Genomic DNA, 57,671 nt, shown 5'->3' with positions numbered 1-57,671 from the left:
AACATAAAGATACATAAGGCGATAAGATAAACTGTTTGTGTTTGATGGTTGGGCACAAGCTTTGCTCAATGTCTGAACAGGAGGATTGTGTTTAATGTCGCTTTTGCAGTTAAGTGCGCTCGAATTTGAAAAGCTTTTGTTGGTAATGTTGAGGGTTGGCGGAATTATGTCAGTAGCTCCGGTTTTTGGCCATCGAAATGTACCTAAAATGGCGAAAATCGGTTTTATTATTATCTTCAGTTTGATTTTACTGCCAACAATCCCAACCCGTCCTATTAATCTACCCGCTGAATTATTTGGCATGACAGCAGTTCTCGTAAAAGAGGTTGCCGCTGGTTTGGCTATTGGTTTTATCTCATTAATGATATTTTTAGCCGTTCAGTTTGCCGGCAATATCATAGGCCTTCAGATGGGATTTGGCATCGTTAATGTTATAGATCCCAATTCATCGGAGCAGGTTCCTATAATAGGACAGTTCCAGTTTATTATCGTGATGCTGATATTTTTAGCTCTTAATGGCCATCACATGGTGATTTCGGCTATTTCCGGAAGTTTCCAGGTGATACCATTAGGACAAATAAACTTTTCCAATGCTTCAGCGGAGCTTATGATTAAAGCCTCGGTTAACACTATCGCCTTGGCTATAAAACTTGGCGCTCCATGTATTGTTACCATGTTTTTATTGAGTATTTCTCTGGGTATTATTGCGCGTACTGTTCCCCAGATGAATATTTTTATTATCGGTTTCCCTCTTAAAATAGGTCTTGGTCTGTTAATGCTGGGAATATCACTGCCTATATTCGGGTATGTGTTTTCCAAGCTTTTACAGGGATTGGACAATAACCTTAGTAACCTTATCTGGGCTTTAAGGCCGGCGTAGTTATGGCTGAAGAAAAAAGCAAAGACGAAAAAACTGAACAGGCGACTCCCCGAAAGAAAGAGGAGTCGCGAAAAAAAGGCCAGGTTGCCAAATCGCAGGAGCTTAACTCCATATTTATAATATTTATGGGAATGCTTGGTTTAGTTATCTTTTCCAGTTACATCTATTCAAACTTAGTCAATGCTTTCTATTTCAATATTGATATGATCGGCATTGATATTACCGTTAACAAATTCCAAGAAATCTTTATGGCAAATGGCTCAATTTTAGTAAAAGTGCTCGCCCCCTTGCTTATTCTTTTAACGGTAACCGGTCTTCTTATAAATATAGCTCAAGTTGGCGTACGCATTACCCCCGAGTCACTCTCACCCAAATTTGATAAATTGGATGTGATTAAAGGGTTTAAAAGGATGTTTTCGACCAAGACATTATTTAGTCTTATTCGCGATACATTAAAAGTGTCGCTAATAGCGTATGTTGTTTACATAACCTATAAAGGCGAAATGGCCAACTATATCCCCTTAGCCGACCAGGAAATTGTCCAAATTCTTATATTTGCCATGAAGATTGCCGTAAAAATCGTATTAAGGGCTGCCGGAGTATTGCTGATTTTAGCAATTTTGGATTACGCTTATCAAAAATATGACTTTGAAAAAAATCTCCGGATGACAAAACAGGAAATTAAAGATGAGCATAAACAATACGAAGGCGACCCTCTTATCAAAATGAGAATAAGACGCATTCAGCGCGAAATGGCTCATGCCCGCATGCTCAAAGATGTGGAAGAGGCGGATGTCGTGGTTACCAACCCGACCCATATTGCTGTGGGTTTAAAATATGATGCTCAGGCTATGTCGGCGCCAAAAGTAATAGCCAAGGGCGAACGGCTTATGGCGGAGAGAATTAAAGATATAGCCAAAAAGTTTAAAATCCCGGTTGTTGAAAATAAACCATTAGCCAGAGCGCTGTTTGAGGCTGTTGACATTGGCATGTATGTTCCCGCCAGGCTGTATAAGGCGGTTGCCGAGGTACTGGCGTATGTTTACAAATTAAAAGGTAAAGCCTAATGGCTGATTTGACTAAAACCGAAAAACCGATGCTGGCAAAATTCACCGAGCATTCGGATATCGTTCTGGCGGTTTTGGTAGTAGCCATACTGGGCATACTTATATTACCGGTGCCCCCAGAGTTTTTAGATTTCATGCTGGCTCTCAATATCACCATTTCGTTAGTGATTTTGCTGGTAACAATGTATATCACCAAGCCGCTTGACCTCTCGGTATTCCCTGGCATGCTTCTGATTATAACACTGTTCAGGCTGTCATTAAATGTCGCCTCAACCAGGTTGATTCTCGGTCAGGCTTATGCCGGCGAAGTTATCTCCTCGTTTGGTAATTTCGTAGTTGGCGGCAATTATATCGTTGGCTTTATCATCTTCTGTATTTTAGTGATTATTCAATTTGTTGTAATTACCAAAGGCGCCGGTAGAATTGCCGAAGTTGGCGCGCGTTTTACCTTAGATGCTATGCCCGGCAAACAGATGGCAATCGATGCAGACTTAAATGCCGGCCTGATTAGCGAGGATGAAGCCAGAAAACGTCGGCTTGATATCAGTAAAGAGGCGGATTTCTACGGCGCAATGGATGGCGCCTCAAAATTCGTTCGCGGTGATGCTATTGCCGGTATATTAATCACGCTAATTAATATTATCGCCGGTATCATTATCGGCGTTGTCCAAAACTCAATGGCCATCGGCGAAGCCCTGACAACATATACCCTCCTGACAGTAGGCGACGGTCTCGTTACTCAGATACCTGCGCTTATCGTTTCTACCTCAGCCGGTATTATTGTTACGCGTGCCGCCTCAGAATCAAACCTTGGCAAAGATTTAGCTCACCAGTTAACCACGCAGCCCAGGGCGATTATGGTAGCGGCGTTTATCTTAACATTCTTTGGAATTATCCCCGGTATGCCGACCATTCCATTCATGCTTTTAGGCGGAGTAACCGGCTTTTTGGCTTATACATCTATTCAGGCTAAGAAGAAAAAAGAGAAAACCGCTGAGGCTGGCGAGGAAACAAGGGAACTGCCGCCCCCTGAAAAGATGGAAGAATATTTAAAAGTGGATGCTATGGAAGTTGAGATTGGTTATGCTCTTATCCCTTTGGTTGATATTTCCCAAGGCAATGATCTACTCGATCGTATCAGCATGATTCGACGGCAGATTGCCGCCGATATGGGGTTTTTAGTGCCGCCGATTAGAATCAGGGATAATATTCAGCTTCAGCCAAATGAGTATCAAATTAAAATCCGCGGCCATAAAGTAGCCTCGTCAGAACTTTACCCCGGTCAGTATCTGGCAATAAATCCCGGTTTTATTACCGAGCCGGTAGAGGGACAGGATGTTAAAGAACCCGCCTTTGGTTTAGAGGCAAGATGGGTTAGCGAAAGTTCCAAAGCATTGGCTGAAAAGAGTGGTTATACCGTTGTCGAACCGGTCTCAGTGCTGGCTACTCATTTAACCGAGATTGTAAAATCAAACGCCGCAGAATTCATAACTCGGCAGGAAACATCAAACTTGATAGAAAATATAAAAACCGATAATAGCGCCTTAGTCGATGAGTTGGTGCCGGGGCAGGTCAATCATGGCGTTATCCAAAAAGTCTTGCAAAACCTGCTTGAGGAAAGAGTGCCTATTAAAGACCTGCCAACAATATTGGAAACAATCAGCGATTTTGTCGCCTCAACAAAAGAACCCGACATCCTTACGGAATATGTAAGACACGGCTTAAGCCGCACTATCACAGAATTATATCTTAATTCTGTCGGTGGTATGACAGTAATGAGTCTCGATCCTGACATAGAACAGAAAGTGGCGTCATCAATCCAATCGACTAAGCATGGTTTAATGTTAACATTGCCGCCGGATATAGCCAAGCAAATTCACGATGCTATTATTCAGGCAACCGAGGAGATGCAGGCTCAGGGATATACTCCTGTGCTTTTGGTATCGCCCAATATAAGGCTTGTGTTCAAGCGTTTCATCAAGCCTATAGCGTCTTCGCTGGCGGTAATATCATATAATGAGTTGCTCCCGGAAATAGAAGTTGAAAGCATAAAAACAGTGAGGTTAGCAGATGGTAATTAAAAAATTTGTCGCGCCCAGTATGCCTGAGGCGTTAGCCAAAGTTAAAAGCGAACTTGGCGACCAGGCCGTTATCCTGAAAACCAGGATGAACAGAAAAGCAGGCGGCCCCGGCAATCTTAAGGGTGTGGAGGTAACTGCTGCAGTCGAAGTGGAGAAAAAATCCAGATTCGAACCGTCTCCGGATATTGAATCTGAAAACGCTAATAGTATAGCGAACGAGATGGAATCTATGCAGTCCGAATCAATAACTGTAGAGAGGCTAAACAGCTTGTCTGAACAGCTTGCCGAGTTGAAAAATACGATGGCGGAGAAAAAAGAGGAAAAACCGGAAAGTAAGCGCGCTTTAACTTTCTTTGGCAATCTATCAGGCAATATGCTCGAAGCGGGCAGAGAGCTTGTTAATAGAAATATCTCAGAGGAGCTGGCTCTATCTATTGTATCCCGTCTCGCCCAAACAGAAAATCCGCTAAGCCTTGAAATGCCCGAGATAAAAGCGCAAATCAGACAGACGCTGTGTTCAATTATACCTATGGGCGAGCCGATAAAGATAAACAAAGACGGCAAAACTGTAGTGATGTTTGTCGGTCCCACCGGGTCAGGTAAAACATCCGCCATAGCCCGGCTGGCTATGAATTATAAAATCGAAAGCAATGACAGAATCGCTATTATCACATCCGATAATTTCAGAGCCGATTCAAGTCAACAGGTAAAATCATACTGTAGAATAATCGGCTGTCCGTTTGGGGTCGTTTATTCCCCGGAAGAGCTGTCGATGGCTATAAAATCACAGGAACAAGGATTGATATTAATCGATACTCCCGGAGTTAGCCCAAACAACGATGAGGAAATCAGCGAACTGTTGTCGCTAATCAGAGCCTCGAAACCGCATGAAATTCATTTGGTAATACCTGCATCCACGCCAGCCAAAGATGTTGCTAATATGCTTGATTCTTTCAATGAGTTCGGAATCAATAAAATCCTTGTCAGCAAACTGGATGAGACAAAGGCTTGCGGCGGAGTAGTTACTGCAGTTGTTAATTCGGGCAAGAAACTTTCCTATCTGTGCCGCTCGCGTGAAATTCCCGGCCAGTTTGGTCCGGCGCTTCCCGAATCTTTAGCAGGCGCTCTCGTTGTTGATGATTCCAGCGACAATAGTGAACCAAAGTATGAAATGGAAGCTGTGGGGATATGGCAATAGAAGAAGTAACAGGCATTGCCTTGCTTTCCGGCAAGGGCGGAGTAGGCAAGTCGGTAATCGCTTTAAATCTGGCGCTAAGCCTTGGTTCGCTGGGTATGAAAACTATTCTGCTTGACGTTGGCAGCGGAGACTTGGTTAACCTGACTAATTCGGGAAATCTAAATTGTGAAAGCGATGGCTCGAATAATTTCAACCTTACCGATAATGTTAATTTATATTGCTCCTCAATTGCGCATTGTTCGACAATACTTGGCGAAAAGGATGTGGAGGACTTTCTGGCAGAGATAGTCAGCGTGGTTCAGGGAAACGATTTCGCGATTTTTGACTGTCCTACCGGAGTCGGGCCTATTCCATATACGCTGGCGGGCTTGTCTGAAATACCAGTGATTGTGAGCACGCCAGAACCCACCTCAATTGCCGGCGCTTATATCTTAGCGAGATCGCTTTATCGTGAAGAGCTTGCCCAAAGATGCGGAATTCTGTTTAACCGAGTCGACTCAGCTGACATGGCGGCTTCGTTGGAAACCAGGTTTGATATTCTGACCAGTCAATTCCTGCATTTTAAATTCAATCATGCCGGCTTCATTCATGATGACCGCCATCTCGCGCTATCGGTTTTAGAGCAGCAGCCGTTCTTCTTAAGTCAACATGATTGCCCGGCCCGGTCTGATTTCTTAAATCTCGCCCGGATTTGTCGTTTAAAGGGCAAGTTGCAAAATGAAACGGAGAGAATTAATTGTTATTGAAGTTAACAAAGCATCCAGTCAAATGACGATAAAATATATTGGATAATAACGTTTAGATTTATAAGGGATATTATTATGGCAACTCAAGTAGTATGGGAAAATTACAAGAAAACGTTAGATCCCTATACCCGCGACAAATTATTGAGGGAGTATCTTCCACTTGTAAGAAATGTAGCCAGTCGAATGGCATTGGGATTTCCCAAATCGGTGGAATTTAATGACCTTGTCAATACCGGTGTAATAGGGCTAATCGAGGCGTTTAATAACTATGACCCGGCAAGAGGTGTAAAATTTGAAACCTATGCAGTGCCTAGAATTCGCGGTGCAATTTTGGATGAATTGAGAGCCTTGGATTGGGTGCCGCGGTCAACTCGGGCTAAATCAAGAAATATCGAAAAAGCAATGACTGCGCTCGAAAATGAATTAGGCAGGTCGCCCTCCGAAAAAGAACTGGCCAAACAGATGAATCTCCCAATGAAAGACTTGTTGTCGGCTCTCGGAGATGTATCATGTACCTCCCTGCTTTCACTTGATGAACTAATTTGCCGCGAGGACGACAATCGGCAGGTTCCTCGAATTGAAACAATCCAAAACGAAGCTGTAAATAATGTTCTAAATGACCTCGAACGTTCGGAGTTAAGAGCGTTTTTGATTAATTCTATTAGTTCCCTCTCAGAACAGGAACGTTTGGTTGTTGCGCTTTACTACTATGAAGAATTAACCCTCAAGGAAATTGGAGAAGTTATGCTGATTTCAGAATCCAGAGTATCCCAAATCCATACCAAATCGGTTTTGCGTTTAAGACAGATGATTCGAGATAAATTCGCTCTTTAAAGACTAAATTTACCAATGTATCTAAGATGACCGGAGGTTGTTATGGTTAGGCCGGTCGATTTGCAAGACAACCTTTCCAAAACGCAGCTCTTAGAAAAAATACAGCATCTTCAGAAGTCAAGTCCCGAAGAAGCGCAGAAACAGTTTGCGCAGGAGATGCAAAAAAAAGTTGCCAACAGCAAGAGCAAAGTGAACGATTTGCCTAAATCTGATGAAATCGCCATTCATCGTGATGAAAAGCAAAAAAAGAACAATCAAGAAAATGATAAAAAACGAAAACAAGAAAAAGAAGACAAACAAAATAAATCGTATGACGACCAAGAAAAACATTCTAAAAATGTCGATTACTTGGCTTAAGGAGGAATAATGTATATGATTGTTTCCTGGCTTGCCGCAGCGCTGATGCTTTTTAACGTAATTATTTCAATATTGATAATAATTAAAATTAGCAAACAGGAAAAATTCCAAACCAGCGAAGCGCATGCTAATCTTGAACTAATTAATCAATCGCTAAATCGCCTTTCCGAAATTGCGGAAAAGCTGGAGCAGAAAAAAAATGTGAAAAAACATAATGGCGAAGCAGTACGCAAAGTCTCTGAGGAATCTTCAAACGCGAATAAAGAAAACCAGGCGCTTACTCTAATCAGACGCGGAGAAAATCCTCATATGATTAGCAAAAAACTGGGGATTTCGCGTTCGGAAGTTGACTTGCTGATTGCCTCTGAAAAACTCGGAAAAGGCAAGAGAATGATTGGAGTCGAAGCTTAATGGTAAGTTTGCATATTCAGGAAAAACAGCTTATGCCGATAGAAATTAATGAAATAACAAAGGTGAATCATTATGAGCAAAGATCAGGAACCGTTTTTTTATAGCACTATTGAATGCCCTGTGTGCAAAACAAAAAATAAGTTTGAAAATATTCGAGCCGGTTCCTATACAGAAAGCGGCAAAGACACGGATTTTTGTCCAACAGGAAGAGTTTGGCAAGACCCGTTATATCAAGCCCATGACCCCTTGATGTATTTTATGGCAACTTGCAAAGAATGCTTTTACACAAGGGAATTTAATAACAGCTTTAAAAAATGGCAAAATGATACGTCATTTAAAACATATCGTTTACAGACAATCAAAGAAAAACATCTGAAAAATTATTCCGTTGCCGGAGGCGTTATTCAACTGTTGGGATTGCATATCGATACCGCAAAATATCCCTTTGAATCTTCCGTAAATAAATTCTTGCTTGGCATCTATGATGAATTACTCGTGTCCAGGCCGTCCTATCTTGATATAGGAAGATTCTTTCTAAGAATTGCCTGGCTGTTCCGCGGCAATAAAGACAAAGCCGGCAGTCAGACGAATGCTGCTGTTGGCCTGTTTGCAAAACTGCGCGGTTCTGCCGGCCAAGCCAGTAAGACGCTGCCGGATTTTGCTGATAAAGTGCAGGGCTTAAAAGAACTGCTTGATAATGATTTCACTATGAAGTTTGAAGATGTTCCCGAAGCTGATGAGTATAAAAAACGAATTGAAAAGATTATAAGTGAAATAACCGATTCGTTAAATCCCCTTAAACAGGCTGGCGACAAGCTTATGGATATTTTCAATGATGCCGAGAAAGCTCTCATGAAAGGTCAGGTCTCAACATCTGAACAGTCTTTCTTTGAATATCCGGGCTATTTTGATTTTTTATCGGAAGTTAAGAAAGGCTGGGATGAAGTGCCTTTTTCAGAAAACGATGCTCTGATTAAAGCTAATGAGTACTACCAGAAATCTTACGAGTCGGGCGGCCAGATTAGCAATGGACTTCAACAGATTCAAGCGGCCTATTTAATAGGCGAGCTTTCACGCAGAACAAAAAACCATAAAAACGCCGCTCAATATTTTAATCAAATGGTTCGTATGGGACGCGAATTGGTTATGGGGAAAAAGGGTGATGCCTCAACTTTAAACTTCGCTAAAAAACTCCTCGAAATGGGTATGGATCAGGCGAGATTAAATAAAAAAGAGCATGAAGGATCTTTAAAATGAAAAAGGATAAAAATAATAAACCCATAGATATGCTAGACCTTTGGGAAAGGCTGGAGTTAAAACTGGATATTGACGACAGTGCTGCCTGTTACATTACACGTATTGAAGATATAGATAAGGATGCGTTAACTGTCGAATGCCCTATAAGAATATCAGGAGACCTTGAATTGAGTCCCGGACAGAATATCGAGGTTGTTTTTAACAGGCCTGATGCCTCCTACGGTTTTACGGCCATAGTTGCCGCTATTGATTCTGACAGGGAAAACATGACCACATTAAAGCCTGTATCGGAAGTTAAAAGGTCTCAAAAACGAAGGTTCGTCCGAATCGACATAGCCGGCGATATAGTTTTCAGAATCCTTGATTCCAGCGCGGATAATAAAGGCGCTTTTAGCGGCGACAGAAAAGGCGAACTGCTTAATATCTCTGCCGGCGGCATCCTGATAACTGTCGACGAACCTGTCAAGCAGAATGATATCCTGCTTTTAAACTTTTGGATGAAAGACAATCAACGTTTAAGCAATATTCTCGGAGTTGTTAAAAGAGCGGAACAATCAGCGAACTCTGATAATCTGGAAAGCGAGCACTTAGTCGGAGTAGAATTCCTGTCGAAAGAAAGTGTGCCCAAATATATCCCCTGGAATTTAGCTGAGATTTTACCGCCTGATACTAATTTTTTCAATGATGCGCTTCAAGAACTTATTGTGGCATTTGTTTATAAACAGCAAGTTGATTTAAGAACAAAGCAGAAAGCCAATTTATGAAATCAATAACATGGTTAATATTATTAGTTTTGCTTGCCGGCACATGTCAGGTTGATTCACAAACACCGGCGCCGGATATTGATATTATCGCCTATATTAATCAGGATAAATACGAGCCTGACTTCTTATCAAGAATCAGTCGACTTTTTTCCCGACATCTTCAAAAATATTTTCAAAATGAACAGGTTCAGATTAATACTATTGCAGGTTCCCACGATGATTTTGATCATTGGGATGTTTCCCTTGATAATAGCTTTGTTGTATTGATTGATGTAACGGAACGCCATTGGGTTGTAGAACAGCCGTTTCTTAAAATACCGCTTGTTTTTAATATCTATAAAAATAACTTCAAGCTGGGAGCTTTGGTTAAGCTTTATCATAAGAATAAAAACAATCCGATTATGATAAAAAACCTTCAGGTTAAAATTGACGGTTCTACATCTTATCAAATATTAAGAAACAACCCGCATGACGGCGCTTTATACCTGTCGCAGGGACGCCGCATTCTTTGTGAAAACAAGGCGGAAGAAAAATTGATTCAATTAGTGTCTGACGAAATGTATAAGTCCGGAAAAATCGGCAAGAGACAGTAAATGTATAAAAAAGCTCATCAACCTAAACTCGGATTGTTTAATAAAGCATTGGTGGTTGATGATGAAAAATTGTCTCGCGATATTATATCTAAAGCTTTGACTCGCTATCTTGGCTGCGATATCTACACAGCTTCAAACGGCGTTGAGGCATTAAGCTATTTACGGTCCGGCGAATATGATATCTTATTGCTCGATTTTGTTATGCCCGGAATATCAGGCTTCAATTTAATACAGGAAATCCGGTTATTGAAAAATGATGTATCTATGCTGATAGTTACCGGAAATGCCAGCGATCAGGATATTAAAACGTTAAAAGAAATGGGAATAAATCGAATCGTATACAAACCTTTTAAAATATCTACTCTCTTAGAAATGGTTGCAGATGCCCTTTTTGAGAAAAACATATTAATAGCTGCTCCAAAATATTAACCAAGGAGGGTTAGGTGCCGCGAAAAAAGAAAGTTGATGCTGTATGTCAGCTCGAAAAAGAACTAGCTATACTTTATGAAATAAGCACTTTAGTTCAGCTTTCTCCATCGAACGAAGAAACGTTCGAAAAAATTTTAACACTTATTACTAAAGTAATAGACTACAGATCCGCGTCCCTGTTTTTGGTGTCTATGGAAACCGACCAGCTTATTGAAATGGCAAAAGTCGGCCGAAGCGTCAATCTGATTGATTTTGTTAAGTTTGATATGGGTATGGGTTTTGCCGGCTGGGTCGCCAAGGAAAAAAGACCGGTTGTGCTGAATAACCTGCGGAAAAATCATAACAATAATAACATGCGGTCATTTATGTCCATACCTATGATATTTAAAGACGAATTAATCGGCGTAATAAATTTTGCCCATGATCAACTTAATGCTTTCAGCGAAAGAGATATGCAGATTGTCGGCATTATTGCCGCCGAAACTGCGGTTACTATCGAGAGAATGATTTATGAATATCGGCTTGAAAAGAAAAATAATAAACTTACCGAAATCAATGAAAAATTGCAGCAAGCCCAAGCTAAATTAATCCAACTTGAAAAGAAACAGACTGCTGCCGATATGGCGGCTACGTTAAATCATGAGATAAACAACCCGTTAGCTATAATCGTCGGCAATGCGCAGTTCCTATTGATGACAATGAAGAACTCAAATCCGTCTGTAACAAAAAGACTGAAAGCTATTGATAAGGAAGCGTCGGCTATTGCCCAAATTACTGAAAAATTCCGAAATTTAGATTCACTGGTTGTTGAGGACTATATTAAGGGCGATTCCAGAAAAATTATCAACCTGGATAAATCAGTTAAAAATGGATATGCATGATTAATCTCCTAAAAGACAATGCTGTTAGGGAAAATGGTTTTCCCATACTGGCCAACGGTTCAATTGCCGATTATTTCACTGTCGATTATCAAGGACGACTGTGTGAATCTCATGGCAAAACAGCGGAAATATTACAGCGTTGTGAAAATATCGTTGATTATTTCCCGATGCTTCGTCAATATCTCGATAATCCTGAAACTCCCGGCAGATTTTATGAAATCGCTAATAACTCGCAGATTTATAATGAAGATAACCCCAATCAAGCGGTCTATTTTGGTTCTATCCCAAGTGATGATAGAATAATAGGCATAATCTATAATGATATCAGCCAGGATACTGCTTTTAAAACCATAGAATCCGAGCTTTTCATTCTGTCGCTTATAACTCAAGCCGTACGTGCCTTCAATCGGGCTTATAATCTTAGAGATATTCTTAAAATCGTTCTAATCGGAGTTACCGCCGGCAGCGGTTTGGGATTTAATCGAGCTTTTATTCTTCTTACCTGTGATGAGCCAAAATGTTTGAAAGGCGCGCTTGCTCATGGTCCCTCCTCGCCAGAAGAAGCGGGAATAATTTGGCAAAAGCTTTCAAGCGGTGAATTATCGCTTGAGCATATGTTTGACGAGGCGCTAAAAAAGGAAGATGCCGGGAGTCCCTTTCTTAACAAGTTCATAAAAGACCTGGTCATTTATCTTGACAACAAAGACAATGTTTTCGCTAAACATGCTATTGAGAAAAAATCGATTATTATCGATGAGATAACTTTAGCCAACGGTGAATATCCAGAACTTCACTCGAAAATCGGCCCCGGACCTCTGGCAGTTGTGCCGTTGGTTGGAAATGAATGCCTCCAAGGCGTCCTGATTGCCGATAATTTTATTACACGTAAAAAAATTACAAATAATGATATCCATCTGCTGGAGATTTTTGCCAGGTATGCCAGCGACTCTATCGAAAAATTTAGGCTGTACAAAAATCTCGAAAAGAAAATTAAGGCGCTTAAACAAGCTAATGAAACAATCCTAATGAACCGCGAAAATATCGTTAAAGCTGAAAGACTTAATGTGCTGTCTGAAATGGCAGGACAGGTAGCTCATGAAATCCGCAATCCGCTAACAGTCATCGGCGGCTTTTCAAAGTTTATGCTAAAGAAAAAATCAAAGGATCATGATGATTTTGAAAACCTGACTATGATTATCGACCAAGTTTCAAGAATCGAACAGGCGTTGGAGAATTTTACCAGTTTAATGAATTATCAGAGCAAAGATGACCGTGTTTGCAACCTTGGCGAACTGGTGAAATCGGCTCTTTCTATAAGCTCGTCAGAACCAAATGAGTCCGGCTTCGATGTTCATTCTGATTACCAGGTGATGATTAAAGTCGACCCCGACTTGCTCCGCCAAGCCCTGTTGATTATTCTAAAAAAAGCCTTAATGATAAGACCGCCGCAATATCAAATTTCTCTTACAATAACAAGATCAGGCAATAAAGCGCTAATATATTTTAAATCTATTGAATCAAACGGCTATTTTGCCGCCGATTTATATAAAAGCTTTAATGCTTTGGGAAACCATCAAAAAATGAGAGAGTTTTTAACCTCTTTGGAAATACTAAAATATTATGGAGGTAATATTGGGCTGGAAGCGGCTCATAATGAGGGAAAAAGATTCTACCTCGAACTTCCGGCTTATGAGGAGGCCTAATGAGAAAAATTTTAATAGTTGATGACGAACCGGCAATTCGCAGATTATACCAGAAAGAATTCGCTGATGATGGGTATGATATTCTTTTGGCGGAGAATGGCAGCACAGCTCTTTCAACTGTTGACAGCAACAATGATATCGACTTAGTTATTCTCGATATAAAAATGGAGGAAACAGACGGACTTGAAGTTTTAGATGCTATAAGAAGTAAGCATAGAGGCCTGCCGGTAATTTTAAATTCGGCATATTCAACATATAAAAATGATTTCACCTCATGGCTGGCGGATGCTTACTTGGTAAAATCGCATGATCTGAATGAACTAAAAGAAAAAGTGGAAGAGCTTTTAGCTTTATAAGTTATGACAGAACATAGAGAAAATCTAATTAAAACAGTAGAATCTGTATCAGAACAGATTCAAGTATTGGCGCTAAATATTGCTGTGGCCGCCGCAAAGATGTCGTTTCGAAAGGAAATAGCGCCGGATGTTAACAATAAGTTGGGTCAGCTTGTGAATCAAGCTACTCTGGCTGTAAAAAACATGGGATATATCCTTCGCGCCGCTAAGTCGGAAAGACAGAAAAAAGACATCCTAACTGAGGAAATGGATATTAAAAACGATTCCGAAACAGTCTCAAATATTGAAAACTCACTCAATACGATTTTAAATGACAGCCAAAAAATTTTGGAAATGCTTAAAAAAGTAAAACAGGAATCTCTGGGAGATTTCTGAGGTTAATATGAACCCTGTTGTATTGATTGTTGATGATGAACCGAACATTCTTGATGTATTCGCTAGCATGCTGGAAAAATTGGACTTTGAAGTATTTAAAGCAAACAGCGCTATCGAAGCGATGAAACTTATGGCTAATCGTAAGTTCGATTTGTTCATTATTGACTTGAGCATGCCCGAGATGAATGGATTAGAATTAGCTGTCCATATCAGAGAAAAACAAGAATATGCTCCTGTGATAATGACCGCAGGAGTCAATCTTGCCGATGCCGGAATCGATATAAACAAGTATGGAATTGACGATTTCTTAATGAAGCCATTCACATTTGATGAAATAAGCCGAAAAATAACTAAAGTTACTCAACTTGATTTAGTTGTTTGAATAAGGAGTTAATATTATTGAAAAAAGCCGCAAAATTGCATAATATTTGGGTTATTTAAATATGAAATATTATATAGATAATTATATTTGAGGAAATGAAACACTATTATTTTATTAAACTATAGTGATTAAGTATCGATAAATATTATAAAGAATGCAGTTAATATATTTATAAATATATATTAACTCGAATAATATAACTGCAGCACTATTAATTAATTTTCAACTTGGAGAGCAGGATGAAAGATGACATCAGGATATTAGTTGTAGATGATGAAGCCCTTATGCGAAATTTGCTTCTGAAAATTCTCGAACAGGAAGGCTATCAAATATCATTAGCCGCATCTTCTAAAGAGGCTTTGGAGGAATTAGAAAATACAGACTTCGATATAGTTCTATCTGATGTTAAAATGCCAGAGATAAGCGGTTTCGATCTTCTCAAAATCATCAAACAGAAATGGCCTGATACTGCTATGATTATGATGACCGGTTATGGCGATGCCTACACAGTTAAAGAGGCTTTAATGCTCGGCGCTGACGAGTATGTAACCAAACCTTTTAAAAGTTATGAAATATCTTTAATTATCGAAAGGGCTTATTGGAGACAATTAGCGTCAAAAAAGAATAAAACAGCCAATTTAAAAATAGGTAGTTAGAATTATGGTACAATCAGCACAAACTCAAAATGGAACAGCCGCATCTCAAAAGGTGAAAAAAAAGGATTTTATATTTACTGTAAATATATCGCCAGATAAAATGCATGCTCATTTGATTCTCGAAAAAGACAGCAAGGCTGATAAAAACTTAGCATTTAACTTTGAGGAAAACGAACTGATAGCAGTCTTGAACGAAGCGGGCGTGAAGCACGGCATCAATAGTGATAAAATATCAAGTCTGGCTGCGGGCAACCCGATTTTCGATAAACCATTTGAAATTGCCCGGGGTACGCTTCCCGAAAAAGGCAATGATGCTGAATTTGAGTTGCTGTTTGACACCTCAAATGATAAAACGCCTACTGTCGACGATGACGGTTTCATTGACTACAAGGATCTAAACATTATAAAAAATGCTGTCAAGGGTCAGCCGCTGGCTAAAAAGATACCGACTAAACCAGGAAAACCGGGCACAGATGTTGCTGGAAATACAATCGAAGGCCAGCCGGGAAAAGACCGTGCATTGCCAAAAGGTAAAAATACTGAGATTTCACCCGATGACCCCGATTTATTAATTGCCTCTAAAGATGGCTCCATTTCCTTTGCTAACAATTTGGTATTAATAGATGATGTCTTTTCTGTTCATTCTGATGTTGATATGTCAACAGGCAATATCGATTTCGTTGGCAATCTTAAAATCTCCGGAGGTGTCAAAGCCGGTTTTACAATTAAGGCTGGGGGAAGTATTGAAATTGGAAAAAATATTGAAGATGCCGAGATTAATTGCGGAGGTTCTGTTATTGCGAAAGGCGGCTTCGTAGGTTCCGGAAAGGGAACTATTAAAGCTAAGGAAGATGTCTTTGTAAAATATGTTGAAAATCAATCAATTGAAGCAGGCAATGAGGTGCATGTTGGGGGCGGCGCTATGAATGCCACAATCCACGCTGGAAATAGTGTAATAATTGAAGGCAATAAAGCAATCATTGTCGGCGGAAGCATTACTGCAGTGAATACTATTAAAGCGGGCACTATTGGCTCTGAATTCGGTACTCCTACGCTGGTGAGAGTTGGCTATAGTTCTAAATTAGTCAAAGAGCTGGATGAAATCGATGAAGAAATCGAACGGCTCAATAATGATACCGAAAAAATCTCCAAAACCATGTATTCCCTGGTCCGGCTTGAGATAGAAAACAAGCTTAGCAAACAACAAAAAGACGCTCTCAAGCAACTAAAAGACCATCGCGATGGTATACCCAATCAGACAATAAAACTCGAGGAACGCAAAGAAGAAATTAACCGTCAGCTTAATGAAAATAAAAATGCTAAAATAATTGTTACAGGTAATGTCTATCCGGGAACAACCGTACAAATCGGTTTGCTCAAAAAAGAATTCAACAAAACGCTTAAAAACTGCACTCTAAAAATCAGCCAGGGCCAAGTTACATTCGTATCAAATTAACAGGAAATATTATCCCTGCATAAAGTGATATAAATTCCCCTTTTTATATTTGCTGTGCACCGACTAAATTGCTTAATCAATGTAATTGCAGTATTTCTATAAAAGCCAACATATTATAATTCATATAGTTATATTAAAAAACCGTACAATTTCACATCTGGTGGATAGCTCTCTATTTCCATCAGGCATAAAGTTTGCATAGTTAACAACTGGATAATTAGATAAGGAGATGAATCTTTATGATTAAAGGAATTTACACATCAAGCTCCGGGATGCTGCCGCGCGTGTTGAAGCAGGAAGTCTTTGCTAACAACATGGCTAATGCTAAAACAGTTGGATTTAAAAAAGACAGCGTATTCCTGCATGAACTCAATAAAGCGGAAGACGGCTTAGTAACCGACCTCGATTGGGAAATACCCATGGTTGATGATGTCTATATCGACTATTCTCAGGGCAGTCTTGAAAAAACAGAACGCTCTTTAGATACTGCCATCAACGGCGACGGCTTTTTTGTGGTCCAGACTCCTGCGGGCGAACGTTATACGCGCTGTGGCGTATTCTCATTGACGCCTGAGGGAACATTAGTTGACGGCAACAACAACCCGGTTCTTTCCGAGGCCGGCCCTATAAATATATCGGGTGATGAAATCAGTATTAGTAGTGATGGCTTTGTTTCTTCTGATGGAGAATCCATCGCTAAAATGAAGGTAGTCGATTTTGCCAAACCATATAACCTGAATAAAACTGATTATGGCTATCTAACTGCCGGCGCCGATAATGTGAAACCGGTCAAAGCTGACAATTATGAAGTCCTTCAAGGATATGTCGAATCGTCAAATGTAAATATAATCGATCAAATGGTAGATATGATGATTTCATTCAGGGCGTATGAAACCGGTCAGAAAGCTATTCAAACCCAGGACGAAACACTGAATAAAGCTGTTAATGAATTAGGTCGCGTTAGATAAAGGAGAAAATCATGATTAAAGCAATGAGAACTGCGGCATCGGGGATGGTTGCCCAGCAGATGAATGTCGATGTTATCGCGAATAATCTGTCGAATGTTAATACTGTCGGCTTTAAAAAATCAAAAATCGAGTTTCAGGATATCCTCTATCAAAGGCTCCGAGCCGCCGGAACCGAATCAGCGGCAGGTTCGAAAGTTCCTGTCAGTCTTGAGGTAGGCTATGGCACTCGTCCGGCCGCTACTCAAAGATCATTTACTATGGGAAGCCTTCAGCAAAGCGGCAATCCTCTCGATTTGGCAATCGAGGGACAGGGATTCCTTCAGGTTTTAATGCCGGATGGCACGATGGCTTACACTCGTGACGGCGCCTTAAAGATAAGTGCCGATGGCCAAGTTGTTACCAGTGACGGCTTTTATCTTCAACCGAACATTACCATTCCAGCCGATGCCGCCGATATAAGCATCTCGGCTGATGGCATTCTATCCGTGTTTATTCCCGGCGATGCCGAACCGCAGGAAATGGGGCAGTTTGAACTGGCTAAATTTATAAATCCTGCCGGCTTGCGGTCAATAGGACATAATCTATATACAGGTTCATCGGCATCCGGCGATCCGATTCTTGGCAATCCTTCGGTTGAGGGATTTGGCAGGATTAATCAGGGATACCTCGAAATGTCTAATGTTGATATTGTCGAGGAAATGGTAAATATGATTGTGGCTCAGCGGGCTTACGAGATAAACTCGAAGGCAATTCAAACCTCGGAAGAGATGACGCAAATTGCAAATAATCTTAAACGGTAGAATATGATGTTAGCTTTATTATTAGCTTTAGCGATTACTTGTTCTACGGTTTCCGAAAGAGTTGAGGAGGCTGTAGCATCGTATATCGAAATCAATTTCAGCGTCGAAAACGCCAATTACCAATTCGATTTCAGACGCATCAATTGGAACCTTTTCCCAGACGAATTCGATAGCGTTCGAGTATTTCGAATCGGTAAAGACTCACCGCTTGGCAATACGGTTTTTACTCTTGGTGTTTATAATGACAATAATCTTATTAAAGCGGTGCCGGTATCGATTGGCGTTTCTTTGATGGTTGAGGCTCTGACAACAACCGAACAGGTTAATGCCGGCGAGATATTTAAAGAGCTAAAAATGGATAAAAGGCTGATTACTAACAAAGGCATGCTGCCTATTGTCGATCCAGCCAAATTGGATGGGATGCAGGCAAAGATGCATATTCCTGCCGGTTCTATGATATATCCCGCCATGATTGAAAACGTACCGATTGTCAAACCCGGTGATAATGTCAATATAATCTTTGAAAAAGGGTCTATTAAAATCACAGCCAATGGAATTGCCAGACAAAGAGGCGGTATTGGAGATATAATTCGAGTAGTCAATATTGGCTCAAAGAAAATTATTAGAGCTAAAATAATCGATTCGACTACTGTGGCATTAAAATAAAGGAGTCCTGATGAGAATACCGCTTAGTTTAATAATGATTATTTGCCTGAATGCTTTCAATCCGGCCTTGGCTAATGAGGCGAAGCAGCGTTCAATCTATACTGATATCAAGGCTTTCAAAGTTGGCGACCTGCTTACAGTGCTGATAGTTGAGGATTCGCGAGCTGTAAACAAAGCTAAAACCACAACCAAGAAAAAAACCGATACCAAAATGAACGCCTCGGGCAGCCTCGGACCGTTTGAGTTTGTCCGTTTGTATGATGCTGCCGGCGGCAATGAAGTAAAATTTGACGGGCAAGGACAAACTGAAAAGTACGGAGCCCTTAGAGCAAAACTGACAGCAACCGTGATTGCCGCTAAGGAAAACGGCGACTTGGTAATAGAAGGCAGCCGCGTGGTTACAATTAATAATGAGGAAGAAACATATTTCCTGTCGGGTGTTGTAAGACCGCGTGATATTAACAATAACAATACGATTTACTCATATCAGATAGCGGATGCAAAAATATCATCCAAAGGGAAGGGGACCGTTACCGAAGGGCAGCGTCCCGGAATTATAACCAGAGTTCTAAATTGGATTTTTTAATATGAGAAAATATTTTTATTCAATAGTGGTAGTCATATTAATACTATCTTTAAGCGTTGGCTTAACGGCTGGTAAAGTTCGCGTTAAAGATATTTCGCGATTTCAATTGGAAAATACCGTGCCGCTTTTCGGGTATGGACTGGTTGTCGGTCTTGACGGAACTGGCGATTCAAAATCTACCCGCTTTACGATTCAATCGCTTGTTAATATGATGGAGAGAATGGGAGTTACTGTCGATCCGGGACAGGTAAAAGTTAAAAATGTTGCCGCCGTTATGGTAACTGTCGAACTCACTCCTTATATGTCAAGCGGTTCAAGAGTTGATGTCATGGTTTCCTCGATGGGCGATGCCACCTCGCTTCAGGGAGGAACGCTTTTATACACGCCGCTGGCGGATGCCTCGGGGGATGTATATGCTGTTTCTCAGGGGCCAATCTCAATCGGAGGTTTTAATATCAGCACAGGCATGGGCGACCAGTTTCGTAATAATTACACTCTTGTCGGCAGGATTCCCGACGGCGCTACAGTCGAAAAGCAAATTGCCGGTGATGAGAATATTGGCGCGGTCAAGCTTCATCTGGAAATACCGGATTTCACAACTGCCAATAGACTGGCCAACGCAATTAATAATAAGTTCAAATATGTTAAAGCTTATGCCTCCGATGAGGCTAATATTGAAATCACTATTCCCGATTCATTGAAGAACTCCGGCGAGCTGGTTAGGTTCTTTGCCGAAGTGGAAAAACTTGAAATTGAGCCGGATGTGCCGGCGCGCGTGGCTATCAATGAAAAAACCGGCACCATTGCCGCCGGACAAAACGTAACTATTTCAGCTGTGATGCTGGCTCACGGCAGTCTCAATATTGAGATTAAGGCAACACCGCTTGTTTCCCAGCCGGAACCTTTTTCACAGGGAAAAACGGTATTAACACGCGAAGCTGAAATTAATGTTGAGGCGGAACCAGCCCGAATACTATATATTGAAAACCAGGCCAATATTGGCAATCTGGCGGCTGCCCTTAATGAAATCGGCGCAACTCCCAGGGATATTATTGCAATTTTTCAAGCCCTTAAAGCAATTGGGGCATTAAGAGCAGAGCTAGTAATTTTATAGGTATTTAAGAAAATGGTTATCACTGCGATAGATAAAGTTTATTCGGGACCGCAAACCGGGGTCATCGATGATAAAGAAAAGCAGGCAAGAATTGTAAGACTTAAAAAAGCCTGCCAGCAATTCGAGTCTCTATTCCTTTTCTACATGTTGAAAACCATGCGGTCGGCTTCTTCAAAGTCTTCGCTTTTCGGCGAGGGGTTGGGCGCTGATACATACATGCAGATGTTCGATGAAGGATTAGCGGATAAAATGGCTGAATCCAGCCCTCTCGGTATTGGCGATATGTTGTTTAAAAGCTATAATGATAATATATCCTCCGATAAAAACGGAAATCTATTAGACCAGCTTGATAAATCAATCGCATATAAGCCAATTATAAAAACTAAAACCGAAACAGATAAAACTTACAAGCAAGGCAATGAAATCAGCCTGATCAGCAAAACAATAATTCAGGCGGCTAATATTAATAAAATCGACCCCAAGCTGGTTACGGCTGTTATGATGCAGGAATCGGGCGGCAACCCTAATGCGGTATCCTCCAAAGGAGCCAAGGGACTGATGCAACTAATGGACCCAACAGCTAAAATGCTTGGCGTAAAAGACCCCTTTGATATTAAACAAAACATCTTTGGCGGAGTAAAATATTTAGCGTCCCTATTGAAAAGATTCAAAGGCGATGTGGGCAAAGCATTGGCGGCTTATAATGCAGGAACAGAAGCTGTTAATAAATATGATGGAATTCCTCCTTATGAGGAAACTGAAAAATATGTCAGCAATATCATGGCTAATCTAAAAGGGTTAATGAATTTCAAAAAATCCCGATAAAAATATAGGTGAAAGAAACTATGAAAAAACTGGTGGACATATTAGATCAGGAGCTTGAGACATTTAATAAGTTTCTCATTTTGCTTGATGACCAGCATAAGCAGATAATTAGCAGAAACATTGCCGATTTGAATAAAACCGATAATGAACTGGATCTGCTAAGCATCAAAGCTAATGATCTTGAAAAAAGAAGGATGTTAATCTTAAAGGAAAACATTAAGAATTGTAATCTTAACGAGGAAGAAAACATAACTTTGCGCGATTTGCTGCCCCAACTGGATAATGTCTCCAGCAACCGATTAGTATTATTGCGAGAGTCTATCATTGATGCTCATAAACGGATTGAAGAAAAAAGCATGCGGAATAAAATATTGATAGACAAATCACGAAAATTAATTTCCGAGTCGATAAGAATTATCAACGGCCGTCCTTCGCCTATTTATAATAAACCCGGGCCCAACAAGACTGGAGTCTATGAGGGCAGTATTATTAACCATTCAGTCTAAGGAAGATTATTATGTATGGTGTAAATATCGGACTTGAAATCGGGAGAAGAGCTCTTTTGTCAGCGCAATATGCGCTTAACACTAACGGCCATAATATTGCCAATGTCAATACGCCGGGCTTCACGCGGCAGCAGGCAATGATGATTTCAACTCAGCCTTTCGATTCCAATAGAATGCAATTCGGAACCGGTGTGAAAGTCGACTCTGTCCGGCGAATACGGTCGTATTTTCTGGATGAACAGTTCCGTCAGGAAACGCAGCGTATGGGACGATGGCAAACGCTTTCATATAGTTGGGAGCAAGTTGAAAGAATCTTCGTTGAACCATCCGATAACGGCTTTGGCTCTCTGCTGGAAGATTTCTGGAACTCGTGGCAGGATTTATCAATCTCGCCGGACAGCATGGCTGCTCGATCCGCTGTTAGAGAACAGGCAAACCTGCTAATTAATGGCTTACATCAAATGAATAATCAAATGACTGATTTGCAGAAATCTATTGACGATGACATACAAAAAAGCGTCGAATATATCAATGAAATTGCCAATCAGCTGGCATCTTTGAACGAAACGATTCAAACAGCCGAACTTTCAGGCCATCAAGCTAACGACCTTCGCGACCGCCGCGACTTACTGGTGGATGAACTATCTGATTATATCAATGTAGAAGTTTTGGAACAGCCCAACGGAAATTATACGGTATTTGTCGGCTCTATGGCTTTTGTTGACGGCAACACGGTTTCAAATCTCGAATTATCTGTAAGAGATACCGGCACTACGGTGATTCATGATATTAAATTTGCCAATTCCCCGATTAGCCCGGAAATTGTTAACGGAAAACTTGCCGGATATATCGAGACAAGAGATGAAATAGTGCCTGAACGCCTTGCCGAACTAGACCAGCTGGCTCTATCGCTTGTGGAACAACTTAATGAACTGCATAAAGACGGCTACAGCTTAAACGGCGAAACTAATATTTGCTTTTTCGATCCTGATACGACAGGCGCCGCCGATATCAAGCTTGATGATTTGATTATTGCCGATGAGGGATATATCTCAGCCTCCTTAAATGGCGAAACCGGCGACAACTCGAATGCCCTGAGAATTGCCGGCTTGAGACATGAACTTGTTATGAATAACGGCACTGCAACTATCAACGATTTTTACAACTCTATAGTTGGCATAATTGGCATCAAGACGAATGAAGCTTTAAACATGGCTGAAAATCAAACAGCACTAGTCTTCCATATTGAAAACAGCAAACAATCTCTTGAGGGTGTTTCTCTTGATGAAGAAATGACGAATATGATAAAATATGAACATGCTTATGAAGCAGCGGCCAGAGTGATAACCGCTATGGATGATGCGTTAAATACCATTATAAATAATATGGGTTAGTTAATTGTTAATAAATATAATAGGAGTATGAAGTGTTAATCCTGACAAGGAAGTTAGGCGAATCGATTACTATCGATAACGATATTAAAGTAACTGTTATTGCCATGTCCGGCAATCAGGTGAAACTTGGAATAATTGCCCCTGAAAAAGTCTCCATTCATCGTGAGGAAGTATTTAAGCGAATTCAAGAGGAAAACAAATCTGCGTCATTGGCGCTGAAAGAAGATTTGTTTGAAGTCGCTAAAATTTTAAAGGCTAAACGAATAGAGAAAAAATAAAATGTTCCGATAAAATGAAGAAGAGCATAATAAATTTATATAGCTGGAGATGAATCATGCGAGTATCAAGTAAAATGATGTCTGACAGGGTATTGTTCAACCTTACCAGGGCAACTACCCGATTGTTGGATTTACAAACAGCTTCCTCCTCCGGAAGACGGATTAATAGACCCTCGGATGATCCCTTGGGGATAATCGATGACTTGAACTATCGGTTCAGACTGTCTGATATTGCCCAGTTTAATTCCAATATACGTCATTCCAAATCATGGCTGTCGTATTCCGACATGGCTCTAAGCAGCATTAACGACCTGATTATTAACGCTAATGATATTGCTGTTCAATTAAGCAATGATACCTATGATGAAGCTGCCCGAATCGCGGGGGCTGAAACGGTTAGTGATATTTTCAGCAGGATGTTAGAAGCGGTAAACTCACAGTATCAGGGAAATTATATTTTTGGCGGATCAAAAATGGATTTGCCCCCGATCCTTGCTGCTGACGGCGGAATAATTTATCAGGGCGATTACCAAGATATTATGATTGAAACCGATAAAAACTCTTATCTGAACATAAACTCGTTCGGTTCTGAGTTTATGACTAAACGAGTAACCGTCCTCGGTGAAAATTTCGACTTGAATCCGGGCTTGCAGCCCAACCTCTGGCTTACCGAACTTAATGCCGGTGCGGGTGTAAATATGGGTGCCGGCCATATTACTATTAATACCTTAAACGGTTCGTATGATGTCGATTTAAGCGGCAATATTAATAACATTCAGCAGATTCTCGATGAGATTAACATTACGACCGCAATCCCCAACTTAATCGCCTCTATTGCCGGTAGCGGGTCGGGCTTGCAGTTGGAAGACACTACTGCTCATCATTTGACATTAAACACCCCGATTTCGATGCTGAATGGCGGCAGCGGCATTTCAACGGCGGCTGGAACGGATATTACTATTTCTACCGGCATTCCGGGACCACTCACCGCTAATATTGATCTTTCGGGAGCTGCCGACCTTAATGATGCTATTAATATTATCAATGCCCAGCTGCCTGCCGCTGGTATAATGAATGTTACAGCTTCAATAGACCCGGATGACAACAAAATCGTTATTACCGACACAAGCGCCATTCCGCGAGATTTAATAATCGATGAGTTCTCAAACGGAACTACCGCCGCCGACTTGGGTATTAAAGGCACCGTGAATGCAGTTATGCAGGGTACTGATTTGCAGCCGCTCCATATACAGGTATTGGAATCTGCAGCTGGCGAAACATTAGCCGACGACCTTGGCTTGCTGATGGGTACGGAAAATAATATCCTGTTGGGCGATGATACTAATCCCCGCCTAACTTATCACACAAAACTCGCATCGCTAAATAGTAATGCCGGTATACAGCTTGGCGTTATTCAAATTAACAACGGCGTAAAAAAGGTCGATATCGATCTGTCGCCTCTTCAGGATGACCCCAATGCCACTATTTTAGATATAGTGGAAATGATAAATAATTCGGGGATTGGCGCCAAAGCCTATCTTAATGATGATAGAACCGGTATCATGGTCAAATCGCAGTATGATGACCGTTCATTTATGATAACCGAAGCTGATAGCGGAAGAACCGCCTCGGCTCTGGGCATTTTTGGTTCGAGCGACCTTTTGGGAACAGTGAGAATACTTGAAAACGCCTTAACTCGAAACAATATCGAAGAGATTAAAGTTACTCTTGATGTGTTTACTAAGGCTCTCGATAATCTCCTTATCTCGCGTTCCAGCGTTGGCTCGAGGGTTATCAGAGCTGAAAGCGCCGAAACAGACATGCTGAATCAGGAACTGCTGATAACCAATCAGCTCTCGGAGGTTGAGGATGCCGATATGATTCGAGTTATAACCGAACTTGCTAACGCCGAAATAATTTATCAAACGGCTCTGGCTTCCGCCGCCAGAGTAATTCAACCATCGCTTATGGATTTTTTACGATAGGAGGCATTGTTGCCAACAATTAATACTGACAAATTCGGAGAGATTAGCTACAACAAAAGCGATGTTGTTTCTTTTATCAGACCTATTCTTGGCTTTAATGACCTGCAGCGGTATATTATTATCTCCCGTCCCGAATCGGAACCGTTTAAGTGGCTGCAATCCATAGATGATCCGATTGCCTGTTTTGTTATCCTTGAACCAATATTAATTTGCCCCGACTATTCCGTAGAAATAAGCGCTTTTGATATCAGACAGATGCAAGGATCTGACAACCAGAATGATTACCATGTGTATGGAATTGTTACGGTTCCCAGGGGGCATCCTGAAGATATGACAATTAATTTGCAAGGTCCTGTTATAATAAATTCTAAAAATCTTAATGCCGTTCAATTGATTCTAAATAATCCTGATTATGATATACGCTACAAAATAGCAGATAATAAAATAACAGCTTAATTCAAGATATTACTATTCTCAGCCTATTAGCAATTTAATGCGTTCTCTACTGTTAAGTTTTTCTTGTGCTGCCGCAAGTTACTTCCGAAAGATCTGGCAATGAAATCGATGTTACTGCCGCGAAAAAACTTATTGGAAAGGTAAGCAGGTCTGATTCTGACTAAAGGGGAAACCCGACTGGCATCTATACAAAATAATGGAGCCAATCTTATTGTAAATTAAATTATGAAAAAGCCGATAATAATTAATAGTTGTTATTGCCCGATAAATAATTGTAGTACACCGGGATTGTATTTGAAAAATTATTAAAATTCTAAACGAGGTTTTTATGAGTACCGAGAATCTTAGCAGGTCGGGTATTTCGCCTAAGGTGGACCGCGACGGAGGAAAAACCCAACAGTCATCCGGGTTTTCACAAGCAGAATATTCGCCTGTTGTTAATGAAGCTATTAATGAAGCTATTGAGCTTTTAAACCAACAAAAGTATGATGACGCTAAAATTAAACTGCAGGATTACCTCCGGGAAAACAAAGATGATATTAAAGCTATTCATCTGTTGGGTACTATATTCGCCAAACAAAATGATTATATAAACGCTGAGAGATATTTTAAAAAGGAACTGGAATTAAATCCTGCTCAAGCTGATGCTCATTTTAATCTGGGATTAATTCACAGTCAGCAAAACCGTCTTTCGGAAGCAAAGCATGACTTCGAGAACACTATAAAACTAAATCCTACTGATGCGCATGCTTTAAACGATCTCGGAGTTATCAACTTTACCTTAGGCGATAACGAAAAAAGCCAGGATTGTTTTTCGAAAGCGCTGGAAGCGACTCCGACATTTAACGATGCATTCTTAAATTTATTCGAACTCCTCTGGAATGAAAACAAATATGATATTGCTTTAGAATACGCGTATAATTTTCTTAAAGAACTTTCGAATAAGAACTCTGCCGAACTTGTCAATGAAATGACGAACAATAACCCTGTTAAACAAGAATCGCCTGTTCAAAAATCGCTTAAAATACAAAAAGCGTAAACACAATTAAATAGTTAATAACATTAAGCAAACATCTAAAATAAAGTATAAAATAAATCGATGCAAATAGCTTTTGCCGGAAATACGTCAGCAGTCTATTATTGCCTTGAAAAACTTTGCCGAGCGGGTTTTAATGTGGCGGCTGTAATAATACCTGAAATGAATTCAGGTAAAGCCCTTGATATTGCAGATTTTAATTCCCTGGCCGGCGAATTCGATTTCAGACAAATTAAGCTTCCATTAAAAAGTGATGCCAAAAACATATCTCAAATAGATATCCTGATAAAACTTGAATGGCCTGACAACCAGGCTATCCCGATTATCCCCAAGATTGCAGTATTAGGCAGCAACTTGAAAGGTCAATACGCTAAGGAATTTCTTACCGATGTAGCCGCTGATATTTATAACGGCAAATCACAATTTGAGAGCCAATTGATATTAGAATACGCAAATGAACATGACAAAAATAATCCTCAAATAGAAACGGTAAAAAATCAATCTAAAGTTATCAGCTTCTCCGAAGTTGAAATTAACATATTTGATGATGTTCGTTCGATTAAAACAAAAACCCTTGCTAATTATTATTGGCATCTTCTCAAACTGCTAAATAAAATTAAAAATGGCGGCAAAATACTCGAACCGTTATCAAAAGAAATTTACTTTAATAACATTAAGGTTGCAGGGAATATCAACTGGAATCACAGCACAAACAAAATATATAATCTGGTAAGGTCATTAACCCATCCCGTAAACGGTGCTTATACAAATTACGAAGGAAGCAGAATAACCATTTGGCGCGGTCATCATTTTGAAATGACTAACAGTGAATTCGAGGATATAGCGCCGGGAACAGTTGTTGATATATTAAATGAAATCGGGGTTTTGGTCAAAGCCGGCGACGGGTTGTTTTTAATTACACGCATTCAGCCTGCCGGTATGCCGGAACTGCCGGCTTGGGTCTGGGCGGATTATGCTCATGTCAGGCCTTTTGAGGTATTTGAAAAAATTAAGGAAGATATACCAGCTGTCCGGGTGTAATTGCTGTTTATTATGAAAAAGCTGAAATTAATCAAATCTATTGACAATGATTGCCCGAAATACAGCGAGCGTTTAAGCCAACTTAAAAACCGCCTTTCCTGCCAATTTGAGGTGCCGGGAATTGGACGGCTTAGAACAGGAAAACAACACGGCAATTTCCATATAACCCATACTTCTGTAAAAAATAGTAATGCTATTGTTAAAAGAAAAAGCCGCCGAAAAATGGAAAAAGCAATAAATATATAAACCATATAGTTAAACATAATATTACTCAGCTTGGTAAATATGATAAGAGATTCCCATATGTTCAATCTAAAAAAAGGCAGCATAAGCAAATTCGGTTTCAAGAAATTTTATAAGCTTGCCAGCAACAGTTTTATAGTGAAAAACTACTCGTTAGCAGTTGATAACTGCCGTCATGCCGCAAATATTGCGCTATCGGATAATAACCTTAAACAAGCCGCCAAAGCTTTTGAACTCTGGATTAAAGTTTTATTCGAAGACAGCAACTATTACGATATTAAAAAAGTATGTTGTTTGGCGCGAAGTAAATTTGGCAACAATCTTGATTCTCTATATTATGAACTCATAGCGGCTATCAATAAAAATGATTTCAATATTGCCGCCAAACTTGCCAAAGAATTTATTGCGCTGCGAAAAAGCATGACAGAGAAACCATCGGGCGCATTCAACAACACCTATAATCAGTTGGATGAAATATTAATCCTTCAAAAAAAAATTGAAAGTACTCAATCTGAGAATAAAATAAATACGAACCGGAGTAAATTAAATGAGCAAAAAAAATAGAAAAATTAAGGCGAAATCTCACAATCCGAAACCCGACACTATAAATATGCTTATTGAGAAAATCGCCGGGAAATTTGAAAATGGCAACTTCCGCAAAGCGGTATTATATTGCAAAAAAGCAGCCTCCAAATTCGATAACAATACTGATAATTCATTAGCGGCTAAAGTGTATTTTTCATGGGTGTTGGCTTCCATGAAACTTGGCGATTACAAAGCCATCGATACTATAATCGATAAGGCTCAAAACCGAATAGGAACTTACCTCGATTTAATATTCTTCAAAATAATGGCGGCTAAGGGAATTGATGATTACGAAACAACACTAAAATATGCAGATGAATTTGAAAAGCTTCATAACAACACAAACCCCAACACCGATGAATATCTAAAGCAAAGTTATAAATCGCTGGATGAAGTTTTATGGATCGGGGGAGAGGCCGCTTTAAAACTTAACGAGACAGACCAGGCGCTGGAATACATGAAACGTTCTCTGGATATTAAACCTGATAATCACCCTCATCGAGTCGAACTTGCAGAACGGTTTATTGAATATCAAAAAGAAGACAGCGCCCTTGATATTATCGAAGAAGGCATTAAGCTATTCCCCGATTATCTGACCCTGAAAAATGCCCGGGTTATGATTTTGGGACAATTAGAAAACTTTGAAATTGCTGAAAAACATGCCAAAGAAATCCTCCTTCAGCATCCGGATAACTTCGATACCTTAAACAATCTCGGCGTGATTTATGAAAAGCAGGGACTGACCGATCTCGCTAAGAATCAATTTGAACTGACAATCAAAGCAGACCCGCAGAATGAATATGCCCGTAAAAATCTCGATAGGTTAAACGAACTAATCGACGACAAGCCGCAGAAAATATCAGCCGCCATGATAGTTAAAAATGAGGAAAATTTCCTGCCCGGCTGTTTGGAATCCATCAAGGATTTAGTCGATGAAATAATAATAGTCGATACCGGCTCCACCGATAGAACTATGGATATCGCCCGCGAATACGGCGCAAAAATATACGAACATCCATGGCAAAACGATTTTTCGCTTCACCGCAACCAATCAATAAATTACGCCGCAAGCGATTGGATATTGATAATTGACGCCGATGAAGAACTTTATCCGGAAGAACATGAAAAAATCAAGATGCTTATCAAACGCAAAGACATAGACGGCGTTTCTTTTATTGTACTTAATAAAATTCAGAAAGGACGCGTAGGATATTTGCATTCAACCAGAATGTTTCGCAACCACAAAGGAACTAAGTATGAGGGCATCGTTCATAATCAATTGAAAATGACAGGTTCGATAAAGCAAACTGATTTTAGAGTAATGCATCACGGATACGGGCTTTCCGAGGAAAAAATGTACAAAAAGTCAAGACGCACGGAAGCCTTATTATTGAAACAGCTCGAGGAAACCCCTGATGATGTTTTCGCGCATTTCAATCTGGCTCAGCTTTTCCGCGGTGAATCAAAATGTGAAGAATGCTTAAAACATGCGGAATTCGTTATCAATAAGACAAGTTTTAGCGATATGGAAAAACGCCCGATTTACATGATGGCTTTAGACCAGGCAGGGTGCGCCTTAGTTGGCTTGGCGCGATACGAGGAAGCTATTGAGACATTCAATAAAGCCTTAGAATATAACAAAGATTACTTAGACCCGCTGTTCAATCTCGGCTTTGCGTATATGGATATGAAAAAATACGACGAAGCCCAAAAATATTTCCTGAAATACCTGAAAGTAAAAAGCGTTTATTCCCCCCTTAAAGATAAAATAAAAGTCATTTTAAATAATCTGACCAGCGAACATGTCGCCTATTATTCGCTGGGCTTTATAAATTTCTCCCAGGAGAAATATGAACAAGCGCTGGTATATTTTGACAAGGCTTTAGGTTATGTAGATGATTTTGAAAACATGCATTATTTAATGGCTCGATGCTATCGCGAGAAAAACAATTATAAGAAAACAATCGAACAGTGCGATAAGGCTGTAAATTTCGAACATGAAAACTGGGAAATCTGGATGATTAAAGGTGAGGCGTGCCTAAACTTAAACGATTCCAAAACGGCGCGCCACTGTTTCGATAAAGTCTTAGAACTTAAACCCGATGAGAAATCTGCTGTGATTGGTATGATAGGAGTCGAATCGCTCGAAAAAAGCCCGAAAGAACTGCTTGAGTATATTGATGAATGCCTGAAAAAATCGCCCTTATCGCCGCGGGTTCTTGCCTCTAAAGGGGATGTATTATTTAAGCTCGGCAAATTCGATACCGCTTTGCAGAGTTATATCGATTCAAATAAACAAAGCCCGGATGACTACAAGATATTGAATAATCTCGGTAACTGCTATCTGAAAACCAAAAATTATGCCTCAGCGGTCGAATGCTATCAAGCTGCTCTGAAAGAAAACAGCGATTTTGTCGCCGGCTATAAAAATATCGGCATAACCCTGATTAATCAGAAAAAAACATCGGAGGCTATTGAATATCTCGAACATTACCTTTCTAAAAAATATGATGACTATGAAGTCCATGCGACAATCGGCGATTTATATTATAACATCAAACAATACAATAAGGCTATCTCACATTATGAGGTATATCTCAAAGTCAACCCCTCAAGTATCGACGCCTTGATTCGCCTGTCAGACTGTTATCTTAATCTCGGGAAAATGCAAGCCGCCGTTTTAGGCTATAAAACCGTTCTATTAAAAGACGCGTCTAATAAAACAGTAAGAAATCGTCTGAACGAATTGAACGATTTTGTTAAACCCGTTGCAGCTAAATAGGTTAAGCTTATCCAAATTGTTTCACATATCGCTAAACTTTTTTGCCGTTTCTGTCGAAATAAGTATTGAAAACAGGATAACTTTTTTCAGTTAAAATGTAGTTTATGAAAAGGAGGTATGGCTAAACAAAACACCCTGTATTTAAACTTAAAACTAACTGATTAAAACAGACAAAGGATGTCTGCAACAAAATTCAAGGAGGAATTTTAAATGGCACTAAGAATTAATCACAACGTCACCGCTCTGGATGCCTGGAGAAACTTAACCAACACCACTCGTAAGATGAGTTCCACAATGGAAAAACTGTCTTCTGGTTTTCGTGTTAACAGAGCCGCCGATGATCCAGCCGGTCTGGTAATTTCCGAGCAGTTCAGGGCTCAGGTTGCCGGCTTAAACCGCGCCATCCAGAACTCAGAGGGTTCAATCAACATGATTCAAACCGCTGAGGGCGCCTTAAATGAAATTAACAACCTGCTGGTTAATATGCGTGAATTATCAATTCATGCTGCTAACGAAGGTTTCAACGACACTAACCAGTTGGCCGCCGACCAGGCTGAAATCTCAAACGCTATCTCCACTATTACTCGTATCGCTAAAACTACCCAGTTCGGCACTAAGGCTTTGCTTGATGGCTCTGCGTCAAACACATCGGGTATTACTTCTCAGAATACCGCTATGTTAACTCTGTCGGGTTCTGAATTGCTTGAAGGTAATCATAACATCTCCGCTACTCAGTTGACAGACTCAACCGCCTCTATCGACAATGAAACCTTAGGTCTTACAAACGTGTCCGGACCCTATAACCTTTCTGACGGTGTTCATAATATCGATGTTGTTCAGGCTTCCGCCGGTGCAGCTAAAGTTGGCGATGCCATTGATTTCCGCGATGCCTGGGGCAATACCTTAAGTCTAAATACCGCTGTCGATGCCACTGAAGCTAAAGCTAAAGTCATCGGTTCCTGGGATACAAACGCCTGGACAACGGGTACTTCCGCAACATTTACCTGGAATATCAACTACCAGGAAGTCGGCTCTAATCCGGTCGGCATGCAAACCATAACATTCCACTTAGACAACATTGGCGCGGCTACCGCTGATATGGCTGGTAATATTCAAGCCGCTCTTCAAAACGCTATTGCCGCTAATGCTCATCTGGCAGGTAAAGTTGCGGCTTCTTTGACAACTCTTGCTGGTAATGATAATATTGCAATCAAGACCGTTAAAAATGGAGCGCAGTATTCTCTTGCGATAGGTGATGTATCATGCACCAATTCGACAATTAATGCCGCATTATATTCTGATCTTAGCGGTGAAATGTCTAATGTTAATCACCGCGGCACCTCCGACAGCCGGTTCGTTCTAACCGCTTTAGTATCAAGTTATGGCAACCCGAACGAGCTTAAGAATGCTATTTCTATTGATATCGCTTCAGGCGGTACGGTAACATTCACATCATTGTCGAATTTGGTAGCGACACTTAATGCTTCGCTTACACTGGCGGCAAACTTCGGCACATTCGATGCCTCCGTTGGCGCGGCGGCAAGAATTCAAGCTACTGTTGTCTCAGCCGGCGGCCAGCAAAGGCTGAAATTTTTCGGCTTGGATGAAGGGTCGACATTCTATATCAAGCTTGACGGGGCTCCTGCGGCTGTCAGTACCGATGCAACCGCTTACGAAGTGCTTGGTCTAACAGCTGATACGTCGTCAAACAAGGGCATGGATGCTCAGGTTCGTTTCGACGGTTTTGTCAACACTATTGACGAAGTTCGCTATGGCTACAGCGCCACTTATACTAACAGCGTAAGCCTGTATACATCTGACAATACTGATACCAGAGGCTCTGTAAATTTTGAAAAAGTGCAGGGTTATGAGGGCGGTATTAATGTCGGCAATATGCTGATGACAGTTAACGCCAGAACTTATGCTGTTCAGCTGGATGGCGGAACATCCGCTACTGTTATAGCTGGTAATGAATCCAGAGTTTATAACTCCGACCGTACGCAATCAATCATGGTAAACTATGACCTCAAATCAGATGGCGGCACCGAAACTCTCTATACTACCGATAGATCGTTAGTATTCCAGATCGGCGGTAACTATGGCCAGACAGTTAAAATAGGTATTGATAATCTGTCTGCCGCTACACTTGGCCGCGGAACAAACAATGCCATGTGGTCGAATCTTTCTGAGGTCGACGTGATGACGGCACAGGGAGCGCAGGATGCGCTGTTGGTAATCGATAAAGCCATTAATGATGTTACCAACATCAGAGGTAATCTCGGTTCATTCCAGAAAAACACCCTGGCTTCAAATTTGACCAACTTGCGTATCGCCTCTCAGAACCTGACAGCAGCCGAATCCACAATCCGCGATACAGATATGGCTTCGACGATGTCAACCTTTGTCAGCCAACAGATCCTATTGCAGGCTGGTACTGCGATGCTGGCTCAGGGCAACCAGATACCGCAGGTCGTACTGTCTCTATTCGGATAATCATATCTTTTGAGGAGGGCGTTCTAACGCTCTCCTCATTATAAAGGGGATATTCAAATGAATGGTGAAATAACTACCCAGATGGCTCTTGAAAGGGTTGGCAAAAGCGCAGACCAGCCTCTGGGTGGGGTGTCTCCAAAGACCCCTGTCCATAGAGATAAAATAAAAACTCAGGTCAGTGAAAATACCCAAAGTCTTGAAAAGGACAAAAGCGTAAAACTGTCTGATGACCCTAAGAAAGTTAAAGAATTAGTTCAGGAGGCTATTAGCGATTTTGACAAATTCGTTAAAAGCTTCCAGGTCGATTTGAAATATGAAATTGACGATAAAACCGATGAACTGATTATTAAAATCTTCGAAAAAGGTACTGATAAACTAATCAGGCAAATACCGCCTGAAGAATTTTTAAGACTCAAGGAAAGAATAAATGATCTGTTGGGGATCATTTATGATGAAACCGTATAAGAATCGGGGGCTTCTTATAGCCCCCGAATTTTAAAGGAAATGTATTATGAGCTATAGTGGCGCAATTGACGGAATAGCATCAGGCTTGAACACTACCGAAATTATCGAATCAATAATGAAGTATGAAAGCCAGAGAATTAATGTTTTCGCCCAAAGACAAACCGAGTTCACAAACAAGCTGTCAACATGGGGTTCAATTGAAGCAATGCTCCTGTCGGTAAAATCGCAGGCATCTATATTATCCGATGAAAAATTATGGTATGCAAAATCAGCCGTATCCTCAGATGAAAATGTGATATCTATCAATGCCTCCAATGACGCTGCCCCCGGAACCTATTATCTTACGGTTGAACAACTGGCGACTCGCCACCAGATAGCCAGTACGGGAATGTACTCCCTAACCGAAAGTATCGGCACGGGCGACATCGAAATAAGCTTAGGCGATAACAGCTCGACAGTTATTACAATTGATGATAGCAATAATACTCTTACTACGCTTAAGGATGCTATTAATAACTCCAGCGCCAGAGTCACGGCGGCTATAATAAATGACGGCTCCGAACATAATCCATACCGTTTAGTGCTAACCGCGAAAGACTCGGGAGCCGATAATCAAATCACTGTTAATTATAATTTAAGCGGCGGAACTGCCCCCGAATTTTCAGCCGCATTCGATTGGACTGAAAAATTGTCATGGTCAAGCAACGCCTCCTCCAACCCTCAAACCAGTACAGGCGCGGCATACACAGGCAGCGAAAATAAAGCCTACACATTTACCATAGGAGGAACAGGTCTGCAGACTATTGGCGCCGGCGATATTGATATCGACTGGACCGACGGCACAAACAGCGGCACTATCACCGTCTCGACGGCAGATACGGATATTGCCTTAGTTGGAGATGGAGCTGACGGTTTAAGCGTCTATTTTACCGAAGGTGCTCTTCAGGCAGGCGATACTTTCCAGGTTCAGGCTTTTGCGCCAACTATACAGAACGGTCAGGATGCCATCGTACAGCTTGGCAGTTCTTCAAACGGCGGCTCGCCTATTACGTTCACTCATTATGAAAATACCATCGATGATTTAATCGAAGGCGTAACTCTTGAATTAAACTCTATCAGTACAGGCGATCCTGTCGAGATTACTATCAACGAAGATAGATCACAAATAAAATCGCAAATAAATAAATTTGTTGCTAAATATAACGAATACCAGGAATTTGTAGATTCACAATTTTCTTATACTGAAGAAACCGGCAAGGTTGGAGTTCTTATAGGCGATATCTCCCTGATGATGCTTCACAATAATATCAGAACAACATTAACAAGCGTCCTATCTGGGCGCCCCGATAATGTTAAAATGCTGTCGCAAGTGGGTGTAAAATTCGACTCAAGCGGCCGACTAACATTCAACGAATTAACTTTCGATAATAAAATCAATGAGAATCTTGAGGATGTTATAAGCTTATTCAAGTCCAGCGGCACAACAAATACTACGTTTGTCGAATATATTTCATCAAACGCTCTTACCAAAATATCAGCATCCGGTTATGCGGTCGATATCACTCAAGCCGCAAGACAAGGGTCGTTAACAGCAAGCGAGATTGCCAGTCCCTCAAATACTCCTCTTACAATAGACGGCTCAAACAATGTGTTAAATATAAAAATAAGCAACAAGATCAGCAGTAGTATCTTTCTTGCTGAAGCAACCTACAACTCGGGGGAAGCTCTCGCTGAGGAAGTCGAAAACGCTATAAACAGCGATACCAGTCTTTCGGGAGTAAGCGTCGATGTTGAATGGATTGATAACGGCGCTAATGGACATCTCGAGATTACCTCCTCTACATATGGTTCAAATTCTACCGTTACGCTCGAAACCGCTTCCGAAAATACGGCTCATGATATTTTGGGATTAACAAATGGAACCAGCGTTGATGGTCTTGATGTCGAAGGAACTATTAACGGTGAAACCGCTTCCGGCACCGGCCAATATTTAATCGGCGATAGTGATAATGAAAACACCGCAGGCATGAAACTGCTGATAACTCTCACCGAAAACCAATTAGTAGAAGGCCCTGAGGATACTGTATGTTTCAATAAAGGAGTTGCCGCTATCATCAGCGAGAAAATCGCCTCATATACCGATTCGGATGGGGTTATTGCCAGCAGAAAAGACGGTTTGCAGCTGCAGATTGACAGCATTGCCGATCAAATTGAAAATATAAACGAACAACTTGAAATAAAACGTGCTTCGCTTTATCAGCAGTTTACAGCAATGGAAAAAGCGCTGTCGCAATTACAGTCGCAGCAGAGCTATTTAAGCCAAACAATTTCCAGCCTTGATAGCAACTGGTCGTTAATGAAAGGTAATCATTAATAAGTATCAATAATATAGATATAAAGCTTAAGGGAGATCATGGAAAACAACTTAAAAACATACCAAAATATACATGTGTCAAGCCTTAATCAGAAAGAATTAATCGTACTGTTATACTCCGGTGCTTTGCGATTCATCGATGAAGGCAAAGAGATGATTAACAAGAATGACGTTCCGGGCACTTTTGAAAAACTAAACAGGGCAAGGAACATCTTTCTTCATCTTCTCTCAACGCTCGATATGGAAAAAGGCGGTGAATTCGCCGATAAACTATCAGCCCTTTATGCATATTTCGTCGAAAAAATTACTATGGCAAATGCAACAAAAATAATTAGCGAACTGGATGATATAATCCCGCTAATCGAAAATATAAAAAATTCATGGGAAAATATTGACATTACCAAAGAAGATATTCCCAAAAGTGTAAAAAAAGTAAATTCTAAACCCGTACAAGTATTTTCAGCGGAGGTATGATGTCATCTGCCAGCGATTATGTAAAACGGCTTTTATCGTCTCAATTAGATGTATATCAGGAGATAGAGTTGTTTTTAAGGAAAATTGTCGGTCACAGACAAGGATCGGAATGGGCTTTTGAACAAGTCGAAAATATCAACTTGCAGTTTGACAAAGTGAAAAAATTGGAACGTGAAATAAATGGAATTTTGAAGATTAATCCCGAATTCGCTCACAGAATAGAATTGGTGGATATTGTAAATAAAATTAAAAACGCCATCTTAAAGATAAAACGTTTTATGGATATTTTACAGATTCGGGTCGCAGGCGGTCAGCGAGTCGTTTTCGAAAATCTTAAAAATATAATAAAAAGAATGGATATAGAGGGTTATCGGCAAAAAAATGCGTTAAATAAAATTTCTGTAGATTGTCTGTATTAAAGTTTTAAAACCTGTTTCCGATATAAGGAATAGAGGTGAAATATGCAAATTGAAGGTCTGGGTCCATCACAGCAGACGGATCAAAAAAATAAAAAACTTAATACATCCCCAAAATCCGAAAATGACGTTCAAAAAAAAGCGGCTAACCTTGATAAAATTGAACTTGATAAAACTAAAAATCTATCAAGCCAAACAGATTATTCGGATAAAATTAACAAAGAAGCAGCGCAAGACAAAAACGCAACAAAACAGCTCTCCGGTATAAAACAGAAAACATCTTCCGGTTTCTACGACATAGAAGATACTAAAGAAAAAACATCCGATAAACTTATTAATAGCGAAGGATTAAAAAATGTTGTTAGACAATACCATCATTCTAATTCAATCGATAAAACCGCCGACAATACATCAGATATACGTTATGAAAAAATTGCGGGAATAAAAAAGAATATCTCTATAGGGTATTATAATGACCAGACTAACTTCGGTGCATTCGCCGATAAAATTATTGCATATTTCCAGATATAACGTTCATTGATATTTCATCAACAACGAGAGCCTAAAACTATGCCTGAAATGGAAGCTTCCACTGAAAAAAAAATAAAAACTATTATCAACAGAATCCACAATCTTCCCACACCTCCAATGGTTTTTACACAGGTCAATAAAGCTATCAACAATCCGGATACTTCAGCATATCAACTCGGGGCGATAATTTCTGAAGATCCGGCGCTTACCGCCAAAATCCTCAAACTTACCAATTCGGCATTCTATGGCATCCCAAGATCTATAACCAGCGTTAAACAGGCAATAATTATACTTGGTTTGGATGTTGTTCGCAGCCTGGTTCTCTCGGCATCCGTTTTCGAAACGTTCTCAAAATTGTATAAACTTGATAAAGAATATCTTGATGCTTTCTGGCGGCATTCTCTTTCTGTTGGCTTTATGTCTCGCATTATTTCAAGAACCAAAAATTTCCCTTCATTCTTAGAAGCTGAAGAATCTTTTTCGGCCGGCTTACTCCACGACATAGGAAAACTGGTTATCTTTACTCATATGCCATCCGAGTTTATAACAGTAAAGCAAATTGTAAAAGAAAATCCGGAACAACCTATTTGTGAAATTGAGAATGAAATATATGGGTTCGATCATACTCTGGTTGGAAATTATCTGGCTCAGAAATGGAACCTTCCTTATGAACTTGCTGCTGCTATCCTGTATCATCATAAACCGGATGATGATAAACCAGACAACATCACTACATGGATAATTCATATGTCTGATTATCTGTCTAAAATATCCGAAAACGATGATTCGAATTTCTTGCCCGATTCACGCTATATTTACTGCAGCCAAAAAGCTTGGCAAGTTCTGGGATTACGGCAGGATTATGAAGAACAGCTTATTCAGCTTTTACGAGATGAATACATGAAAGCTGAAACATTTATAAATATGGCTCGCGGCGAAGAATGACCAGCGAAATAACTCCCCTTCAAAAACGTAAAATAAAAGAAATGGTTGATGAAATAATAGTCAACCGCGGCATACTGAGTATTGCCGATCGACGGATGCAAATCGATGGCTTGAATATAGAACAATTGAGCAGCTTGGCGTTTAAATACTATAAAATGATCGTTCTCGGCGAAAGTCCCTTTGATATTGACCAAAGACTAATATCCAAAGCTTCAAAGTCAAGCAAATCGCAAAAACCAATATCACTTCATAAATGCATCGGATGCAGCAGCCAGCTCGATGATGATGATATCAAAAGCAGAATCCCAGTCTGCAAAACATGCCGAAAAATAATCAGAGTCGATTACGAAATATTAAAAGAACTTTTCTATTAATCCGCATATTAATAATTAATAATCAGTAAAAATAGGTCGGGTTCTGACTCGCCGAAGGCGAGGAAAAAACCCGAAAATTTGGCTAAGATAGCATTTTTATCCCATGAAACAAATGAACATTCGCCTCATAGTCTGTGCCCGGACTATTCCCTTTGAATGTCTTAATCGCCAATACCTGAAAATAAGGCCAATACCTTTCGATAATATCTTCTTTGATATCCTCATATATTCGTAAATGTGCTTTATCTTTAAAATTTGGCACCGATGCTATTAATCGTACCCCGGGCGGGATACTGCGAAATATCTGCATATCATCTACATGCTCCAAAACCTCAAGAGCAATTACCGTATTATAATCGAAAGGTTTGTAATCATTATCATTATATATATTGCCAACCCGGAAATCACCCTGCGGACACAAATTCTTACATCGCTTAATCGCTTCTTCGCTATAATCAAACCCCCGATATGATATCCCCTCAGCCATTATCATCTTGGCCATATCGCCAAGCCCGCAGCCCAACTCTAAAACCCGCGGCGAGGGGAAGCTTTTTAGAATCTGTAGGGCAAACTTATAAATCGGGTAATATTCAGCGGCTGTAAAACCACGAAGATATAAACCGTCGTAGTATTCCGAATCTTTTTCTTTGTTGCCGGTTAATTGCATTAAATTCCTCTTATTGTGATAGAATATCTATTAAGCATCCAAATATAGATAACCTAAGCTACACCTCATATCCGACCTTTTCTAATAAATCTGATAGCGCTAAATCAAAAGATTTTAAAATCACCGGGTTTAGCTCCTGAGTTTTCCATTTGCCAATCTTATTTGAATATATCGGCGAGGAACCATAACCGAGAATATTATCTTTCCCGGATTCAGTATAGTTTAACATGTTGGGATCAAAGTCTTCATCAAGAAACGCCATTAGCTTCTTAAGCGTATTTTCAGTATCAAGTATCAAATCTTCATACCTGACTTCATAATAGCGCGGATTGCCTCTAAAACGAATACCTGCCTCTGCCGAAACCAGCCAACGAAATATAGCGGTTACCGGGTTAAAATTGCGTCCCTGACACAATGATAATACTACGTCTCGTCCGTCTCTAATGACATGTATAAACTTAGCGTCGGGAAAGAAATCGAGCGTCTCATTAATGCAAAATATATTATTTGGTGTCTTTTCAGCCCATCGAGTCTTGCCATTAATATCAGCGAAATTCGAAAAATAAAGATCAACAAAGTGACGCAGATTGCGAGCGAGTTTAAACATACTGTTTGTCGTGGGAAAATCATGGTATAGCTTTCCGGTATTGGGAATAAATAAACCGAAATTATCGCCGAATTTCGTCTTGAGAGGAAAAATCTGTCCCTTATCCAATTCATCAAAATCTTGATTTAAAAACATGTTATAAAGCTTATCAAGATTGCTCTTAAAAAAGGCCGGTCTGTCAAAAAACGATATTTCCTGTCCGCAGGCGATATTCTTATGGCTGTCAAGCATCGTTTTTAAAAGCGTAGTGCCGCTGGAGCCGCAGCCGCCGATTATTATCGGCGACTTAAAAGCTATATCCTTTATTTTAGCGGGCTGCTTATTTGCAAGCTCCTGACCTAACAAATCCTTAAATGAAATCTGCGGCGCGGCTGTATCGATCATAAATATCCCCGGCTTGATAAAAAATGAACAATTGTTTTTGCCGATTGCTCTATCGTTAATTTTTCTGTGTTGATTGTAATCTCCGGATGCTCAGGCGCCTCAAATGGGTCGTCTATTCCGGTAAAGTTCTTGATAAGGCCGGCTCTTGCTTTCTTATAAAGCCCCTTGGCATCGCGGCGTTCACATTCATCAAGCGAACATTCAATATGAACTTCAATAAAATCACCCTCCGGCACAATTTCTCTAACCCTGTCCCGGGTTTTAGCGTAGGGTGAAATAAATGCCGTAATAGCAATTATCCCGGCTTCCATTAAAAGCTTGGCGGTTTCGCCAATCCGCCTTATGTTTTCATCTCTGTCTTCTTGAGAAAAACCAAGATCTTTGTTAAGCCCATGACGAACATTGTCTCCATCAAGAACCACAACCTGATAATCCTGAGCAAACAGAAACTTTTCAAGCTCCTGTGCAATCGTTGATTTACCGGCTCCGCTTAATCCGGTTAGCCAGATTATACAACTTCTATGCTTATTTCGCCTTTCACGTTCAGCTCGATTTATCTGACCGTCTGTCCAAAACAGATCCTTTCTTTGTAAGGGAATTATTTCATCACTTGCAGCGCCTGGTTTTTTTGTACGAAGAGCCATAGCGATTTCTCCTATACATACTTAGTTAAATGTTTATTTTGATAGTGTTGTGAAATGATAAAAACTGCTGCTGAATGAACATCTTATTATACAACAGCATAATTAACACACCTGAGCTAAATCAAAAATCCCTTCTATAAATATTCGGTTCCTATTACAGATTATCGAATTATTGCTATAATTCTTAACAACTATTCTTATACATAAATTAAAATATCTCAGTATGGTTGGCGATTCTCCCGGTGCACCAACTTTTTGCATAGTTGGCATACCACCTTGTATAACAATTATTTCCGTAGTTTGCGTATGTCCTCGTGCGCCAACTTCATTATCAACTTTCCCCGCCTTATGCCGAAAATATGACCAATAAAAGATTTTGTAGTTAAATAGCGAGAAAAGACAATTTTTTCTTGACTGATGCCGGTTAATCATTAATATTCTGTCGCAAAGAGAGTTGGGCGATTAGCTCAGTTGGTTAGAGTGCTTGCTTGACATGCAAGAGGTCACTGGTTCAATTCCAGTATCGCCCACCATTTTTGATAGTTGTTGTAGAGTGAAGATAAACTAAAAGATGAATTTACCGACTACTCTATATATGGAGTGGTCAATTTAATTTAGAAACGAAATGAAGTTAACGCTGCCCGACAAATCGATAAAGGAATTTTCAAAGGAAATAACCGCCGCTGATGTAGCGGAGTCTATCGGTTCAAGCCTGAAAAAAGCCGCCTTAGCCGCTGAGGTTAATGGGCGCTTAGTCGATATCGATTTCCCTATTAATGAAGACGCTTCCCTTAGAATCATTACCTATAATGATAGCGAGGGCAAAGAGATATTCTGGCATTCATCAGCGCATATAATGGCCTCAGCTATTATGCTTCTTTACCCCGATGCCAAACTGGCTATCGGTCCTGCTATCCCCGATGATTTTTCCGCCCGGTTTTATTATGATATAGACCTGCCGCAAAACCTAAACGAAAACGACCTGCAAGCTATCGAGAAGGAAATGGCTAAAATTATCAAGGAAAATCTCCTCTTTAAACGCGTCGAGATGTCTAAAGAGGAGGCTATCCGTCATATTAAAGATAATGATTCAGGCGATATATATAAGCTTGAAATGGCGAACGAATTTGAGGAAGATTCCGTAAGTTTCTACACCCTCGGCGATTTCGAGGATATGTGCCGCGGCCCCCATATACCATCAACCGGAAAAATAAAAGCGTTTAAACTGCTAAGCATTGCCGGAGCCTATTGGCGCGGCGATGAAAATAATAAAATGCTGCAGAGAATATACGGCGTCTCTTTCCCTGATAAAAAGATGCTCAAAGAGCATCTCGACCGCCTCGAACTGGCTAAGCAAAGAGACCATCGAATACTGGGCAAAAACCTCGATCTGTTCTCACTTACCGATGATATCGGTCCCGGCTTGGCATTATGGCATCCGAAAGGCGCTTTAATCAGAAATCTAATCGAAAATTTCTGGCGCGAAGAACATCTGAAAAATGGCTATGATATAGTCTTTACTCCGCATATCGCCAAAATCGACCTCTGGCAGAAATCCGGCCATCTTAAGTTCTATAAAGACAGCATGTATAATCCCATGGTTATCGATAATCAGCAGTACCAACTCAAGCCGATGAATTGCCCGTTCCATATCGGGATATATAACAGCAAAAAACATTCATATCGCGATTTGCCGTACCGATGGGCTGAACTGGGAGCTGTCTATCGTTATGAACGCTCGGGCGTTCTTCAGGGCTTATTCAGAGTCAGAGGTTTCACTCAGGATGATGCTCATGTTTTTTGTCGAAAAGACCAGCTTGAGGATGAACTGCTAAAACTGCTTGATTTTAACCTGTTTTTCCTCAAAACCTTTGGCTTCGAGGAATATGAAACTTATCTCTCAACTCAGCCGGAAAAATATGTCGGTACTCAGGATAACTGGGACAGAGCGACTGATGCTTTAAAGAAAGCGCTGGAGAAAAAAGGCTTGGAATATCAAGTCGACCCCGGCGAAGGCGTATTTTACGGTCCCAAAATTGATGTGAAAATTCGAGATGTCTTAGGCAGATCATGGCAATGCACTACAATTCAGGTCGATTTTAACCTTCCCGAACGATTCAATCTTACCTACACCGGTGAGGATGGCGCCGAACACCAAACTGTTATGGTGCATCGCGCTTTGCTTGGTTCGATGGAGCGATTCTTTGGCATATTGATAGAACATTATGGCGGTGATTTCCCGCTTTGGTTAGCTCCCATACAGGCTATTGTTCTGCCGGTTGTCGATGAGGTTAACGATTATGCGAATGAAATCACAGCCTTTTTCAAATCCGCCGGCGTGCGCGCGAAAACTGATTTACGCAGTCAAAAAATTGGCTTTAAAATCCGTGAAGCTGAAAATCTAAAAATTCCATATATGTTTATTGTTGGTAAAAAAGAAGCCGCAGAGGGTAAAGTTTCTGTCCGACGTCATAAAATCGGAGATGTCGGCATAGCTGAACCTAAATCTGTATTAGCGGAAATGCTTCAAAAAATACAAACAAAAGCTCTTAAGTAGGAGGTGTTTTAATAGCCAAAGGACGAGAAACCAGAATCAGGGTCAACTATAAAATCAGATCGCCGGAAGTGCGGCTGATTGATGATGAAGGCCAGCAGGTTGGCGTTGTCAGTATCCAGAAAGCGCAGGAGATTGCTAAAAGTAAAGGACTTGATTTAGTTGAAGTTGCGCCTACTGTCAAACCGCCAGTTTGTAAAATAATGGATTTTGGCAAATATCTATACGAGCAATCGAAAAAAGCTAAAATCGCTAAAAAGAAACAGCATACTGTTAACCTTAAGGAAATGAGGTTTCGACCTAAAACCGAAGAGCATGATTATAGATTTAAGTTGAAACACATCATCGAGTTCTTGAAACAAGGCGATAAGGTGAAAGTATATGTTGCCTTTCGAGGCAGGGAAATGGCTCATAAAGAACTCGGAAAGAAACTATTAGATAAAATAATAGCCGACCTTGCCGATATTGCCGAACCAGAATCTGACTCCTTTATGGAGGGTCGTCGGATGTTTTTAATGTTTGCGGCCAAAAAAGAAGTTCAGGCTTAATGAAATGGTTTAATCGTCGCAATGTAAATTTTTGTTGCGCTTATGATTAATTTAGTATATATTCATTCCCTATGGGAGTAAGAAATGCCAAAAATTAAAACAAACAGGGCTGCCGCTAAAAGGTTCAAAAAAACAGGAACCGGAAAAATAAAGCGAAGCCATATGAATACCAGTCATATATTGACCAAAAAAACTAAAAAACGCAAAAGACAACTTAGAAAATCAGGACTTGTTTCGGATGCTGATAGGGATCGCGTAAACAAGATGATTCCATATTAAAGTTGTAGGGAGACAAAATGCCTCGTACTACTAATAACCCGGCTGCTAAAAGACGTCACAAACAAGTCATAAAAGCGGCCAAGGGCAATTATGGCGGGCGAAGAAAATTATACCGTACTGCCAAAGAAACGGTCCAGAAAGGCCTTGCTTATGCCTATCGCGACCGTCGCAATAGAAAAAGAGAATTCCGCAGATTATGGATAATAAGAATTAATGCCGCTGTCAGGCTTTATGACCTTAGTTATTCACAGTTTATTAACGGCTTGAAAAAAGCGGGCATTACATTAGACCGCAAAGTTCTTGCCGATATGGCGGTTAAAGATAGCGAGGGCTTCCGACAGGTTGTCGAGGCTGTTAAAGCCAGCTAATTAATTGCTCTTTATATAACTATTAAATAAGGCTTTCAGCGAAAAGCTTTAATATATATTTAAATGGATGATTTATTAATTCAGATAAAACATTTTGAAGAGTTCGCTTTATCAAAGCTGGGTTCTGTTGTCAATAAAAATGATCTCGATGCCCTGAAAATCGAATTTTTAGGGCGAAAGGGTAAACTAACCGAACTCTCGAAATACATTGGCAAAGCTTCTACCGAAATGCGCCCGAAAATCGGCGGCGAAATAAACCGTCTGAAAAAGCTGATTCAAGAAAAAATCGATACCAAAACAGCCGCATTGGCTGAATCTATAAAAAAAGATGTTCTTGATTATACGCTTCCTGTTAGAAGAGATTTTACGGGACATAAACATCCATTATTGCAAACCATTGATGATATAGTCTCTATATTTCATGGCATGGGTTTCGAGGTTGCTTCTGGCCCTGATGTTGAAACCGAATATTATACTTTCGATGCCTTAAACACGCCGGAGGACCATCCCTCGCGGGATTTATCCGATACCTTCTATATCAAAAAAGGCGTTTGCCTTAGAACACATACATCACCGGTGCAAATTCGCACTATGGAAAAGCAAAAACCGCCAGTCAGAATTATTGCTCCCGGCAGATGCTACCGCTCGGATACTCCCGACCCCTCGCATTCGCCCGTATTTTATCAGTGTGAGGGCTTGTATGTCGATAAAGGCGTTACTTTTGCCGATTTGAAAGGCACAATCACCGCTTTTGCCCAGGCGATGTTTGGCAAAAATGTCAAAGTCAGGTTCAGACCTCACTTTTTCCCGTTTACCGAGCCATCGGTTGAATATGATTTCTCCTGCGTAATTTGCGGAGGTAAAGGCTGCCGTGTTTGCAAACATAACGGCTGGCTGGAAATTTCCGGCGCCGGTATGGTTGACCCTGAGGTGTTTAAAGCTGTCAGCTACGATAGCGAAAAATATACCGGTTTTGCTTGGGGGATGGGTATAGACCGTCTCGCCATGCTGCGGTATCGTATTGATGATGTTCGTTTGTTGTACGAAAATGATGTCAGATTTATAAGGCAGTTCTAATGAAAATAAGTTATAACTGGCTAAAAGAGCTAATCGAATTTGACGTCTCGGTTGATAAAATCGCCGACCTACTGACCCTGTCGGGTTCTGAGATTGAAGCTATAGAGAAAAAAGGCCTCGATATTTCGGGAGTAGTCGCCGGCAAAATCCTCACTGTCGATTCGCATCCGCAGGCGGATAGACTGACTGTTTGCACAGTTGATGTCGGCAATGAAAAGCTCACCGCTATCTGCGGCGCGCCTAATGCCAAACCCGGGCTGATTGTATTTTTTGCTAAGGTAGGCGCAGTTTTAGCCAATGGAACTAAATTAAAAAAAGCTAAAATCCGCGGCGTTGAATCTTTCGGCATGATACTCGCCGAGGATGAGCTTGGCATATCGGATGACCACACCGGCATTATCGAGCTTGATGGCGGCATCGCGCCGGGAACGCCAATCGAACAAATCCTTACACTTGTTGATTATATATTTGAACTGGAAATCACTCCCAACCGTCCGGACTGCCTGTCGCATATAGGCATCGCCAGAGAGGTTAAGGCGTTGCTTGGCGGAAAGATTAATTACCCCGATTTCAACGTAATCGAAGCCGGACCGGAGACTTCATCCGACCTTGCCATTGAAATCGAAAACTCGGATGGCTGTCCGCGTTATACCGGAAGATTAATTTCCAGTGTGAAAATCAAACAGTCGCCATTATGGCTTAAAGCCCGCCTTTACTATTTGGGAATTCGCCCGTTAAATAATGTTGTTGATATTACTAACTATGTGCTTTTAGAAACCGGCCAGCCTCTTCATGCCTTTGATTATAAATTTTTCAAAACGAAGAAAGTCGTAGTTAAAAATGCAGTCAAGGGCGAGAAATTTACCACGCTTGATGGCGAAGACAGGGAACTTAATGATAGTCACCTGCTTATAACCGATGGCGAGAATGCCGTTGCCTTGGCTGGCATCATGGGCGGACTAAACTCTGAGGTAACAGATAACACAACTGATATTCTGCTCGAATCTGCTTATTTCGACCCGGCGACAATTCGCCGTGGTGCCAAAACTGTAGGCTTATCGACCGAATCATCGCAAAGATTCGAGCGGGGAGCCGACCGCCTGATGGCGCCCAAAGCCAATAACAGGGCTTGCGGTTTAATTGCTAAACTTGCCGGCGGAGAAATACACAGAGGAATAATTGATTGTTATCCCAAAAAGTTCTCACCGGCAAAAATCGATTTTCGTCCCGAGAGAGTTGAAATAATATTAGGCGTGAATATCGATAAAGCCAAAATATGCCGGATTTTCGATGGCCTTGATATTGAATATAAAAACGGCTCGCCAATGCAGATTACTCAGCCGTCATTCAGACCCGACCTTACCCGTGAAATCGATCTCATTGAGGAAATCACTCGTATTTACGGTATTGATAATATCCCCGAAAGATTCCAGCCCGGAGGCGCTCTCGGGGTCGAAATAAATCCCGAATCGTTAATCAAAGATAGTCTGAGAAATCTTCTTGTTGGCGGCGGCTTTGTTGAAACATGTTCGCTCACTCTAATTGATGGCCGGCAGTTGAAAAAAATCGATGAGAACGCATCCTTAGTAGAATTACAAAATCCTCTGTCTGAGGAAATGTCGGTTCTCAGGCCTAATTTAACAATATCTATGCTTAAAACGCTGAAGCATAACATTAATTATGGCAATAAAGATATCAAGCTGTTTGAGATTAGCGTAGTATATAAACCATCATCAGGCGAGCTATCTGATGAAAAGGAAGCCATTTGTCTTGGTCTTTGCGGCCGCGAGCAACCGGTAAGCTGGCGCAATAAAGAAAAATATACTGATTTTTATTCGCTTAAAGCAGAACTTGAAGCAATCTTTGATTATTTTAAGATTGAATTGGAGATAAAGCCGCAAAACAACCCCTATTTTGATGATGATTGCAGTTTCATTATTGTCGCTCTTGATGGTCAAAATATGGGAATGTTAGGCAAGGTTTCCAACCGGGCGGGAAAACAAGTAGGCATTAAACAAGATTGCTTTATCGCAGAATTTGATTTTGAAAAATTTGCTCAACTGGCAGCAAAACCCAAATATTTTAAATCATTGCCGAAATACCCTGCCTCAGATAGAGATATTGCGCTGATAGTCGGTCAGGGTATTCGCGCCATTGATATTATAAACATGATACAGTCGGTTAATAATAATTTGGTTGAAAATGTATATCCGTTTGATGTATATGAAGGTAAAAATATCCCGGAAGGCAAAAAAAGCATTGCTTTCAGGATAATATATCGTTCTGCTAAGCAAACGCTTACAGATGATGAGGTTGACGAGGTTCATAAAAAAGTAGTCCTTAAATTAAATGAGGAATTTGGCGCTGAATTAAGATCCTGATGATAAATTCTAAATAGTGATTAATATGAATATGAATATGAAAAATAACGAAAAAGATATTGATAAAAACTTTGAAAAACTTGAAATAGTAGTTTATAATGCTATTGTAAAAATAAATGAATTAAAGGATATCAATAAGAAGATAACAGGAGAAATAAACGAACTTAAGCGTTTATATGCGTTAAGTGAAAAGAAAGCCGAAAGATTGAAGCAAGACCTCGAAAAGCTAAAAGCATCCGGTCAGGAAGCATGGCAGGTTAGGGAACAGGATGTTAAAAACAGGCTTAAAAACCTGTCGGCAAAACTTTCGGTATTTGAAAAAAGATATTCAATAGAGAATTAATTTTTAATATAGATTGGGGAGTTTTAGTTAATCGCATGGAAAAAAGTAAGCTGAAGGTAACCATTTTTGGCAACCAATATGCGCTCAAGGCTGATGCCAGCAATAAATATATAGAAGAAACCGCCGCTCATGTTGATAAAACCATGAGGGAGATTGCCTCAAAATTTCAAGATCAATCCGATACGCGGATAGCGGTTTTGGCTGCATTGAATATTGCAGATGAATTATTTCAAGCTCGACAACAAATACCGAATAGCCTTGAGGTAAAAACCAAAAAACTTATCGATACTCTCAGCGCCGCTTTACAAGATTAGCTTTTCTCTCCGCTCGCCTAAGGAGGCGCAATGGAACAATCATATTTTCTTATTATTGGCGGTTTATTAATAATTCTGGCATTTGCCATTGGGGTTATTATTGCTCGCCGTTCCGGTGAAAAGAAAATCTCTAAAGCCGAAGAATCAGCAGCTAAAATCATTGCCGATGCTGAGAGAAACGCGGAAGTTAAAAAGAAAGAAACCGCCTTAGAAGCAAAAGATCACTGGCTGAAAGAAAAATCCAAATTCGAGAGGGAGACCAGCAATAAACGAACCGAAATACAAAGGCTGGAATCTCGTTTAAGGGATAAAGAACAATCGCTTAATAGAAAAGTCGATATCTTAAATGCCAAAGAAAAAGATATCACCAATCGCGAAAGATCAATAGTAGCTAAAGAACGAACTGTTCTCCACAAAGAACAACAGCTTGATAGTCTTATCGCCGAACAAAATGCCCAACTTGAAAAAGTTGCCGGTATGACATCCGAAGAGGCTAAAAAACTCTTGATGGAAAATCTGGAATCGGAGGCTCGCCGCGATGCCGCTCAGCTAATTAAAGAAATTAAAGAACAAGCTGAACGGGATGCTGAAAAAGAAGCAAAAAATATCATCATTCAGGCAATCCAGCGATGCGCCGCCGATTATGCTATGGAATCATGTGTATCTGTGGTAAATATCCCTACCGATGAGATGAAGGGCAGAATCATCGGACGCGAGGGCAGAAATATCCGCTCATTCGAGACCGCTACCGGTATCGACGTTATTGTTGATGATACACCGGAAGCTATAATATTATCGGGCTATGACCCGATACGCCGCGAAATTGCCCGTATCAGCATGGAAAAACTTATAATGGACGGCAGAATTCATCCCGCTCGTATCGAAGAAATAGTCGTCAAGGCTGAAAAAGAAATGGAAGTTATTATCCGCGAAGTGGGCGAGCAGGCTTGTTTCGATGTTGGCGTTCACGGAGTTAATCCCGAAGTTGTCAAGCTATTAGGCAGATTAAATTTCCGCACCAGCTATGGCCAGAATGTGCTTCAGCATTCTAAAGAAGTAGCCTTTATATGCGGCATAATGTCCGCCGAGTTGGGGCTTGATGCCAACATTGCCAAACGCGCCGGCTTGCTTCATGATATTGGCAAAGCGATAGATAGAGAAACCGAGGGAACGCATACCGAAATCGGAGTCGATTTTATATCCAAATTTAACGAGCATCCGGCGGTCGTTAATGCCATTGCCAGCCATCATGAGGATGTGCCTATGGAAACTCCATACGCTGTCTTAGTTCAGGCGGCGGATGCTATTTCCGGCGCCCGGCCTGGCGCCCGACGTGAGACCCTTGAGGGCTATATTAAACGCCTCGAAAAACTCGAGGATATGGCTGACTCATTTGGCGGAGTAGGTAAAGCCTATGCCATACAGGCAGGCCGCGAAATCAGGGTGATTGTTGAATCGGATAAAATGGATGATATCAAGTGCTCTCAATTATCAAGCGAGATTGCGCGTAAAATAGAAGCGGAAATGGAATACCCGGGACAGATTAAGGTAACTGTCATCAGAGAAACAAGAAGTGTCGAATATGCCAAGTAATGAGACCTTTCTGCAGTCATCCAAAGACGGAATTGCCGTATATGGATTATCGCCCAAACGGCGAACTTTTGCAGTAGGCATTAAAGATAATCTGGAACAATCTGACTATCAGGTTTTTCCCATTCATCCCAAAGCGGATAGCGGTTTCTATCCAAATCTTAAAGCCATGCCCGGCAAAGTAAAATCCGCGTATATCGCCATTAATCCGAACAATGCTCTAAGCATAATAAATGACTTAAGCGAATACGGCATTAAAAGAGCCTGGTTTCAGTATGGCGCATATAATGATGAAGTCCTCAAGAAATGCAATGATTCAGGTATTGAGACATACTCCGGTTGTCTGATGATGTATATTCCCTCAGCCGGATTTATTCATAAATTTCACAGGTTTTTATATGAACTGTTTGGCGGGAAAAAATGAAGATATTATTTATCGGCGACATCATGGGAAATCCGGGCTTGAAGGCTGTAGCGAATACTCTTGATGTCTTTAAGGCGCAGGGAAAAAAATTCGATTTCATTATTGCCAATGTTGAAAATTCAGCCGGCGGTTTTGGAATTAACAAAGATTCATGGGAAAAACTATCCGAATTGGATATTGACTGCATGACATCCGGCAACCATATCTGGGACCGCCCCGATATAAATAAATACATAAATGATGAGCCAAAGCTTCTCCGACCTGCTAATTACCCCATCGGCAATCCGGGGTTTGGCTGGCAGGTCTATAATGTTGCTGATGGTTTGGAAATTGCCGTAATCAATCTTCAGGGACGCGTATATATGAACAATATAGACTGCCCCTTTCTCACGGCTGACAAGATTTTAGATGAAATCAACGGCCGGTTTGATAATATATTTGTCGATTTTCATGCAGATGCCTCCAGCGAAAAGCAGGCTATGGGCTGGTATCTGGATGGCCGCGTATCGGCGGTAGTTGGCACTCATACTCACATCCAAACCGCCGAGACAAGAATCTTGCCGGGCGGCACCGGTTTTATCGCCGATACCGGCATGTGCGGCTCGTATGATTCGGTTATCGGCATGGAAATAGAAGCGGCATTATTTCGATTATTAAAGGGGCGTCCTAACCGTCTGAAAGTAGCGACTGAGAATTTAAAGTTTGCCGGCGTACAGATTGAAATCGACGAGCAAACCGGCAAGTGCAAGTATATTGAAAGTATGCTGCTCGATGCGTAGCAATAATTGTTGTTGAGCGTAGGGGCGTTCGCCTAAGGCGGATACGCCCTTTTTTTCAGGATGACACTCGCTAAGATTTTGTAGGGCAGGAGTCCCCGACTCCTGCCAATTAAGGGAAAGCGAACTAAAGTTATAAACGTTGTGTCAGAAAGTAGGACAGTGATGGATGAGATTAAATTTGATGATGATTATGGAGAGTAATTTTGTATATAGATGCGTCGAATAGGCAAGTCTCGTCCGCCCCAGGCGGATGCCCTACTATTAAAGGAAAGCAGCGTATTTTAAAATAACTAATCTATTATGTCCATACTAAAAAGATATTACAATGAAGGAAATATCTATTTCATTACTTGTGTTACGCAAAATAGAGAGCGAATTCTCATTCAACATCAAAGCCAGTTAAAAGATTCTATTCGAAAATATAAAGCTGAACTTAACTTCTCTATTATTGCCTGGGTTATATTACCAGACCATTTTCACATGATAATAAATCCAAGAGATAACAACCTTTCTAAATTATTTAACAAGATTAAGCTTTCATTCTCAAAGAAATTTCGCTATTTATCAGGTGTTAACAAAGGGCGTATATGGCAAAGTCGATTTTGGGATCATGTCATTCGCAATCAGGAGGATATGAATAATCATATAGATTATATTCATTATAATCCGGTGAAATATGGTTATATGAAAAGCCCTTTCGATTGGGAGCATTCATCGATAAACGAATATTTCAAGCGGGGTTATTATTCGAAGGATTGGGGAGTTATGGATGAGATTAAATTTGATGATGATTATGGAGAGTAAATTTGTTTATAAGCGCGCCGAATAGGCAGGAGTCGGAGACTCCTGCCCTACAAAGACATGTTTTAATACTGAGGAATTGAAAAATTATCAATGAATAAACATAAAATTGAAATTATCCTGATAATATATTTTTTATTAACCTTAAGTATTCCAATTCAAGTAAAACTTAACAAGCAAGGAATAGATAATTGATTACAGTAGGGCAGGAGTCCCCGACTCCTGCCCTATTTAATGGCGGAATGATAATATTTGACTGAGATACAAATAAATATAAAAGGACAACCCACATGGCTGAAATAATAGACGGCAAGCAAATCTCAAAAGAGATAAAAGCCGAACTAAAACTCGAAATCGAAAACCTGAAACAAAACGGCATCACACCAGGCTTGGCAGGCGTGTTAGTCGGTGATGACCCTGCCTCGGCGCTGTATGTCAGCATGAAAGAGAAAGCCTGCAAAAAACTAGGCATATATTTCGAGAAAATAATCAAACCGCAGGATTCCCCAGAAGCAGATTTGTTAGACCTGATTACATCGCTAAACAATCGGGATGACATCCACGGCATGCTAATCCAGTCGCCGCTTCCCGGTCATATCGATGAGGGCAAGGCTATTTTAACAATCGATCCGGCTAAGGATATCGATGGTTTCCATCCTGTTAATCAGGGCTTGATGCTAGCCGGCAAGCCATCATTTTTGCCTGCCACTCCCGCCGGCATTGTCGAGATGCTCTGGCGGTCTGGCAATAAAACCGAGGGGAAACATGTTGTCATTCTGGGAAGGGGCTATCTTGTCGGTCGTCCTCTGGCGGTATTGCTGGCGCTGAAAAACGATAAGGCAAACGCAACCGTTACAATCTGTCATTCACGAACTCCGAATATCGCAGATTATACTCGTCAGGCGGATATATTAGTGGCGGCAATAGGCAAGGCTTTCTTTGTCAAAAAAGATATGGTTAAACCCGGCGCGGTTGTTATCGATGTCGGCACAAACCGGATTGAAGACCCGAGCCATCCCAAAGGTGCCAGACTTGTAGGGGATGTCGATTTCGAGCAGGTCAAAGATGTTGCCAAAGCCATCACACCGGTACCCGGCGGAGTCGGCCCGATGACAATCGCAATGGTGTTGACAAATACCGTAAAAGCGGCTAAATTGATGAGTAATAATGGCTGATACTGTATTTATCCCTCAGGATGGAGCCCGCCTAAAGCGGACGACATCCTGAGGGCGATATGACGATAAACAATTGGCTTACTGATAGGCAGTCGGCCTCAGGATGTTATCCGCAGTAGCGGATTTCCATCCTGAGGCATAGAAGTTACGGTTATCCCTCAGGATGGAGCCCGCCTAAGGCGGACGACATCCTGAGGGCAAAGGTATGATAGCAATACAATGGTAAAGAACTGGAAAAACTACTACACCGATAACGCAGTACATCATGTTACCGGCACAGTACACAACTGGCAGCCGATTTTATTATTCCCTGATATAGTAGCAGTATTCTATCAAGATTTCAGTCAAATGCTAAACAGATGGAATGTAAATCTCCTTGGCTATGTAATAATGCCGGAGCATTTTCATATGCTAATTCAAAGCTATTCCAGTAAAAACATCATGAATTTTATTCGTGGAGGGAGACGCTCCATCTCAGGCAAAGTAAAACATATTATTGAGAACAAAGATAAAAAAATAATATCATTTTGTGCAGCCAATAATGTTAGTATGAATGCATTTTACATCAAAACAGCGGGCAAATCATCGTTTCGTTTTTGGAAAGAAAAGCCAAGAATTTTCCCTATAACAAAAGAAACTGAGATTGAAAGGAAATTAGACTATATTCATAATAATCCGATTAAACGAGGATTGGTGAATTCAATTGAGGAATGGAAACATTCAAGTTTCAGGTATTATGCTAATAGTGAAACGGTTGGTTTACCTATAAACAGTTGGCCTCAGGATGTCGTCCGCCTGGGGCGGACTCCATCCTGAGGCATAAAAAATAATGAGTAATAATGGCTGATACCATATTAACTGTAACAGAGTTAACTAAATCTGTTAAACGTCTTCTTGAGGATAACTTCCCTAAAATCTGGGTCGAGGGGGAGATATCTAATTATATCAACCATACCTCTGGCCACAGGTATTTCACCTTGAAAGATGAAAACGCCCAGGTTAAATGCATTATCTGGAAAGGGATGAGCCGCTACCTCTTTTTCGAACCTGAAAACGGCATGAAAGTAAAAGCCTGCGGTCAGGTAACCGTATATGAGCGGTCGGGACAGTATCAGCTGATAGTATCAGCGATGCAGCCGGCTGGTATTGGCGAACTCGAACTGGCATTCCAGCAATTGAAGATGAAGCTGGAAAAAGAGGGGCTGTTTGATGAGCTCCATAAACTGCCGATTCCCCAACAACCCGAAGCAATCGGCGTGGTTACCTCTGCGACAGGTGCGGCTGTTAGAGACATTATAAAGATAATACGCCGCCGCGCGCCTTGGGTGAAAATCATTGTCAGGTCGGCTATGGTTCAGGGGAAAACAGCCTCCGCTGATATTGCTCAGGCAATAGCTGATTTTAATGAATATAATCAAGTCGATTTGCTGATTATCGGCAGGGGGGGAGGTTCACTGGAAGACCTTTGGCCATTTAATGAGGAATTAACAGCGCGGGCGATTTATAATTCTAAAATCCCGATTATCTCGGCGGTTGGCCATCAAATAGATTTTACAATATCTGATTTTGTCGCCGACCAAAGGGCGCCAACACCATCGGCGGCGGCTGAACTGGCGGTGCCCGATGGCGCCGAATTGAAAGCGTATTTTATCGACAGCTATCGCCGATTATGCCATATTCAGATTGACAGCTTAAAGTCAAACAGGGATGACCTGATGACTTTGGTAAACCGATACGGCTTGCGCAAACCGATGGAGATAATCAATTCCAGAACCCAGCATTTGGATGAACTTGACCAGAGCTTTCAGAAAACAACCGTCCATATGCTCGAAAGATATAGCGGCAATCTGGCAATGCTTCAGGCGAAACTGAAATCAGCTTCGCCTAAGGAGATTATGAGCAGGGGTTTTGCTTATGTGTCATCGCCATCAACAAAAAAAGCAATAAAATCCTTTACACAGGTCGCTGTTAATGATATAGTAGATATAAAGTTATTTAAAGGTGAACTTCAAGCAGGCGTAACTAAAGTTAGGGCTGAAAATTGATTAACAATACAAAAATATATTATTCGATTTCCGAGGTTGCCAGTATGATGAATTTGGAGGCGTATGTGCTCCGTTTCTGGGAGAAGGAATTTAATCAGCTTCACCCAAAAAAGAACAAAGCCGGCAACCGTATCTATCAGCAGAAAGATATTGATCTTTTGCTTCAGATTAAACATCTGCTTTATAAAAAAGGCTTCACTATAGAGGGAGCACGTAATTATTTCAAAAACGAGGGAAAGAACAACGGAGACAGCTTAAAATCGGATATAGCTGTAACCCTTCTTAAAGAGGTGCGTTCCGAGCTTGATAATCTATTAAAGCTTTTTCCTTGATTTTGAGGAATAATTTAATATTTTAGTTTTGTGTCGGGGCGTAGCGCAGCCTGGTTAGCGCACTTGCCTGGGGTGCAAGAGGTCGGCCGTTCAAATCGGCTCGCCCCGACCATATTGCCCGTGTGATTATATATCAGTTTTAACATTGCCTATAGTTTAGTTTCTGCTAATAATTTGTAGGTCAATCCACCTGAGGCGTCCACCGCGGCGGATTAACGAGTTTGCAAGCGGCGAGGTTATCAGACCAGCGCTTGGCAGCCAGAGGCAATGTCATTCCCAACTTGATTGGGAATCCAGCTTCGAAGTGTGTCGGGAAAGGGTTCACGACACCGCTAAAAAAGGATTCCCGACACCGCGAAAAACGCTGATTGTGGTTGGTGTACGTCCTCGTGCATCAACTTTATTTGGGTAGTAAAATCACTACTGTCCGGTCTTTTCAATAGAATTCTCCAATTAATACACAATAAATGAAACTTGCTTAAGCCATAACATATAAAACAATAAGCCGTTAGAATATCTTTATAAACACCTGTGTTCTGTTTTTTGCTTCAATAGATATTTCCGGATTAGATTTCAGAAGTCGACTTTGATTCGAT

General features: G+C 40.8%; 62 protein-coding genes and 2 tRNA genes. 61 read left to right on the top strand and 3 right to left on the bottom strand.

Annotated elements, in window-relative coordinates:
• The first annotated feature begins 94 nt into the window (after positions 1-94).
• From fliR to J7K40_08445, 43 genes are all read left to right on the top strand, one after another.
• A complete protein-coding gene (gene fliR / locus J7K40_08655) occupies positions 95-880 on the top strand; it encodes a flagellar type III secretion system protein FliR (protein ID MCD6162467.1) in 786 nt (261 codons plus the stop codon).
• A gap of 2 nt (positions 881-882) precedes the next feature.
• Complete coding sequence (gene flhB / locus J7K40_08650) at positions 883-1,947, top strand: flagellar biosynthesis protein FlhB (protein MCD6162466.1); 1,065 nt, start codon at positions 883-885, stop codon at positions 1,945-1,947.
• Positions 1,947-4,028 (top strand): flagellar biosynthesis protein FlhA, encoded by a 2,082-nt coding sequence (flhA, locus tag J7K40_08645; GenBank protein MCD6162465.1) that lies wholly within the window; start codon positions 1,947-1,949, stop codon positions 4,026-4,028. The genes flhB and flhA overlap by 1 nt, the downstream gene beginning before the upstream one ends.
• Positions 4,018-5,226 carry a flagellar biosynthesis protein FlhF gene (flhF, locus tag J7K40_08640; GenBank protein ID MCD6162464.1) on the top strand — a complete coding sequence of 403 codons (1,209 nt, stop codon included), beginning with the start codon at positions 4,018-4,020 and terminating at the stop codon, positions 5,224-5,226. The genes flhA and flhF overlap by 11 nt, the downstream gene beginning before the upstream one ends.
• A complete protein-coding gene (locus tag J7K40_08635; GenBank protein MCD6162463.1) occupies positions 5,217-5,972 on the top strand; it encodes a P-loop NTPase in 756 nt (251 codons plus the stop codon). The genes flhF and J7K40_08635 overlap by 10 nt, the downstream gene beginning before the upstream one ends.
• 75 nt (positions 5,973-6,047) lie before the next feature.
• Positions 6,048-6,806: a FliA/WhiG family RNA polymerase sigma factor gene (locus J7K40_08630; GenBank protein MCD6162462.1), complete on the top strand. Its 759-nt coding sequence runs from the start codon at positions 6,048-6,050 to the stop codon at positions 6,804-6,806.
• Positions 6,807-6,848: 42 nt separating this feature from the next.
• Positions 6,849-7,163, top strand: a complete 315-nt coding sequence (locus tag J7K40_08625; GenBank protein ID MCD6162461.1) for a hypothetical protein — start codon at positions 6,849-6,851, stop codon at positions 7,161-7,163.
• A gap of 9 nt (positions 7,164-7,172) precedes the next feature.
• Positions 7,173-7,574, top strand: a complete 402-nt coding sequence (locus J7K40_08620) for a hypothetical protein (protein ID MCD6162460.1) — start codon at positions 7,173-7,175, stop codon at positions 7,572-7,574.
• Positions 7,575-7,646: 72 nt separating this feature from the next.
• On the top strand, positions 7,647-8,831 hold the full coding sequence (locus tag J7K40_08615; protein ID MCD6162459.1) for a DUF2225 domain-containing protein: 1,185 nt from the start codon (positions 7,647-7,649) through the stop codon (positions 8,829-8,831).
• A complete protein-coding gene (locus J7K40_08610) occupies positions 8,828-9,595 on the top strand; it encodes a PilZ domain-containing protein (protein MCD6162458.1) in 768 nt (255 codons plus the stop codon). Before J7K40_08615 ends, J7K40_08610 begins: the two co-directional genes overlap by 4 nt.
• Positions 9,592-10,188, top strand: coding sequence for a hypothetical protein (locus J7K40_08605; protein MCD6162457.1), 597 nt, complete (start codon positions 9,592-9,594; stop codon positions 10,186-10,188). The genes J7K40_08610 and J7K40_08605 overlap by 4 nt, the downstream gene beginning before the upstream one ends.
• A complete protein-coding gene (locus J7K40_08600) occupies positions 10,189-10,617 on the top strand; it encodes a response regulator (protein MCD6162456.1) in 429 nt (142 codons plus the stop codon).
• A 14-nt stretch (positions 10,618-10,631) separates the two neighbouring features.
• Positions 10,632-11,498, top strand: coding sequence for a GAF domain-containing protein (locus J7K40_08595; GenBank protein MCD6162455.1), 867 nt, complete (start codon positions 10,632-10,634; stop codon positions 11,496-11,498).
• Positions 11,495-13,201: a hypothetical protein gene (locus J7K40_08590; protein ID MCD6162454.1), complete on the top strand. Its 1,707-nt coding sequence runs from the start codon at positions 11,495-11,497 to the stop codon at positions 13,199-13,201. The genes J7K40_08595 and J7K40_08590 overlap by 4 nt, the downstream gene beginning before the upstream one ends.
• On the top strand, positions 13,201-13,557 hold the full coding sequence (locus J7K40_08585) for a response regulator (protein MCD6162453.1): 357 nt from the start codon (positions 13,201-13,203) through the stop codon (positions 13,555-13,557). The genes J7K40_08590 and J7K40_08585 overlap by 1 nt, the downstream gene beginning before the upstream one ends.
• 3 nt (positions 13,558-13,560) lie before the next feature.
• Positions 13,561-13,932 carry a hypothetical protein gene (locus J7K40_08580; GenBank protein ID MCD6162452.1) on the top strand — a complete coding sequence of 124 codons (372 nt, stop codon included), beginning with the start codon at positions 13,561-13,563 and terminating at the stop codon, positions 13,930-13,932.
• Positions 13,933-13,939: 7 nt separating this feature from the next.
• Positions 13,940-14,314, top strand: coding sequence for a response regulator (locus tag J7K40_08575; GenBank protein MCD6162451.1), 375 nt, complete (start codon positions 13,940-13,942; stop codon positions 14,312-14,314).
• A 239-nt stretch (positions 14,315-14,553) separates the two neighbouring features.
• Positions 14,554-14,970: a response regulator gene (locus J7K40_08570; GenBank protein ID MCD6162450.1), complete on the top strand. Its 417-nt coding sequence runs from the start codon at positions 14,554-14,556 to the stop codon at positions 14,968-14,970.
• A 4-nt stretch (positions 14,971-14,974) separates the two neighbouring features.
• On the top strand, positions 14,975-16,426 hold the full coding sequence (locus J7K40_08565; protein MCD6162449.1) for a DUF342 domain-containing protein: 1,452 nt from the start codon (positions 14,975-14,977) through the stop codon (positions 16,424-16,426).
• Between the two features lie 239 nt (positions 16,427-16,665).
• Positions 16,666-17,394 (top strand): flagellar basal-body rod protein FlgF, encoded by a 729-nt coding sequence (flgF, locus tag J7K40_08560; GenBank protein ID MCD6162448.1) that lies wholly within the window; start codon positions 16,666-16,668, stop codon positions 17,392-17,394.
• An 11-nt stretch (positions 17,395-17,405) separates the two neighbouring features.
• A complete protein-coding gene (gene flgG, locus J7K40_08555; protein MCD6162447.1) occupies positions 17,406-18,194 on the top strand; it encodes a flagellar basal-body rod protein FlgG in 789 nt (262 codons plus the stop codon).
• Positions 18,195-18,197: 3 nt separating this feature from the next.
• Complete coding sequence (flgA, locus tag J7K40_08550) at positions 18,198-18,860, top strand: flagellar basal body P-ring formation protein FlgA (protein ID MCD6162446.1); 663 nt, start codon at positions 18,198-18,200, stop codon at positions 18,858-18,860.
• Positions 18,861-18,870: 10 nt separating this feature from the next.
• Positions 18,871-19,446, top strand: a complete 576-nt coding sequence (locus tag J7K40_08545; protein MCD6162445.1) for a flagellar basal body L-ring protein FlgH — start codon at positions 18,871-18,873, stop codon at positions 19,444-19,446.
• Position 19,447: 1 nt separating this feature from the next.
• Complete coding sequence (locus tag J7K40_08540) at positions 19,448-20,560, top strand: flagellar basal body P-ring protein FlgI (GenBank protein ID MCD6162444.1); 1,113 nt, start codon at positions 19,448-19,450, stop codon at positions 20,558-20,560.
• Positions 20,561-20,776: 216 nt separating this feature from the next.
• Positions 20,777-21,385: a lytic transglycosylase domain-containing protein gene (locus tag J7K40_08535; GenBank protein MCD6162443.1), complete on the top strand. Its 609-nt coding sequence runs from the start codon at positions 20,777-20,779 to the stop codon at positions 21,383-21,385.
• 20 nt (positions 21,386-21,405) lie between these two features.
• Positions 21,406-21,891 (top strand): flagellar export chaperone FlgN, encoded by a 486-nt coding sequence (gene flgN, locus J7K40_08530; protein ID MCD6162442.1) that lies wholly within the window; start codon positions 21,406-21,408, stop codon positions 21,889-21,891.
• 11 nt (positions 21,892-21,902) lie between these two features.
• Entirely contained in the window at positions 21,903-23,285 is a 1,383-nt protein-coding gene (gene flgK / locus J7K40_08525; protein MCD6162441.1) for a flagellar hook-associated protein FlgK, read from the top strand.
• Between the two features lie 32 nt (positions 23,286-23,317).
• Entirely contained in the window at positions 23,318-23,563 is a 246-nt protein-coding gene (gene csrA, locus J7K40_08520) for a carbon storage regulator CsrA (protein ID MCD6162440.1), read from the top strand.
• 56 nt (positions 23,564-23,619) lie between these two features.
• Positions 23,620-25,548, top strand: a complete 1,929-nt coding sequence (gene flgL / locus J7K40_08515; GenBank protein MCD6162439.1) for a flagellar hook-associated protein FlgL — start codon at positions 23,620-23,622, stop codon at positions 25,546-25,548.
• Positions 25,549-25,557: 9 nt separating this feature from the next.
• Positions 25,558-26,004 carry a flagellar assembly protein FliW gene (gene fliW, locus J7K40_08510; protein ID MCD6162438.1) on the top strand — a complete coding sequence of 149 codons (447 nt, stop codon included), beginning with the start codon at positions 25,558-25,560 and terminating at the stop codon, positions 26,002-26,004.
• 328 nt (positions 26,005-26,332) lie between these two features.
• The gene (locus J7K40_08505; protein ID MCD6162437.1) at positions 26,333-27,043 is read left to right on the top strand and encodes a tetratricopeptide repeat protein; all 711 of its coding nucleotides are present in this window, start codon (positions 26,333-26,335) and stop codon (positions 27,041-27,043) included.
• A 60-nt stretch (positions 27,044-27,103) separates the two neighbouring features.
• Complete coding sequence (locus J7K40_08500) at positions 27,104-28,081, top strand: hypothetical protein (protein MCD6162436.1); 978 nt, start codon at positions 27,104-27,106, stop codon at positions 28,079-28,081.
• Positions 28,082-28,093: 12 nt separating this feature from the next.
• Positions 28,094-28,327, top strand: a complete 234-nt coding sequence (locus J7K40_08495; protein MCD6162435.1) for a hypothetical protein — start codon at positions 28,094-28,096, stop codon at positions 28,325-28,327.
• 57 nt (positions 28,328-28,384) lie between these two features.
• Positions 28,385-28,888 (top strand): hypothetical protein, encoded by a 504-nt coding sequence (locus J7K40_08490; protein ID MCD6162434.1) that lies wholly within the window; start codon positions 28,385-28,387, stop codon positions 28,886-28,888.
• Positions 28,872-31,691, top strand: a complete 2,820-nt coding sequence (locus J7K40_08485; protein MCD6162433.1) for a tetratricopeptide repeat protein — start codon at positions 28,872-28,874, stop codon at positions 31,689-31,691. The genes J7K40_08490 and J7K40_08485 overlap by 17 nt, the downstream gene beginning before the upstream one ends.
• A gap of 210 nt (positions 31,692-31,901) precedes the next feature.
• Positions 31,902-34,184 (top strand): hypothetical protein, encoded by a 2,283-nt coding sequence (locus tag J7K40_08480; protein ID MCD6162432.1) that lies wholly within the window; start codon positions 31,902-31,904, stop codon positions 34,182-34,184.
• A gap of 57 nt (positions 34,185-34,241) precedes the next feature.
• Positions 34,242-34,649: a flagellar protein FlaG gene (locus tag J7K40_08475; GenBank protein ID MCD6162431.1), complete on the top strand. Its 408-nt coding sequence runs from the start codon at positions 34,242-34,244 to the stop codon at positions 34,647-34,649.
• A gap of 46 nt (positions 34,650-34,695) precedes the next feature.
• The gene (gene fliD / locus J7K40_08470) at positions 34,696-37,023 is read left to right on the top strand and encodes a flagellar filament capping protein FliD (GenBank protein ID MCD6162430.1); all 2,328 of its coding nucleotides are present in this window, start codon (positions 34,696-34,698) and stop codon (positions 37,021-37,023) included.
• 39 nt (positions 37,024-37,062) lie between these two features.
• Positions 37,063-37,497, top strand: a complete 435-nt coding sequence (gene fliS, locus J7K40_08465; GenBank protein MCD6162429.1) for a flagellar export chaperone FliS — start codon at positions 37,063-37,065, stop codon at positions 37,495-37,497.
• A complete protein-coding gene (locus J7K40_08460) occupies positions 37,494-37,916 on the top strand; it encodes a hypothetical protein (GenBank protein ID MCD6162428.1) in 423 nt (140 codons plus the stop codon). Before fliS ends, J7K40_08460 begins: the two co-directional genes overlap by 4 nt.
• A 42-nt stretch (positions 37,917-37,958) precedes the next feature.
• Positions 37,959-38,444 (top strand): hypothetical protein, encoded by a 486-nt coding sequence (locus tag J7K40_08455; protein MCD6162427.1) that lies wholly within the window; start codon positions 37,959-37,961, stop codon positions 38,442-38,444.
• A gap of 39 nt (positions 38,445-38,483) precedes the next feature.
• Positions 38,484-39,389, top strand: a complete 906-nt coding sequence (locus tag J7K40_08450) for an HDOD domain-containing protein (GenBank protein ID MCD6162426.1) — start codon at positions 38,484-38,486, stop codon at positions 39,387-39,389.
• Positions 39,386-39,763: a hypothetical protein gene (locus J7K40_08445; GenBank protein MCD6162425.1), complete on the top strand. Its 378-nt coding sequence runs from the start codon at positions 39,386-39,388 to the stop codon at positions 39,761-39,763. Before J7K40_08450 ends, J7K40_08445 begins: the two co-directional genes overlap by 4 nt.
• An 82-nt stretch (positions 39,764-39,845) precedes the next feature.
• On the opposite strand, the gene J7K40_08440 is transcribed toward J7K40_08445, so the two are convergent.
• Genes J7K40_08440 through cysC form a run of 3 tightly spaced genes read right to left on the bottom strand, consistent with a single transcriptional unit; the run spans position 39,846 to position 42,065 of the window.
• Positions 39,846-40,430, bottom strand: a complete 585-nt coding sequence (locus J7K40_08440; protein MCD6162424.1) for a class I SAM-dependent methyltransferase — start codon at positions 40,428-40,430, stop codon at positions 39,846-39,848.
• A gap of 58 nt (positions 40,431-40,488) precedes the next feature.
• Positions 40,489-41,421, bottom strand: a complete 933-nt coding sequence (locus J7K40_08435; GenBank protein ID MCD6162423.1) for a sulfotransferase — start codon at positions 41,419-41,421, stop codon at positions 40,489-40,491.
• Positions 41,418-42,065 (bottom strand): adenylyl-sulfate kinase, encoded by a 648-nt coding sequence (gene cysC / locus J7K40_08430; GenBank protein MCD6162422.1) that lies wholly within the window; start codon positions 42,063-42,065, stop codon positions 41,418-41,420. Before cysC ends, J7K40_08435 begins: the two co-directional genes overlap by 4 nt.
• 456 nt (positions 42,066-42,521) lie before the next feature.
• On the opposite strand from cysC, the gene J7K40_08425 reads away from it, so the two are divergent.
• From J7K40_08425 to J7K40_08340, 18 genes are all read left to right on the top strand, one after another.
• Positions 42,522-42,598, top strand: a tRNA-Val gene (locus J7K40_08425).
• Positions 42,599-42,690: 92 nt separating this feature from the next.
• On the top strand, positions 42,691-44,622 hold the full coding sequence (thrS, locus tag J7K40_08420) for a threonine--tRNA ligase (protein MCD6162421.1): 1,932 nt from the start codon (positions 42,691-42,693) through the stop codon (positions 44,620-44,622).
• A gap of 11 nt (positions 44,623-44,633) precedes the next feature.
• The gene (gene infC, locus J7K40_08415) at positions 44,634-45,167 is read left to right on the top strand and encodes a translation initiation factor IF-3 (GenBank protein ID MCD6162420.1); all 534 of its coding nucleotides are present in this window, start codon (positions 44,634-44,636) and stop codon (positions 45,165-45,167) included.
• An 84-nt stretch (positions 45,168-45,251) separates the two neighbouring features.
• A complete protein-coding gene (gene rpmI, locus J7K40_08410) occupies positions 45,252-45,446 on the top strand; it encodes a 50S ribosomal protein L35 (GenBank protein MCD6162419.1) in 195 nt (64 codons plus the stop codon).
• Positions 45,447-45,463: 17 nt separating this feature from the next.
• Positions 45,464-45,814, top strand: coding sequence for a 50S ribosomal protein L20 (gene rplT, locus J7K40_08405; protein ID MCD6162418.1), 351 nt, complete (start codon positions 45,464-45,466; stop codon positions 45,812-45,814).
• Between the two features lie 63 nt (positions 45,815-45,877).
• Positions 45,878-46,891, top strand: a complete 1,014-nt coding sequence (gene pheS, locus J7K40_08400) for a phenylalanine--tRNA ligase subunit alpha (GenBank protein MCD6162417.1) — start codon at positions 45,878-45,880, stop codon at positions 46,889-46,891.
• A complete protein-coding gene (locus J7K40_08395) occupies positions 46,891-49,272 on the top strand; it encodes a phenylalanine--tRNA ligase subunit beta (protein MCD6162416.1) in 2,382 nt (793 codons plus the stop codon). Before pheS ends, J7K40_08395 begins: the two co-directional genes overlap by 1 nt.
• Before the next feature lie 31 nt (positions 49,273-49,303).
• Positions 49,304-49,615, top strand: a complete 312-nt coding sequence (locus tag J7K40_08390; GenBank protein MCD6162415.1) for a hypothetical protein — start codon at positions 49,304-49,306, stop codon at positions 49,613-49,615.
• 35 nt (positions 49,616-49,650) lie between these two features.
• On the top strand, positions 49,651-49,929 hold the full coding sequence (locus tag J7K40_08385) for a cell division protein ZapA (protein MCD6162414.1): 279 nt from the start codon (positions 49,651-49,653) through the stop codon (positions 49,927-49,929).
• Positions 49,930-49,959: 30 nt separating this feature from the next.
• Complete coding sequence (rny, locus tag J7K40_08380; protein ID MCD6162413.1) at positions 49,960-51,522, top strand: ribonuclease Y; 1,563 nt, start codon at positions 49,960-49,962, stop codon at positions 51,520-51,522.
• The gene (locus J7K40_08375; protein MCD6162412.1) at positions 51,512-51,943 is read left to right on the top strand and encodes a CoA-binding protein; all 432 of its coding nucleotides are present in this window, start codon (positions 51,512-51,514) and stop codon (positions 51,941-51,943) included. The genes rny and J7K40_08375 overlap by 11 nt, the downstream gene beginning before the upstream one ends.
• A complete protein-coding gene (locus tag J7K40_08370; protein MCD6162411.1) occupies positions 51,940-52,722 on the top strand; it encodes a TIGR00282 family metallophosphoesterase in 783 nt (260 codons plus the stop codon). The genes J7K40_08375 and J7K40_08370 overlap by 4 nt, the downstream gene beginning before the upstream one ends.
• A 300-nt stretch (positions 52,723-53,022) precedes the next feature.
• Entirely contained in the window at positions 53,023-53,526 is a 504-nt protein-coding gene (locus tag J7K40_08365) for a transposase (GenBank protein ID MCD6162410.1), read from the top strand.
• A gap of 287 nt (positions 53,527-53,813) precedes the next feature.
• On the top strand, positions 53,814-54,698 hold the full coding sequence (locus tag J7K40_08360; GenBank protein MCD6162409.1) for a bifunctional 5,10-methylene-tetrahydrofolate dehydrogenase/5,10-methylene-tetrahydrofolate cyclohydrolase: 885 nt from the start codon (positions 53,814-53,816) through the stop codon (positions 54,696-54,698).
• Between the two features lie 219 nt (positions 54,699-54,917).
• A complete protein-coding gene (locus J7K40_08355) occupies positions 54,918-55,514 on the top strand; it encodes a transposase (GenBank protein ID MCD6162408.1) in 597 nt (198 codons plus the stop codon).
• A gap of 23 nt (positions 55,515-55,537) precedes the next feature.
• Positions 55,538-56,743: an exodeoxyribonuclease VII large subunit gene (gene xseA / locus J7K40_08350; protein ID MCD6162407.1), complete on the top strand. Its 1,206-nt coding sequence runs from the start codon at positions 55,538-55,540 to the stop codon at positions 56,741-56,743.
• Positions 56,740-57,075, top strand: coding sequence for a MerR family transcriptional regulator (locus J7K40_08345; GenBank protein ID MCD6162406.1), 336 nt, complete (start codon positions 56,740-56,742; stop codon positions 57,073-57,075). Before xseA ends, J7K40_08345 begins: the two co-directional genes overlap by 4 nt.
• A 34-nt stretch (positions 57,076-57,109) precedes the next feature.
• A tRNA-Pro gene (locus J7K40_08340) sits at positions 57,110-57,187 on the top strand.
• The last annotated feature ends 484 nt before the right edge of the window (positions 57,188-57,671 follow it).

The organism is Candidatus Zixiibacteriota bacterium (genome assembly GCA_021159005.1).
Taxonomy (GTDB): domain Bacteria; phylum Zixibacteria; class MSB-5A5; order UBA10806; family 4484-95; genus JAGGSN01.
The sequence above is the reverse complement of the archived record's forward strand: the minus strand, read 5'-3'. Positions and strand labels throughout refer to the sequence as shown.

Excerpts from the sequence above, each read along its gene's own strand:
- fliR (MCD6162467.1), top strand. The coding sequence starts at position 95 with ATGTCGCTTTTGCAGTTAAGTGCGCTCGAATTTGAAAAGCTTTTGTTG.
- flhB (MCD6162466.1), top strand. The coding sequence starts at position 883 with ATGGCTGAAGAAAAAAGCAAAGACGAAAAAACTGAACAGGCGACTCCC.
- flhA (MCD6162465.1), top strand. The coding sequence starts at position 1,947 with ATGGCTGATTTGACTAAAACCGAAAAACCGATGCTGGCAAAATTCACC.
- flhF (MCD6162464.1), top strand. The coding sequence starts at position 4,018 with ATGGTAATTAAAAAATTTGTCGCGCCCAGTATGCCTGAGGCGTTAGCC.
- J7K40_08635 (MCD6162463.1), top strand. The coding sequence starts at position 5,217 with ATGGCAATAGAAGAAGTAACAGGCATTGCCTTGCTTTCCGGCAAGGGC.
- J7K40_08630 (MCD6162462.1), top strand. The coding sequence starts at position 6,048 with ATGGCAACTCAAGTAGTATGGGAAAATTACAAGAAAACGTTAGATCCC.
- J7K40_08625 (MCD6162461.1), top strand. The coding sequence starts at position 6,849 with ATGGTTAGGCCGGTCGATTTGCAAGACAACCTTTCCAAAACGCAGCTC.
- J7K40_08620 (MCD6162460.1), top strand. The coding sequence starts at position 7,173 with ATGTATATGATTGTTTCCTGGCTTGCCGCAGCGCTGATGCTTTTTAAC.
- J7K40_08615 (MCD6162459.1), top strand. The coding sequence starts at position 7,647 with ATGAGCAAAGATCAGGAACCGTTTTTTTATAGCACTATTGAATGCCCT.
- J7K40_08610 (MCD6162458.1), top strand. The coding sequence starts at position 8,828 with ATGAAAAAGGATAAAAATAATAAACCCATAGATATGCTAGACCTTTGG.
- J7K40_08605 (MCD6162457.1), top strand. The coding sequence starts at position 9,592 with ATGAAATCAATAACATGGTTAATATTATTAGTTTTGCTTGCCGGCACA.
- J7K40_08600 (MCD6162456.1), top strand. The coding sequence starts at position 10,189 with ATGTATAAAAAAGCTCATCAACCTAAACTCGGATTGTTTAATAAAGCA.
- J7K40_08590 (MCD6162454.1), top strand. The coding sequence starts at position 11,495 with ATGATTAATCTCCTAAAAGACAATGCTGTTAGGGAAAATGGTTTTCCC.
- J7K40_08585 (MCD6162453.1), top strand. The coding sequence starts at position 13,201 with ATGAGAAAAATTTTAATAGTTGATGACGAACCGGCAATTCGCAGATTA.
- J7K40_08580 (MCD6162452.1), top strand. The coding sequence starts at position 13,561 with ATGACAGAACATAGAGAAAATCTAATTAAAACAGTAGAATCTGTATCA.
- J7K40_08575 (MCD6162451.1), top strand. The coding sequence starts at position 13,940 with ATGAACCCTGTTGTATTGATTGTTGATGATGAACCGAACATTCTTGAT.
- J7K40_08570 (MCD6162450.1), top strand. The coding sequence starts at position 14,554 with ATGAAAGATGACATCAGGATATTAGTTGTAGATGATGAAGCCCTTATG.
- J7K40_08565 (MCD6162449.1), top strand. The coding sequence starts at position 14,975 with ATGGTACAATCAGCACAAACTCAAAATGGAACAGCCGCATCTCAAAAG.
- flgF (MCD6162448.1), top strand. The coding sequence starts at position 16,666 with ATGATTAAAGGAATTTACACATCAAGCTCCGGGATGCTGCCGCGCGTG.
- flgG (MCD6162447.1), top strand. The coding sequence starts at position 17,406 with ATGATTAAAGCAATGAGAACTGCGGCATCGGGGATGGTTGCCCAGCAG.
- flgA (MCD6162446.1), top strand. The coding sequence starts at position 18,198 with ATGATGTTAGCTTTATTATTAGCTTTAGCGATTACTTGTTCTACGGTT.
- J7K40_08545 (MCD6162445.1), top strand. The coding sequence starts at position 18,871 with ATGAGAATACCGCTTAGTTTAATAATGATTATTTGCCTGAATGCTTTC.
- J7K40_08540 (MCD6162444.1), top strand. The coding sequence starts at position 19,448 with ATGAGAAAATATTTTTATTCAATAGTGGTAGTCATATTAATACTATCT.
- J7K40_08535 (MCD6162443.1), top strand. The coding sequence starts at position 20,777 with ATGCAGATGTTCGATGAAGGATTAGCGGATAAAATGGCTGAATCCAGC.
- flgN (MCD6162442.1), top strand. The coding sequence starts at position 21,406 with ATGAAAAAACTGGTGGACATATTAGATCAGGAGCTTGAGACATTTAAT.
- flgK (MCD6162441.1), top strand. The coding sequence starts at position 21,903 with ATGTATGGTGTAAATATCGGACTTGAAATCGGGAGAAGAGCTCTTTTG.
- flgL (MCD6162439.1), top strand. The coding sequence starts at position 23,620 with ATGCGAGTATCAAGTAAAATGATGTCTGACAGGGTATTGTTCAACCTT.
- J7K40_08505 (MCD6162437.1), top strand. The coding sequence starts at position 26,333 with ATGAGTACCGAGAATCTTAGCAGGTCGGGTATTTCGCCTAAGGTGGAC.
- J7K40_08500 (MCD6162436.1), top strand. The coding sequence starts at position 27,104 with ATGCAAATAGCTTTTGCCGGAAATACGTCAGCAGTCTATTATTGCCTT.
- J7K40_08495 (MCD6162435.1), top strand. The coding sequence starts at position 28,094 with ATGAAAAAGCTGAAATTAATCAAATCTATTGACAATGATTGCCCGAAA.
- J7K40_08490 (MCD6162434.1), top strand. The coding sequence starts at position 28,385 with ATGTTCAATCTAAAAAAAGGCAGCATAAGCAAATTCGGTTTCAAGAAA.
- J7K40_08485 (MCD6162433.1), top strand. The coding sequence starts at position 28,872 with ATGAGCAAAAAAAATAGAAAAATTAAGGCGAAATCTCACAATCCGAAA.
- J7K40_08480 (MCD6162432.1), top strand. The coding sequence starts at position 31,902 with ATGGCACTAAGAATTAATCACAACGTCACCGCTCTGGATGCCTGGAGA.
- J7K40_08475 (MCD6162431.1), top strand. The coding sequence starts at position 34,242 with ATGAATGGTGAAATAACTACCCAGATGGCTCTTGAAAGGGTTGGCAAA.
- fliD (MCD6162430.1), top strand. The coding sequence starts at position 34,696 with ATGAGCTATAGTGGCGCAATTGACGGAATAGCATCAGGCTTGAACACT.
- fliS (MCD6162429.1), top strand. The coding sequence starts at position 37,063 with ATGGAAAACAACTTAAAAACATACCAAAATATACATGTGTCAAGCCTT.
- J7K40_08460 (MCD6162428.1), top strand. The coding sequence starts at position 37,494 with ATGATGTCATCTGCCAGCGATTATGTAAAACGGCTTTTATCGTCTCAA.
- J7K40_08455 (MCD6162427.1), top strand. The coding sequence starts at position 37,959 with ATGCAAATTGAAGGTCTGGGTCCATCACAGCAGACGGATCAAAAAAAT.
- J7K40_08450 (MCD6162426.1), top strand. The coding sequence starts at position 38,484 with ATGCCTGAAATGGAAGCTTCCACTGAAAAAAAAATAAAAACTATTATC.
- J7K40_08445 (MCD6162425.1), top strand. The coding sequence starts at position 39,386 with ATGACCAGCGAAATAACTCCCCTTCAAAAACGTAAAATAAAAGAAATG.
- J7K40_08440 (MCD6162424.1), bottom strand. The coding sequence starts at position 40,430 with ATGCAATTAACCGGCAACAAAGAAAAAGATTCGGAATACTACGACGGT.
- J7K40_08435 (MCD6162423.1), bottom strand. The coding sequence starts at position 41,421 with ATGATCGATACAGCCGCGCCGCAGATTTCATTTAAGGATTTGTTAGGT.
- cysC (MCD6162422.1), bottom strand. The coding sequence starts at position 42,065 with ATGGCTCTTCGTACAAAAAAACCAGGCGCTGCAAGTGATGAAATAATT.
- thrS (MCD6162421.1), top strand. The coding sequence starts at position 42,691 with ATGAAGTTAACGCTGCCCGACAAATCGATAAAGGAATTTTCAAAGGAA.
- rpmI (MCD6162419.1), top strand. The coding sequence starts at position 45,252 with ATGCCAAAAATTAAAACAAACAGGGCTGCCGCTAAAAGGTTCAAAAAA.
- rplT (MCD6162418.1), top strand. The coding sequence starts at position 45,464 with ATGCCTCGTACTACTAATAACCCGGCTGCTAAAAGACGTCACAAACAA.
- pheS (MCD6162417.1), top strand. The coding sequence starts at position 45,878 with ATGGATGATTTATTAATTCAGATAAAACATTTTGAAGAGTTCGCTTTA.
- J7K40_08395 (MCD6162416.1), top strand. The coding sequence starts at position 46,891 with ATGAAAATAAGTTATAACTGGCTAAAAGAGCTAATCGAATTTGACGTC.
- J7K40_08390 (MCD6162415.1), top strand. The coding sequence starts at position 49,304 with ATGAATATGAAAAATAACGAAAAAGATATTGATAAAAACTTTGAAAAA.
- J7K40_08385 (MCD6162414.1), top strand. The coding sequence starts at position 49,651 with ATGGAAAAAAGTAAGCTGAAGGTAACCATTTTTGGCAACCAATATGCG.
- rny (MCD6162413.1), top strand. The coding sequence starts at position 49,960 with ATGGAACAATCATATTTTCTTATTATTGGCGGTTTATTAATAATTCTG.
- J7K40_08375 (MCD6162412.1), top strand. The coding sequence starts at position 51,512 with ATGCCAAGTAATGAGACCTTTCTGCAGTCATCCAAAGACGGAATTGCC.
- J7K40_08370 (MCD6162411.1), top strand. The coding sequence starts at position 51,940 with ATGAAGATATTATTTATCGGCGACATCATGGGAAATCCGGGCTTGAAG.
- J7K40_08365 (MCD6162410.1), top strand. The coding sequence starts at position 53,023 with ATGTCCATACTAAAAAGATATTACAATGAAGGAAATATCTATTTCATT.
- J7K40_08360 (MCD6162409.1), top strand. The coding sequence starts at position 53,814 with ATGGCTGAAATAATAGACGGCAAGCAAATCTCAAAAGAGATAAAAGCC.
- J7K40_08355 (MCD6162408.1), top strand. The coding sequence starts at position 54,918 with ATGGTAAAGAACTGGAAAAACTACTACACCGATAACGCAGTACATCAT.
- xseA (MCD6162407.1), top strand. The coding sequence starts at position 55,538 with ATGGCTGATACCATATTAACTGTAACAGAGTTAACTAAATCTGTTAAA.